This is a genomic window from Cognatishimia sp. F0-27, assembly GCF_020667845.1.
Lineage (GTDB): Bacteria > Pseudomonadota > Alphaproteobacteria > Rhodobacterales > Rhodobacteraceae > JAFMPQ01.
In genome coordinates this window covers 57,322-114,636 of the sequence record NZ_JAFMPQ010000006.1, presented here as the reverse complement: position 1 = coordinate 114,636, position 57,315 = coordinate 57,322, and the positions used below count along the sequence as shown (strand labels likewise).

At 62.7% G+C, this 57,315-nt stretch carries 52 protein-coding genes; 27 read left to right on the top strand and 25 right to left on the bottom strand.

Going from position 1 to position 57,315, the window contains the following annotated elements; genetic code table 11:
• Positions 1-89: 89 nt before the first annotated feature.
• From J1C49_RS05275 to J1C49_RS05245, 7 genes are all read right to left on the bottom strand, one after another.
• Entirely contained in the window at positions 90-1,208 is a 1,119-nt protein-coding gene (locus J1C49_RS05275; protein WP_227444759.1) for an SPFH domain-containing protein, read from the bottom strand.
• Positions 1,209-1,322: 114 nt separating this feature from the next.
• Positions 1,323-2,282, bottom strand: coding sequence for a DUF2927 domain-containing protein (locus J1C49_RS05270; protein ID WP_227444758.1), 960 nt, complete (start codon positions 2,280-2,282; stop codon positions 1,323-1,325).
• 26 nt (positions 2,283-2,308) lie between these two features.
• Positions 2,309-3,511, bottom strand: coding sequence for a toxic anion resistance protein (locus J1C49_RS05265; RefSeq protein ID WP_227444757.1), 1,203 nt, complete (start codon positions 3,509-3,511; stop codon positions 2,309-2,311).
• Between the two features lie 26 nt (positions 3,512-3,537).
• Positions 3,538-4,443: a 5-bromo-4-chloroindolyl phosphate hydrolysis family protein gene (locus J1C49_RS05260; RefSeq protein ID WP_227444756.1), complete on the bottom strand. Its 906-nt coding sequence runs from the start codon at positions 4,441-4,443 to the stop codon at positions 3,538-3,540.
• Between the two features lie 367 nt (positions 4,444-4,810).
• Positions 4,811-5,569 (bottom strand): hypothetical protein, encoded by a 759-nt coding sequence (locus tag J1C49_RS05255; protein ID WP_227444755.1) that lies wholly within the window; start codon positions 5,567-5,569, stop codon positions 4,811-4,813.
• Positions 5,570-5,693: 124 nt separating this feature from the next.
• Positions 5,694-5,891, bottom strand: coding sequence for a hypothetical protein (locus J1C49_RS05250; RefSeq protein WP_227444754.1), 198 nt, complete (start codon positions 5,889-5,891; stop codon positions 5,694-5,696).
• A 623-nt stretch (positions 5,892-6,514) separates the two neighbouring features.
• Positions 6,515-7,252 carry a hypothetical protein gene (locus tag J1C49_RS05245; RefSeq protein ID WP_227444753.1) on the bottom strand — a complete coding sequence of 246 codons (738 nt, stop codon included), beginning with the start codon at positions 7,250-7,252 and terminating at the stop codon, positions 6,515-6,517.
• Positions 7,253-7,357: 105 nt separating this feature from the next.
• Between J1C49_RS05245 and J1C49_RS05240 the strand changes: the two genes are divergently transcribed.
• The 3 genes from J1C49_RS05240 (at position 7,358) to dtd (ending at position 10,030) form a co-directional block, all read left to right on the top strand.
• Complete coding sequence (locus J1C49_RS05240; protein ID WP_227444752.1) at positions 7,358-8,464, top strand: TFIIB-type zinc finger domain-containing protein; 1,107 nt, start codon at positions 7,358-7,360, stop codon at positions 8,462-8,464.
• Positions 8,465-8,678: 214 nt separating this feature from the next.
• Positions 8,679-9,590, top strand: coding sequence for a carbohydrate kinase (locus J1C49_RS05235; RefSeq protein ID WP_227444751.1), 912 nt, complete (start codon positions 8,679-8,681; stop codon positions 9,588-9,590).
• Positions 9,587-10,030: a D-aminoacyl-tRNA deacylase gene (gene dtd / locus J1C49_RS05230; protein ID WP_227444750.1), complete on the top strand. Its 444-nt coding sequence runs from the start codon at positions 9,587-9,589 to the stop codon at positions 10,028-10,030. The genes J1C49_RS05235 and dtd overlap by 4 nt, the downstream gene beginning before the upstream one ends.
• Before the next feature lie 320 nt (positions 10,031-10,350).
• On the opposite strand, the gene J1C49_RS05225 is transcribed toward dtd, so the two are convergent.
• The 6 genes from J1C49_RS05225 to J1C49_RS05200 all read right to left on the bottom strand — a co-directional run bounded on the left by J1C49_RS05225 (position 10,351) and on the right by J1C49_RS05200 (position 21,847).
• On the bottom strand, positions 10,351-11,532 hold the full coding sequence (locus J1C49_RS05225) for an HlyD family efflux transporter periplasmic adaptor subunit (RefSeq protein WP_227444749.1): 1,182 nt from the start codon (positions 11,530-11,532) through the stop codon (positions 10,351-10,353).
• Positions 11,532-13,736 carry a type I secretion system permease/ATPase gene (locus tag J1C49_RS05220; protein ID WP_370639376.1) on the bottom strand — a complete coding sequence of 735 codons (2,205 nt, stop codon included), beginning with the start codon at positions 13,734-13,736 and terminating at the stop codon, positions 11,532-11,534. Before J1C49_RS05220 ends, J1C49_RS05225 begins: the two co-directional genes overlap by 1 nt.
• A gap of 68 nt (positions 13,737-13,804) precedes the next feature.
• Positions 13,805-15,178: a TolC family protein gene (locus J1C49_RS05215; protein WP_227444747.1), complete on the bottom strand. Its 1,374-nt coding sequence runs from the start codon at positions 15,176-15,178 to the stop codon at positions 13,805-13,807.
• Between the two features lie 114 nt (positions 15,179-15,292).
• On the bottom strand, positions 15,293-19,390 hold the full coding sequence (locus J1C49_RS05210; RefSeq protein WP_227444746.1) for an Ig-like domain-containing protein: 4,098 nt from the start codon (positions 19,388-19,390) through the stop codon (positions 15,293-15,295).
• Positions 19,391-19,880: 490 nt separating this feature from the next.
• Positions 19,881-21,020, bottom strand: coding sequence for a Gfo/Idh/MocA family protein (locus tag J1C49_RS05205; RefSeq protein WP_227444745.1), 1,140 nt, complete (start codon positions 21,018-21,020; stop codon positions 19,881-19,883).
• A 92-nt stretch (positions 21,021-21,112) separates the two neighbouring features.
• Positions 21,113-21,847, bottom strand: a complete 735-nt coding sequence (locus J1C49_RS05200) for a GntR family transcriptional regulator (protein ID WP_227444744.1) — start codon at positions 21,845-21,847, stop codon at positions 21,113-21,115.
• A 285-nt stretch (positions 21,848-22,132) separates the two neighbouring features.
• Here J1C49_RS05200 and J1C49_RS05195 point away from each other — a divergent pair, with 285 nt between their 5' ends.
• From J1C49_RS05195 to J1C49_RS05165, 7 genes are all read left to right on the top strand, one after another.
• On the top strand, positions 22,133-23,287 hold the full coding sequence (locus J1C49_RS05195) for an LLM class flavin-dependent oxidoreductase (protein ID WP_227444743.1): 1,155 nt from the start codon (positions 22,133-22,135) through the stop codon (positions 23,285-23,287).
• A gap of 84 nt (positions 23,288-23,371) precedes the next feature.
• Positions 23,372-24,259 carry an aldo/keto reductase family oxidoreductase gene (locus J1C49_RS05190; RefSeq protein ID WP_227444742.1) on the top strand — a complete coding sequence of 296 codons (888 nt, stop codon included), beginning with the start codon at positions 23,372-23,374 and terminating at the stop codon, positions 24,257-24,259.
• Between the two features lie 39 nt (positions 24,260-24,298).
• Positions 24,299-24,814 carry a flavin reductase family protein gene (locus tag J1C49_RS05185; RefSeq protein WP_227444782.1) on the top strand — a complete coding sequence of 172 codons (516 nt, stop codon included), beginning with the start codon at positions 24,299-24,301 and terminating at the stop codon, positions 24,812-24,814.
• A 58-nt stretch (positions 24,815-24,872) separates the two neighbouring features.
• On the top strand, positions 24,873-25,451 hold the full coding sequence (locus tag J1C49_RS05180; protein WP_227444741.1) for a TRAP transporter small permease subunit: 579 nt from the start codon (positions 24,873-24,875) through the stop codon (positions 25,449-25,451).
• A 6-nt stretch (positions 25,452-25,457) separates the two neighbouring features.
• Positions 25,458-26,747, top strand: coding sequence for a TRAP transporter large permease (locus J1C49_RS05175; protein WP_227444740.1), 1,290 nt, complete (start codon positions 25,458-25,460; stop codon positions 26,745-26,747).
• A 122-nt stretch (positions 26,748-26,869) separates the two neighbouring features.
• The gene (dctP, locus tag J1C49_RS05170) at positions 26,870-27,928 is read left to right on the top strand and encodes a TRAP transporter substrate-binding protein DctP (RefSeq protein ID WP_227444739.1); all 1,059 of its coding nucleotides are present in this window, start codon (positions 26,870-26,872) and stop codon (positions 27,926-27,928) included.
• Positions 27,929-28,236: 308 nt separating this feature from the next.
• A complete protein-coding gene (locus J1C49_RS05165) occupies positions 28,237-29,133 on the top strand; it encodes a hypothetical protein (RefSeq protein ID WP_227444738.1) in 897 nt (298 codons plus the stop codon).
• Positions 29,134-29,745: 612 nt separating this feature from the next.
• Here J1C49_RS05165 and J1C49_RS05160 read toward each other — a convergent pair.
• The gene (locus tag J1C49_RS05160) at positions 29,746-30,204 is read right to left on the bottom strand and encodes a tetratricopeptide repeat protein (RefSeq protein WP_227444781.1); all 459 of its coding nucleotides are present in this window, start codon (positions 30,202-30,204) and stop codon (positions 29,746-29,748) included.
• Positions 30,205-30,324: 120 nt separating this feature from the next.
• Between J1C49_RS05160 and J1C49_RS05155 the strand changes: the two genes are divergently transcribed.
• Positions 30,325-31,668 carry a cytochrome-c peroxidase gene (locus tag J1C49_RS05155; RefSeq protein WP_370639375.1) on the top strand — a complete coding sequence of 448 codons (1,344 nt, stop codon included), beginning with the start codon at positions 30,325-30,327 and terminating at the stop codon, positions 31,666-31,668.
• Between the two features lie 228 nt (positions 31,669-31,896).
• Here J1C49_RS05155 and J1C49_RS05150 read toward each other — a convergent pair whose 3' ends face one another.
• Positions 31,897-32,358 (bottom strand): NUDIX hydrolase, encoded by a 462-nt coding sequence (locus tag J1C49_RS05150; RefSeq protein ID WP_227444737.1) that lies wholly within the window; start codon positions 32,356-32,358, stop codon positions 31,897-31,899.
• Positions 32,359-32,469: 111 nt separating this feature from the next.
• Entirely contained in the window at positions 32,470-33,498 is a 1,029-nt protein-coding gene (locus tag J1C49_RS05145) for an AraC family transcriptional regulator (RefSeq protein ID WP_227444736.1), read from the bottom strand.
• 245 nt (positions 33,499-33,743) lie between these two features.
• Between J1C49_RS05145 and J1C49_RS05140 the strand changes: the two genes are divergently transcribed.
• From J1C49_RS05140 to ureG, 10 genes are all read left to right on the top strand, one after another.
• Positions 33,744-34,232, top strand: coding sequence for a twin-arginine translocation pathway signal (locus J1C49_RS05140; RefSeq protein ID WP_227444735.1), 489 nt, complete (start codon positions 33,744-33,746; stop codon positions 34,230-34,232).
• Between the two features lie 20 nt (positions 34,233-34,252).
• Complete coding sequence (locus J1C49_RS05135) at positions 34,253-34,879, top strand: ferric reductase-like transmembrane domain-containing protein (RefSeq protein ID WP_227444734.1); 627 nt, start codon at positions 34,253-34,255, stop codon at positions 34,877-34,879.
• 607 nt (positions 34,880-35,486) lie between these two features.
• A complete protein-coding gene (locus J1C49_RS05130; protein WP_227444733.1) occupies positions 35,487-36,311 on the top strand; it encodes an urease accessory protein UreD in 825 nt (274 codons plus the stop codon).
• Positions 36,312-36,315: 4 nt separating this feature from the next.
• Positions 36,316-36,618, top strand: a complete 303-nt coding sequence (locus J1C49_RS05125; protein WP_227444732.1) for an urease subunit gamma — start codon at positions 36,316-36,318, stop codon at positions 36,616-36,618.
• Between the two features lie 87 nt (positions 36,619-36,705).
• Complete coding sequence (locus J1C49_RS05120; RefSeq protein ID WP_227444731.1) at positions 36,706-37,014, top strand: urease subunit beta; 309 nt, start codon at positions 36,706-36,708, stop codon at positions 37,012-37,014.
• On the top strand, positions 37,011-37,325 hold the full coding sequence (locus J1C49_RS05115) for an antifreeze protein (RefSeq protein WP_227444730.1): 315 nt from the start codon (positions 37,011-37,013) through the stop codon (positions 37,323-37,325). Before J1C49_RS05120 ends, J1C49_RS05115 begins: the two co-directional genes overlap by 4 nt.
• A 3-nt stretch (positions 37,326-37,328) precedes the next feature.
• Positions 37,329-39,089, top strand: a complete 1,761-nt coding sequence (gene ureC, locus J1C49_RS05110) for an urease subunit alpha (protein WP_227444729.1) — start codon at positions 37,329-37,331, stop codon at positions 39,087-39,089.
• Between the two features lie 2 nt (positions 39,090-39,091).
• Positions 39,092-39,700 (top strand): urease accessory protein UreE, encoded by a 609-nt coding sequence (locus J1C49_RS05105; RefSeq protein ID WP_227444779.1) that lies wholly within the window; start codon positions 39,092-39,094, stop codon positions 39,698-39,700.
• Complete coding sequence (locus J1C49_RS05100) at positions 39,678-40,319, top strand: urease accessory protein UreF (protein ID WP_227444728.1); 642 nt, start codon at positions 39,678-39,680, stop codon at positions 40,317-40,319. Before J1C49_RS05105 ends, J1C49_RS05100 begins: the two co-directional genes overlap by 23 nt.
• Positions 40,316-40,927, top strand: a complete 612-nt coding sequence (gene ureG / locus J1C49_RS05095) for an urease accessory protein UreG (protein ID WP_227444727.1) — start codon at positions 40,316-40,318, stop codon at positions 40,925-40,927. The genes J1C49_RS05100 and ureG overlap by 4 nt, the downstream gene beginning before the upstream one ends.
• Before the next feature lie 129 nt (positions 40,928-41,056).
• Here ureG and J1C49_RS05090 read toward each other — a convergent pair whose 3' ends face one another.
• On the bottom strand, positions 41,057-43,444 hold the full coding sequence (locus J1C49_RS05090) for a YbcC family protein (protein ID WP_227444726.1): 2,388 nt from the start codon (positions 43,442-43,444) through the stop codon (positions 41,057-41,059).
• Between the two features lie 3 nt (positions 43,445-43,447).
• Positions 43,448-45,019 (bottom strand): proton-conducting transporter membrane subunit, encoded by a 1,572-nt coding sequence (locus tag J1C49_RS05085; RefSeq protein ID WP_227444725.1) that lies wholly within the window; start codon positions 45,017-45,019, stop codon positions 43,448-43,450.
• Positions 45,020-45,112: 93 nt separating this feature from the next.
• On the opposite strand from J1C49_RS05085, the gene J1C49_RS05080 reads away from it, so the two are divergent.
• Positions 45,113-45,979, top strand: coding sequence for a LysR family transcriptional regulator (locus J1C49_RS05080; protein ID WP_227444724.1), 867 nt, complete (start codon positions 45,113-45,115; stop codon positions 45,977-45,979).
• A gap of 477 nt (positions 45,980-46,456) precedes the next feature.
• Here the strand turns inward: J1C49_RS05080 and ppk2 are convergent, their stop codons facing one another.
• A complete protein-coding gene (ppk2, locus tag J1C49_RS05075; protein WP_227444723.1) occupies positions 46,457-47,395 on the bottom strand; it encodes a polyphosphate kinase 2 in 939 nt (312 codons plus the stop codon).
• 159 nt (positions 47,396-47,554) lie between these two features.
• Between ppk2 and trpA the strand changes: the two genes are divergently transcribed.
• Positions 47,555-48,346, top strand: a complete 792-nt coding sequence (gene trpA / locus J1C49_RS05070; protein ID WP_227444722.1) for a tryptophan synthase subunit alpha — start codon at positions 47,555-47,557, stop codon at positions 48,344-48,346.
• A 24-nt stretch (positions 48,347-48,370) separates the two neighbouring features.
• On the opposite strand, the gene J1C49_RS05065 is transcribed toward trpA, so the two are convergent.
• Positions 48,371-48,802 (bottom strand): cytochrome c, encoded by a 432-nt coding sequence (locus tag J1C49_RS05065; protein ID WP_227444721.1) that lies wholly within the window; start codon positions 48,800-48,802, stop codon positions 48,371-48,373.
• A gap of 324 nt (positions 48,803-49,126) precedes the next feature.
• Here J1C49_RS05065 and J1C49_RS05060 point away from each other — a divergent pair, with 324 nt between their 5' ends.
• Complete coding sequence (locus J1C49_RS05060) at positions 49,127-50,290, top strand: alpha-hydroxy acid oxidase (RefSeq protein ID WP_227444720.1); 1,164 nt, start codon at positions 49,127-49,129, stop codon at positions 50,288-50,290.
• A gap of 74 nt (positions 50,291-50,364) precedes the next feature.
• Here J1C49_RS05060 and J1C49_RS05055 read toward each other — a convergent pair whose 3' ends face one another.
• The 5 genes from J1C49_RS05055 to J1C49_RS05035 form a co-directional block, all read right to left on the bottom strand.
• Entirely contained in the window at positions 50,365-50,565 is a 201-nt protein-coding gene (locus J1C49_RS05055; protein WP_227444719.1) for a hypothetical protein, read from the bottom strand.
• Positions 50,566-50,643: 78 nt separating this feature from the next.
• Complete coding sequence (locus J1C49_RS05050; RefSeq protein WP_227444718.1) at positions 50,644-51,246, bottom strand: pyridoxamine 5'-phosphate oxidase family protein; 603 nt, start codon at positions 51,244-51,246, stop codon at positions 50,644-50,646.
• Positions 51,246-51,989 (bottom strand): 1-acyl-sn-glycerol-3-phosphate acyltransferase, encoded by a 744-nt coding sequence (locus J1C49_RS05045; RefSeq protein WP_227444717.1) that lies wholly within the window; start codon positions 51,987-51,989, stop codon positions 51,246-51,248. The genes J1C49_RS05050 and J1C49_RS05045 overlap by 1 nt, the downstream gene beginning before the upstream one ends.
• A gap of 40 nt (positions 51,990-52,029) precedes the next feature.
• Positions 52,030-52,941, bottom strand: coding sequence for an ABC transporter permease (locus J1C49_RS05040; RefSeq protein WP_255670598.1), 912 nt, complete (start codon positions 52,939-52,941; stop codon positions 52,030-52,032).
• The gene (locus J1C49_RS05035) at positions 52,938-53,615 is read right to left on the bottom strand and encodes an ATP-binding cassette domain-containing protein (protein WP_227444716.1); all 678 of its coding nucleotides are present in this window, start codon (positions 53,613-53,615) and stop codon (positions 52,938-52,940) included. Before J1C49_RS05035 ends, J1C49_RS05040 begins: the two co-directional genes overlap by 4 nt.
• A 166-nt stretch (positions 53,616-53,781) precedes the next feature.
• On the opposite strand from J1C49_RS05035, the gene J1C49_RS05030 reads away from it, so the two are divergent.
• From J1C49_RS05030 to J1C49_RS05020, 3 genes are all read left to right on the top strand, one after another.
• A complete protein-coding gene (locus J1C49_RS05030) occupies positions 53,782-54,717 on the top strand; it encodes a zinc-ribbon domain-containing protein (protein WP_227444777.1) in 936 nt (311 codons plus the stop codon).
• A 366-nt stretch (positions 54,718-55,083) separates the two neighbouring features.
• Entirely contained in the window at positions 55,084-56,472 is a 1,389-nt protein-coding gene (locus J1C49_RS05025) for an aspartate aminotransferase family protein (protein ID WP_227444715.1), read from the top strand.
• On the top strand, positions 56,472-57,137 hold the full coding sequence (locus J1C49_RS05020) for a GNAT family N-acetyltransferase (RefSeq protein ID WP_227444714.1): 666 nt from the start codon (positions 56,472-56,474) through the stop codon (positions 57,135-57,137). The genes J1C49_RS05025 and J1C49_RS05020 overlap by 1 nt, the downstream gene beginning before the upstream one ends.
• Positions 57,138-57,315 lie beyond the last annotated feature (178 nt).

Here is a 57,315-nt window from a genome sequence, read left to right as displayed (position 1 = left end):
AGGGGCCGCGCGAAACGTCGGCCCCTTTGGTCGTGAATTGGGAGTGGCTAGGCGTCCCGCCTGACTTCAGACCGGGCGCTCCACGCCGATCACATCGGCGGTGGTGGTGGCGGCATCACAGTGAAGAGCTGCGCCAGTTCCTGCACCTGGCCCGCCCGCATCCAGCCATCCTGACCAGCGGTCCAGACATGGGTTTCGCGGGTGAGTTCGCCCGAACTCGCCATGCGCCCAAGATCCGCTTTTGAGAACGGTCCTTTGGTCTGTCCGTTTTCCGCGATGTGCCAGACATGCTCTACCGGCGGCGGCGGCGGCGCCACAGCGGCCTGCGCAGGAGACGCGCCCCAAGGGCCTGCCTGGGGCTGCATAGCCTGCCCCATGGCATGGCCCATCTGCATACCGAACCCGGCCCCCATGCCCATACCCATGGAATCGTCGAGCGCGCCGCCCTTCCCCATGGCTTCGGCGGCCTTGTATTTCAGATGCTCGTCAAGATTGCCGGTGATGCCGCGGGACGTGCGTTCATCAAGTGCCTTTTCAACGGCGGGCGGCAGCGAGATGTTTTCGATATAGAGCTCGGGCAAGGACAAGCCGTATTGCGCAATCGTCGGATTGATTGCATCCGCGATCAGCTTGCCCACGTCGCCCGTATTCGCAGCCATGTCGAGCACCGGGATCCCCGACGATGCAATCGCCCGGCTGAATTCCTGTACGATGATGTTGCGGATCTGATAGGTGATTTCGTCCTTGGTGAACTCGCCATCCGTGCCCACGATCTCGGTGAGGAACTTCGCCGGGTCGACAACCTTTGTGGCATACGTCCCGAACGCCCGGATGCGGGTCGGGCCGAATTCCGGATCGCGCAGCATGATCGGATTCTTGGTGCCCCATTTCAGATCCGTGAAGCGATTGGTGTTCACAAAGTAGATCTCGGACTTGAACGGCGACTGAAACGCATGATCCCAGTGCTGAAGGCTCGTCATGATGGGCATGTTGTTCGTTTCGAGCATGTAAAGCCCGGGTGTAAACACATCGGCCAACTGTCCTTCGTGCACAAAGACGGCGGCCTGTCCTTCGCGCACGGTCAATTTGGCCCCGTATTTGATCTCATGGCCTTCGCGCTCGAAACGCCAGACCATGGTATCGCGGCTGTCGTCGGTCCAGTGAATGACATCAATGAACTGTCCGGACAGGAAATCGAAAATACCCATATCAAATCTCTCCTTGTTCGAAGCGGGCTCTTTTTCGGAGCCGCATGGGGTCGTAGCCGGGCCGGGCGCATGACGGGCCCGATCGCGCCTTGGCGCGGAGCGCGCGGCAGATTCTCATCCCGGCAAATCCGTCCCGAGAAGCGCAGCAGCCTTGCGGCGCACGATCGACCGCGCCTCGTCGGCCGTCATCCCCGGACGCAGCGCGTCATCATAGAGGATCTTCAACAAAAGCTCGTCATGTCGCGTCAGTAGCGCAAATTCATCATCGTCATTGAAGATCGACGGGCGCGCGCGTGGATTGTCATTGCTGAGACCGAAACCCTGCGCGATTTCCTCGTGGATGCAGGCCCGCCGCATCAGGTCCGGGTGCTCGGAGCGCACCACCGCAACCGCGCGACCGTAATCATATCCCGTGCGCGAGGTGGCAAAGGCCAACACGAAGCAATGCACGGTGCGCGGCAGATCCCGCAGCACGCTCAACGCCGCCAGATCGGCCTCGGGGACGAATTGCTTGATGCGCTCGGGTATGGTCGCGGTGTCATCGGTGGCCACAAACAACACAAGGAAATTTGCATCCGTATTGGCCATCGAAACAGGGTGGCCCGTGACGCGGCCGAGCTTCGCCGCATAGGCATCGACCCAGCGCAGATCTTCGCCGCGCTGCTCCTCCGGCACGTTTTCCGAGAAATCCACGGTGATGCGGACGGGCGTGATCCATTTGCGGATATTCTCCGCAACGCTCGACCGGGCATCAAATCCGCTCGCAAGGTCATGTTCGGTAGAGAGCGCAATATTCTCGAAGTTGCGCGCAAGCATGGTGTCGGTGAACACCGTGTCCGGCCCGCCGCCATCCGTGCGCAGCAACCCGCGCACAAGAAGGTCATTCTGCAAGCGCTGGTAATAGGCCGCGAGCTCCCGGCTTGCGCGTGAGGGTCGGCGGACCACCGGTTCAACGGGGGCTGCGGCCACAGGGCGGAGCCCATCGGGACGCGCCTCCGGTGACACGGTTGTCTGTCGCGGCGCCAAACTCGAGGTCTCGCAGGCCGCAAGGCCCACGAGTCCAAGAAGGCCCATCAGGGCCGCTATCCGCGCGGGTGTGGTCACGACCCGGCAGGAACCGCCGTGCCGGACGTGTCTCCCACACCGTCGCGGCGCGCCTTGGCGGAGGCCAGCGTATCGCGCAGCTCGGTCTCCATCTTGCGCAGCTCTTCTTCGGCCTCGGCGCGGCGACGCTTGCCTTCATCCGCGATTTCGAGGCTCTCCTGAATCGTGCCAATCAGATCCGCGTTCGCCTGCTTGACGGCCTCGATGTCGAACACGCCACGCTCCATTTCAGTGCGGATCATCCGGTTGCTGTCGCGCAGGTTCTTTGCATTCGCCGTCAGGAGTTCATTGGTCAAATCGTTGGCGTCCCGTACAGCCGCGGCGGCTTCGGCCGACCGCTGCATCGTCACCGCCTGGGCGAGCTGGGTCTCCCAGAGCGGGACGGTGTTGACCAATGTCGAGTTGATCTTGGTCACGAGGCTCTTGTCATTCTCTTGCACGAGACGGATCGACGGCAGGCTTTGCATGGTGACCTGGCGGGTAAGCTTGAGGTCGTGCACGCGGCGCTCAAGATCATCGCGGGCGGCGCGCAGGTCACGCAGTTCCTGCGCCTTCATCACGCCCTCTTCTTCCGGTGCGGCCTGCACCTCGGCCTCCTTGGCGGGAATGACGGTGCCGTCCAGCTCTTCGAGCTTGGCCTGACCCGCCGCAATGTAAAGCGCCAGTTCGTCGTAAAACTGCAATGTCTTGTCATAGAGCAGGTCAAGCGATTTGATATCCTTGAGCAGCTTGTGTTCGTGCTCCAGCAGGTTATCGGTCACCCGGTCTATCTGATCCTGCACCTCTTCAAAGCGCGCGGTGAACTGCGCGAAAGGGGCCGCCCGGCCAAGCAGCTTTTCCCACCAGGACCGTTCGCGCCGCACATCCAGTTCCGAGACCGAAAACCCGCGGATCGTGGTCACGATATCACGCAGGGAATCGCCCGCAGGACCGACATCCTTGTTGCGCACGTCTGTCAGCATGGCCTGGCTGATTTCCTGCAATTCCGATTGAGCCGCGGAACCAAAGGACACGATCGAATTGGTGTTCGCCATGTCGATCTCGTCCATCCGCGCGCGGATTTCCGCACCCGTATCCGCCGGCGCCTCGTTCAGCGGGACGATGGCATGCGCCGGGGCAACCTCTGGCAGCACCACGGCATTCAGTTCCTCGACCAAGGCAACGGTCTGTTCGGCTTCCTTGCGTGTTTTTTCCGACATAAAATGGGTCCCTGTTTGAAAACTACCTAGCGATCCAACCGGACACCTTCGCGCTGCAGCCGTTCGCGCAGCACGTCGATTTCGATGGTCAGATCCGCATTGTTGTCGAGCATGAGCTTGCGGGTCTTGGCGTCAAAGCTCTCTTCAAGATCGGTGAGCAGCATCATGAAATCGGATCGCGCGCTGCGATCCTGCGTGCGGCTGTAGATATCGGCGTATTTGATCGCCGCGTCGCGCGCGCCCATCAGATACACCCCAAGATAGCGGCGTGCGGCGGAGAGGTCGCGCGGGTCTTCTTCGACGGTGCGGATCATCTCGCGCACCTTGACCTGAAAACGCTCGACGCGGGCTTCCACCTGCCGGTCGCCGGCACGCTTGACGGCGTCCTCCATCGCATCGAGATGCTTTTCGGCCTCGTCCACCACGCGCGCCACACGATCCTGCTGATGCGTGTCGATGCCTTCCATACCCTTGTCCTTGAGCGGGTCGAGCCCGAAGGCGCCCAGATGCAGCGCGCCCGCCACACCGCCAAAGATCAACGCCGGGGCCAGGTCCGGCTCCGCCGTGAACGCGGCGATAACCGTGCCCACGCCACATGCGGCGGCTGCAAAGATCTTGCGCGGGATCGCCGGGCGGCGCGCGACACGGCGCTCTTCATAGGCGGCCTCGGCCCGCAAGCCGTCCCGCAGAAGCCAAGCGCCCAGCGCCAGCGACCCCGCCCCGGCCAGTGCAAGGCCAAGGGTGGCGGCTCCCGCGCCCAGCGAGGTGAAGGCCAGAACGATTGGCGGAAGAAACATGAGGTTCGAGCGCGCGCCGACGGGATCCACCTTGGCGCCGGTGTAGGCACCCGGCGTTGCCCGCGGGATGTCGCGCGTCTCGTCGTCACGCACATCAGAATCCGGGCTGTATTTCCCACCAAAACGCTGCGCCATGCCTCAAAGCCCCCCGATCCAGCCGGTGGTCACTCCAAACAGCAGGATGATGAGCAGGACATAAGTCACCTTTTGCAAGGCGGTTGTGGACATGGTGCACTCCCGGCGTGGTCCGTTCATGCGGTTAACTTATGCAGAACAACCGGAGCTTGCTAGGGGGAACAGGGACGCGCATGGCTCATTCCGGTATGTTTCTGTCCGGCTTCGGACCGCAAGGGCACAAGCCAACCGGAGTTAAGGTCTGATTTGGGGATGGCGGGCCGTCCGCATTCGGTCGTGCCGAGCGTCCTGGAGGTCGGGAGGGGGTTGCCATGGGCCCGGAGGGCTTTTCGGCAACCGTAGCGGCGCGGACCGGCGCCGGACCGGCTCAGGCCGCCCGTTGATGCGGCATCCGGTCTATCAGAAGATCCGCCTCGAGGTCGAACGCATCGCGCCCCTGCCCGACCGCGACCCCGCGCACCCGGCTCTCGAAGCTTTCGCTCAGCACCCGCAACTTGGCGAGGTAGCGACGGCGTGCAAAGCGCCAGTGCTCGTCATCGTCAGCGGCGACAAGCCTGTCGGCTTCACGCACCACGATATTGGTGAATGACCGCAACGGACCCGCAATCTCGTCGAGCCTTTCCGGAGCGTCGGCGCTGGCGCGCAAAAGGCTGAGCGCCGCGCTGGATACGCTGGCAGTGACCCGGTCGATCCGCTCGTCGCCAATAGCCGAGACGCGCGCGGCGGCCTCGTTCAGACGCGCCTCGGTTTCCGCCAGCATGACACGTGCCCGCGCGCGCGCCACAACGACGGGATGGTCCGTGCCCTTGTCCACATGCGGATCGGGGCCGAATGCCACAAGGCAGAGCGCAATCGCCGTCAGCGCAAGAAGGGTTGGAATGCCGACGCCGTCAAACTGATGCCCTGCAAGAAGGAACACAACGATGCCCAGCATCGCAGAGCCCAACGCTTTTCGCGGGAGTCTCGGGCGCTGCGCAATCGCTGACGCATCGAAGGCGCGATGCAACTGTTGCCCACGGCTGATGAGCTTGACCGCCAGTCCCATGAATACGAGCAGGACAGCGGCGGTGGCGGCGCGCGTGGCACTCCCGTCAAAGAACCACAAGACAAGCGGGGCCGAAGACATGAAGAGAAAGTCTGCGCCGGCGGGTGCACAGACCCTGCGCCGCTTGACGGGCCCGGGTCGCGCCGGGTTGCGCCGCCAAATCACGCGCCAGTCGAATCCCGCGTTCATGCCGATGTCTGCCATATCAGAAATACCCCAATACGAAGATCATGATCCACAACGTGACAAACGCCAGCCGAGCGGCAACCTCCCGCTCTTCCCACGCACGTTGCGCGGATTTCGACACCATGCGGTAACTGTCCAGAATCGCGAGGCGCAACCCGACCATCATGAGAAGGATGGAGGTCACAGCGATGGAAAGGGCGATCAACACATAAGCCATGCGAGTGAATGTGTCGTGCAAACGGGGCAGGAATCGGGCAAGCGTCGGGAATTGTTAAGAATGGTTAACCCGCGGTTAATCACGACAAGGCGCAAAAGTGCACTGCGGAGCCGCAGGGACCGATTGCGCACGAAATACAGCGAGATTTCCGCAGTTTTAAGGAAACTCGGGGGCATTGGATCGCGTCCGCAGGCGTCCACACCCGAAACACGGTGCCTGCATCAGAAACCTAAGCGCCCGCCGATACACGGGATTGCCCCACGGGGCGTTTGCCAGATCGTGGCGGGGATGTCGCTCCCCACCCTGTCGCGCGCTGTCCAGCCGAGGGGTCGATTCGGACTTGCGGAGCGAACCGGATTCAGGGTTTTTCGTAATCCGTGCTTTGGCAAGGGGCGCACATAATGACACGCAGTCTCAAGATGCTCATTCACTGGTCAGTTCCGCTGGTGGCGATCGGCACATTGGCGCGACCAGACCAGACGGTTTGGCCCATCCTTCTGGCCGCGACCCTCGTCGTCTGGATCGCGATCACGGGTCTGGCAGGTCTTAATCGCCCCGGACCGGCGCTCAAGGGATGGCTGAGGCCGCTCCATCGGTATTCCCATATGGGTCTGCTCGCGCTGTCAGCCGCCGCGACCGGAGTCATTCTCTTCGGGGATGCGCAATTCGGCCGCCGCGTGCTCCTGGCCGTGCTTGGCTTCGGGGCGTTGCACGGCATCTTCAACCTGTGGCGACACAGCGTTCTGGGCGATGGCGCGTTGCGCAACATGCTTCCCAAAGCGATCCTTGGAGAATGACCCCAAGGGATCACCGCTGAGCATGTCTGGCCCGAAACAGGCATCCGCCGGCATCGGCAGATCGTCGTTGCGCTCCACGCTTGCAAAGACCTGCGGTGGCGGCACCCGGCTTTCGGTGAGAATGCGGTTATCAACACAGAGATCCTGACCGAGATTGCCAAGGTTGAACCCGAAACCGCCCTGTCCGCAATTGTCCCCACGCCCGTTCATGTTCCACGCCTGCGGCATCCGAACCCCTTCACCCTCGACAAAAAACCGCTCGTCACCCGCATCGAAGAACAGTCGCCAGGTGGTTTCTTCGTTCAGGTCGGTGAGCGCCCATCGCCCGATTGCCTCACCGTCGCGAAACCCTTCAATGGCAAAACAACGGATGTCCGTTTCGCGAATGATGCGCCCCGGGACAAGCCCCGCATCAAACGCCATGACACCGGTCATCGTGTATCCGCCGGCCCCTTCCCAGCGAAACGCAAAACGCGCGTCCTGAGCCTTGGCAAGTGCCGGGGCACAGACTGCGACCGCGCAGACCGCGACCCGAACGACACGTGATAGCAAGATCTGGCGCATGCCAATCTCCCCGGATGATTTGCCCTGCCCGATAAAACCTAACCCGAGGGTGTTATCGCCGCAAACCGGCTTTGCCTTTGCGCGCGTGCTGGTTAGGGTCTGGGCATGACATCCGACCAGACCGCCCCTCTCGAAGAACATCGTTTCCCCTGTCCGCAATGCGGCTCGGATTACCGTTTTGAGCCGGAAGCCGGCCTGATGATCTGCGATTATTGCGGCAATTCCGAACAGATCGCCGAAGCCGGACCTTGGGACGGCGCGCTGCGCGAGCTCGATTTTCGCGCAGCCGTGGCCGACCTCCTGCCCTTGCAGGAGATGGAGGAAAAACGCGTTTCGCAATGCCCGAACTGTGGCGCACGCGTCGAGTTCGATGCCGCTGTTCATGCAAAGGAATGCCCGTTTTGTGCGACGCCGGTTGTTACCGATACCGGCACCGACCGGCACATCAAACCCAAGGGCGTCTTACCCTTCGCGCTGGACGAGCCGACCGCGCACAAGGCCATGAACGCCTGGCTGGGCAGCCTCTGGTTCGCGCCCAACGGCTTGCAGGAATACGCTCGAAACGGCCGCAAGATGACGGGCATCTACGTGCCGTATTGGACTTATGACGCCGATACACGCACCGCCTATGCCGGCGAACGCGGGACAGTCTACTACGAGACACGGCGCGTGATGCGCGATGGCAAGATGGTCACCCAACGGGTTCAGAAAGTCCGATGGCGGCCCGTTTCGGGCAAGGTCGCGCGGTTTTTCGATGATGTTCTGGTTCTGGCGTCCACGTCGCTTCCCAAACGCTATACCGATGCATTGGAGCCGTGGGATCTCTCTGCGCTGGAGCCCTATCGCCCGGAGTTCCTCGCCGGGTTTCGCGCCGAAGCCTACCGGGTCGACCTCGACGAGGGCTTTGTCGAAGCCCGCGCGGTGATGGACCGCCAGATCCACCGCGACGTGAAGTTCGACATCGGCGGAGACCGGCAGCGCGTGCATCGCATCGACACTGACGTCAAAGATGTGACCTTCAAACACGTCCTGCTGCCGGTCTGGCTTGCGGCCTACAAATATCGCGGCAAGAGCTATCGGTTTGTGGTCAACGGGCGGACCGGGCGGGTGCAGGGCGAACGGCCATGGTCCGTGTGGAAAATCACATTTGCGGTGATACTCGGGCTGATCGTTGCAGCGGGCGTCGGCTATGTCGTGGCGATGACGCAATGACCCGAATCGACCGCCCGCCTGCCCCGCTCTTTGCGCACCGCGTGAGGCGCGCGAGGCCGTTGGCGCAGCCTCGGCCACAGGCGGCGCGTCACGGGATCACCGCGAACCGGGCTGATGCACAACCGACCTTGCCGCCCCTCAAAAACGGCGGCAGGGGGTTGCCGCAAGAGGCTGTTTGCGCCATGAGAGCGCTAACATCGACAGGAGACCGACCATGACCGCACCACAAATCCTCTGCTGTGGCGAAGCGCTGATCGATATGTTGCCCCGCGAGACGGTGGCGGGTGAGCGCGCGTTTGCGCCCTTCGCCGGTGGCGCCGTGTTCAACACCGCCATCGCGCTTGGCCGGCTTGGCGCGGATGTGGGCTGGTTTGGCGGATTATCGGACGATCTGTTCGGCACCCAGCTGGCAGACGCGCTTTCGGCCAGTCGCGTGGATCACGCCCTTGCCGCGCGCTCGGGGCGGCCGACGACTTTGGCCTTCGTGACCCTGACCGACGGTCAGGCGCGCTACGCGTTCTACGATGAGAACACGGCGGGCCGCATGCTCTCCGAAGCAGACCTCCCTGCCCTGACAGACGCAACGGACGCGCTGTTTTTCGGTGGAATCAGCCTAGTGTCCGAACCGGCTGCCGACAGCTATGCCGCGCTTTGCGCACAATCCGGAGAGCGGCTGGTCATGATGGATCCCAATATTCGCCCCGGCTTCATCACCGATGAAACGCGCTACCGCGCCCGTCTCGCTGCAATGATGGCACGCGCCGATATCATCAAATTGTCAGACGAAGACATGGCCTGGCTGGGCACAGACGCCGCAACCCTGATCGCAGAAGGCGCGCATGTGGTTCTGGAAACCCGAGGCTCGGAAGGCGTTGCGCTGCACCTCGCATCTGGCGTGACGATGCGCCCGGCACGCAGGGTGACGGTGGTCGACACGGTGGGCGCGGGCGACACGTTCAACGCCGGGTTTCTTGCCGGTCTGTCGCGCCAATCGCTGCTGTCGCGCGCAGCGCTGCGCGGTGCCGATGCGGCGGCCCTGTCTGAGGCGGTCGATCTGGGGATTCAGGCCGCGGCGGTGACGGTCAGCCGCGCCGGCGCAAACCCACCATGGGATAGCGAACTTTGAGAGCACTGGTCCAGCGGGTTACACAGGCGCGTGTCGACATCGCGGGTGAGACGGTCGGCGCGATTGGGCCGGGGCTGCTTGTCCTCGTCTGTGCCATGGGTGGTGACAAGGACGACACCGTAGAGAGGCTGGCCTCAAAAATCGCCAAGCTGCGGATCTTCAAGGATGAGGATGGGCGGATGAACCGCTCGCTCGTCGACACGGGCGGCTCTGCGCTTGTGGTCAGCCAGTTCACGCTCGCCGCAGACACCCGGCGCGGCAATCGCCCGGGGTTCTCCGCTGCGGCACCGCCCGACGACGGCGAGCGTCTTTACCTTTCGTTCGCCGAGGCGCTGCAAACGCTTGGGATCCCTGTCGCCACGGGGCGGTTTGGCGCAGATATGCAAGTACACCTTGTCAACGATGGGCCGGTGACGATCTGGATCGATAGCGAAGGCTGAAGCCTCGGGCCGTGGCCTTCGCCCTGAATGGCGGCAAAAACCGGGCTGTTGGTTCTCTGCGCCCGGTTTCGCGAGGATATTGGATCGGGAAAGCCCAATGCCGTCGCAAAACCACTGCGGCCATGTGCCTTGCGCCATCATCTTTGAGAGCACGCTCAAAGGCGAAAGACACGCTGATCGGTTCCCGGTGTGAGGCCTGTGCCAAACCTGCCCGCGCTTGGCACAGCGAACGCAAGGGCGATGCCCGATCCGGCCGGCTCATGCAGCACTGCTCGATTACTTCACCGACCAGAACTCGGCGGCCAAAAGCGCGCCGTTGATCAGGGCTCGCGAAACGCCTCGCGCGATTTGTAGAGTGGTTTGAGGAGATATTGCAGAACCGTCTTGCGCCCGGTGTGCAGCTCTGTTTGCGCCATCATGCCGGGACGGATTTCGATGTTGCGCTGGCGCTCTTCAAGGTTGTCCATGTCCACGCGCACGGTGACCTTGTAATGTGGCGGCGCATCCGGGCGGCGTTCATCTTCGACCGTATCGGCGGAGATCACCGTCACGATGCCTTTGAGCGTGCCATAGATCGTGTAATCATAAGCCGACAGCTTGATCGTCGCCGTTTGTCCGGGACGGATGTTGGCGATGTTTTCGGGCGCGACACGGGCCTCGACATACAGGTCTTCGTCGATCGGGATGATCTGCATGATTTCCTGACCGGGCCGCACCACCCCTCCGATTGTGGTGACCGTCAGACCGTTGATGATCCCGTTCATGGGTGCAGTCAGAATGGTCCGGTCGAGCTGGTCCTGGCTGGCCTTGAGGTTCTGCCGCAGCGTCGCAAGCTCCTTGAGCGTATCGGAATACGCTTCTGCACGGTCAAGCTCGACACGGGTCACCACCTCTTCATAGGCCTTAAGAGCATCCGCATGAGCCTTGCGCGCCCGTGTCACCTCGATCAATGCGACAACCTTCTCGTCGAGCAGATCCTCCATCAGTGCCTTTTCCTGCGCCGCCTGGTTCAGAATACGCCGTGCGCCATCGCGCCGTGACAGGAAATCGAGCTGTCGCGCCGCGAGAAGGGCGCGCTCGGACGCCACGATTTCCGGGCTGCGCTGTGCCAGATCGGGAGGCGTCTCAAACGTGTCCTGACCCGCAAGCTCCGCCTCGAGCCGAAGACGCCTGATTTCAAGGGCTGCGATCTGATCTTCGAGATCGTCGACCGACGAGCGGAATTGCGTGCCGTGCAGCCGCGCCAGCACCTCGCCACGCATCACCTCGTCCCCTTCCTTCACGGCAAGTTCGGTCAGGATGCCGCCTTCGAGGTTCTGAATGATCTGGGGGCGCGACGAAGAAATGATCTCGCCCTCACCACGCACGATCTCGTCCACGAAGGCAAAGCTCGCCCAAAGCACGAAAATCCAGACCGCCGCAGCCACGAGCCAAATGATCTTTGACGGCCCGCGCAGATCGGCTTTGGCCTGTCCGGCCAGGGAGGTCGAGCTCACTGCCATTACCGTGTCCCTGTTCCCCGTCCGCGCAAATGGTCAAGGACCTGATCGCGCGGCCCGTCGACAGCCATACGGCCATTGGCAAGGATCATCGTCCGATCCGCCAATGCAAGGATCGGCACGCGGTGCGTTGCAATCACCGCAGTGCGCCCCTTCAGCCAATGCTCCAGGCGCGACATGAGTGTCTTTTCCAAGGTCTGGTCAAGCGCCGCGGTCGGCTCGTCGAGAAGACAGATATCGGGATCCTGCAGCCACAGGCGTGCCCATCCGATGGACTGCCTCTGTCCGACCGACAAACCCTCGCCGCCATCCGAGATTGGCAGGTCGAGCCCCTTGGGATGGCCCTTCACGAACTGGCCGAGACCGGCAAAATCGAGCGCCTCGAAGATCCGGTCGTCGTCACGCTCCAACAGGCTCAGGTTGAGGTTCTCGCGCAGGGTCCCATGGAACAGCCGGACGTCCTGCCCCAGATAGCCGATGGAACGGCGCAAATCCCGCGGTTCGATCTGGGCCATCTCCGCCCCGTCGAGAAGGATCTGCCCCGTGGACGGCGTGTAGAGCCCCGACAGCAGCTTGAGGAAGGTCGATTTGCCGGATCCGTTGGATCCAAGGACCGCAAGAACCTGTCCCGGCTTGATCGCAAGACCCGACAGGTCGAGCACGGCTGCGCCCTCAGGGTCGTATCGGAAGGTCACATCGCGCAGGGCGTAATGCCCTTCGAGCCGGTCACGCCGCAAATACGTGCGCGCGGCGGACCGATCCTGTTCGACCTGCGCAATCCCGTCCAGCGCATCAAGCGCGGATTTGACGTTGCCCCAGCGCGCCATGATGCCGGAAAGCTGTGTCAGCGGCGCCAGCGTGCGCGATGTCAGGATGCCCACCGCGATGATCGACCCGACGGTGAACTCCCCGGCAAAGACGAGATACGTCCCCATGATCACGGCGCCCACATAGGTCGCTTGCTGCACGCCCTGGCTCCAGAACATCAACGCGGCCGCGAGCTTGCGCTGCGACGAAGCCTTGACCGCCTGCACGGTTGTGAGCTCTTCCCAGAGCCGGGCGAAACGGTCCTCGGCGCGTTGCGTCTTGATCGTGTCCAACTCGGTCACGGTCTCCTGAAGAAGGCGCGATTGCCGGGTCGAGGCGCCCTGCATCTCCTGCGTGAGACGGATCATCTTCTTCTGCAACAGGAAGCCGGGGATCACCATCAGAACGGCCCCGGCCACCAGCACCCAGACAACCGAGCCCGCGATTGACCAGACCAACGCAAGAAACAGGAAGATGAACGGAATGTCCGCCAGCGCCCCCACCGTGGAGGCCGTGAAGAATTCGCGGACCGACCCGAATTCGCGCATCGCGGCAAAAAGCTGCGAGGGCGAGCGATCCTTGAGGTCGGACCGCATGCCAAGCAGTCTGTTCATCAAGGTCTGCTGCACGCCCAGCTCGATCTGACGGCCTGTCCCGTCAAGAAGCTGTGCGCGTGCAATCTTGAGAAACCCTTCGAGCATCAGCGCCAGAGCCGCGCCAATGGCCAGCACCCACAGCGTTGCCTCCGATTGATGCGGGATCACCCGGTCATAGACCTGCAGGGAAAACAGCGCGACCGAGACTGCAAGAAGGTTCGCAACAAAGGAACCAAGCGCCACCTCCGCGAAATGCCGACGGAATTTCGCAAAAGACCCCCAGAACCAATGCCCCTCTGCCTGCGCATCGGTGTGGCTGTCGGACAGCACCGCGATCGGTGCCTCGACACGCACAAGAGCGCCTGCAAAATAGGGGCCGAATTCCTTCATCGGCACATCGGTGCGCCGGTCTGGCGCTTCCGCATCATAGACGGTCACACCGTCGGTGTTCTGCGACAGCACGAGGACGGCCTGTCCACCGCGCATGAGGGCCAGCGCCGGCCAGTGGTCCGGACGCAGCAGGTCGGCGGATTCGATCTCGGCGTTGAGACCCGCGGCCTCACATGCGGCACGCAGCGCGTCGATGCCGATCCGCTCATCATGGTCCATATGCTTGAGAAGCGCCTCGGAAACATCCGCCTTGCGCGCGGTCACACCAAGGCGCCCGGCAAGCACCGAAATGGCATCGACCCGCCGCGCGATACGGCCCTGCAATTCGCTGGAGACACGACCGGGCTTGTTGGCCGGTGCCTGAGTTGGCGCGGGGACAGCGCGCAGGATGGCTCGGCCCTTCTGGCCGGCCACTGCCAGACCGCCACGCAGCTGCGCCTTTATGTTCTGCCCGAACAATCCGTTGATCCCACCCGCGTCGCTCAAATCCTTGCCCCCTCCGCGAGGCTGCCCTCGATCCGAGCGAGGCTCAGAGCAGCGCGGGCGGCCTTGTATTTCAATTCGATTTCGGTCTCCAACGCCGTGGCGTAGGTCTCATAGGTGCCAACCACATCCATCACCTGACGCTGCCCACCCTCGTATTGGCGGCGGAAGAGGTCGAGATTGGCCTTTGCCTGCTTGCGCAGCACGCTGGCCTCCTTGGCTTGCCGTTGGAAAGCGGTTTGCTGGCGCTCCGCAGAGGCCCGCTGCCGTGCGGCGCGCTCCGCAGCCTCACCGATCTTGCGTTCGGCGGCCTCTTTTCCCGCCTCCAGGGCCGACAGCGCCGCCCCGGTTCCGAAGCCGAACAGCTGGTCCGTGGTGACTTCAAGACCCGATGTGCCATCCGTCGAAGCCGTTGCGGTCAGACCGGGCAAATGGCTGGCGCGTGCGATCCGCGCCTCGGCCAGATGGATATCGCGCTCGACCTCTGCGCGCAGAACGCCGAGCGCGCGTGCGCCCGTCGGTCCGCTGAGCCCGCCAAGACCGCTGACATCGTTGAGCGACCACCCCGCCATGGCGTTCAATTCCGCCATCGCGGTCTGTGCCGCTTCCTGTGCCTCGGTCATGCGTGCGCGGATGGAGGCGGTTTTCTGACGCAGGATGTTGAGGTCAGACATGTCTGAAACGCCGCCCTCGACCCGTCGCCGCATCACATGTTCGAACTGCGCCATCTCTGCGCCCGCCCCGGAGAGATGACGGGCCAGCGCGGTTTGCTGTTGTGCTGTCAGGTAAAGATCGAGTGCCTCATAGACCCGCTTGTTTCCGTCTTCGACCAGCGCCACCGCTGCAAGCTCGACATTGGCCTTGGCCAGATCGCGTTCGGCCTTTTTGCGGCCATTGTCGAACAGCACCTGTTGAATGAACAGGTCAGTGACGAAATCCCCCAGCGAGTTGAGAGAGATCCGCGGCCCGATCCGCGGCAGCCAGTTTCGCTTTGCCGCCTCCGCCCGCAGCTGCGCAACACGCAATTCCGCCGCCGCGACACGCGTATCGGAGGCCATGACGGCATCGGCCACCTTGGCATAGGGCGTGCCCGGCGCAATGGCGCTGTCGCGGTGTTGCAGGGCGGCGATCACCGGCGAGACATCGCCCGCGTTGCGCAGGTTGTGGTCGTTTACCGGTGCACCGCCGGACGCGCGGGCCACGACCGGATCCACTGCGGTATCGGGGGAAGCTGTCTCTTGTGCGGCTGCATCCGCAGGGTTGCCGCCGTCAAGGAAGCGCGCGGCGGACTCAGTCAGTCCGCTGGTCTTCATGCAGCCGGGCAGCAGTGCCAGTATTGCCACCACGCCCCATGCAGTCCTGCCTGCCTTCATTACACCGCCCCGCTTCAGGGTCTTGTTTTCGTGTCTTTTCGGGCCGCTCTTGACCGGCGGCTCCGAGCCCGGCCCGACACGGAATTGCATCGGGCCGATCAGTCTTCTGTGCGGTTACACGACCGGGTTCACCTGCGTGATGTCGTCATCGATCAGAACCGTCGCATCCCCAAGCGAGAAGGCGTTGTAGCCCGCTCCGTTGGAGCCTTGTGGCGTCGCGCCCGTGATGGTCACGCTGTCATCCGATCCGCCTTCGACGATCAGGGTGTCGCTGTTCGACGACAGCGCCGCGATCTGCGCTTCGGTGATTGTCAGATGGCTGTCTTCCGCGAATTGCAGGTCGATGGTCTCGATCTGGAACAACGACAGGGCCGAGGCCAACTGGTCACTCATCTCGACTTCGGACCCCGCCGGATCGTCTGTCACGAGATAGGCACCCGAGGTATTGCCCGCCGCGTCGGTCGCGGTCAGGACAAGGTGCGAGCCGTCCGGCACATCCTCTGCAAAGGTGTGATACGTGGTATCGAGCGCGCCGATATCGACCGAGTTTTCCAACGCCACTTCCGTGATGGACGGCGCGGCGTCCGTGCCGACCACGTGGCCGATATAGACCGTATCGTCGGTGATCTCGGTGCGGATCTCGTCGACCCCTTCGGTATTCCGCCCGTAGCCGACCCAGGCCGGAGTGCCTGGCGCTTCGGTGTCGATGGCGATGGGTTGCACGATTTCACGCACGTTGCCTGCCGCGTCGGTGGCTTCGATGATCGCTTCCGGTGCGTGATCGCCAGCCGGGATCGCCTCCGGCGGGATATTGACGCTCCAGCTTCCATCTGCGGCAACACTCGCCACATGGGCCATGCCGCCGAAAGTGACCGAAACGGCAGAACCGACTTCCACATCTCCCGTCAGAACGAGACCGGCGGCGGCTTCTGCCGCGTTGATCACGCCGTCGTCGCCACCTGTCGGGTTGCCCGTGAGGATCTCGACTTCCGTATCGTAGGCCAGCACTGCCGTCGTTTCCGCAGGGTTGCCGGCCGGGTCGACTGTCTTGACCGCCACGGACACGTCACCGGTGCCCTCCGGGATCGCGGATGCCGGGATGACGGCGCTCCAGTCGCCATCGGCGTTGACTGTAGCGGTGATCACCTCGCTGCCGATGACAAGCTCGACCGTGCTGCCGCCGGCTTCGGTGGTGCCGGACAGCGTGACGCCGCCCATCCGTTCGACCGCGTTGACCACGTTGTCTGCCGTGACCGGATCGCCGGAGACCGCGAAATTCAGAACCTCGGTATCGACGGCGACACTGTCGGTGCGCAGAAGGGTGTTGCCCGCGCTGTCCGTGATCGTGGCCGAGATATCGGCCGTGTAGGTTCCGGGTGCGATTTCGGACGCCGCGAAAGGCGCCTCCCAGCGGCCCGCGCTGTTTGTCTGCACCGTATGCGTGACACCGTTCATGGTCACATCGACAAGCTGACCCGGGTTCGACGTGCCCGTCAGAACCACCCCGTCAGAGGCTTCGGCCGCATTGACCACGTCATCGGTTTCGACGGGCTCCGGGTCGATGGTCAGGATGCCGGCATCGGTATCGATCATCACCGACTGGGTCAGGCTGTCGGTGTTGCCCGCCGCATCGGTCGCATGAGCGGTGAGCGTCACGCTGCGTTCGCCGCTCGGCAGCTGATCCGCGCTGAATGTCGCGGTCCACGCGCCATCTGCGGCCACGTCGGCATCCACCGAGATGCCGTCAAGCTCAAGGCGCACGGAGCCACCCTGTTCGACCGTGCCGGTGAGCGTCAGGCCAGCGGCGGCCTCTTCTGCGTTGACCACGCCATCGGTGCCGCCCGGAGTGCTGGTTACGGCGAAGTTGCGCACGATCGTGTCGATGTCGAGCATCGCGGTTGCGGTCGCGCTGTTGCCTGCGGCATCGGTGGACACTGCAACCACCTCGGCCATCGCCTCGCCGTCCGGCAGGGCACCGGCCGCGAAAAACGCGGTCCATGTGCCCGTGGAGGTGACCGTTGCGGAGACCGTTGTATCGCCAAGCGTCACCTCGACGGTGGCGCCGGGTTCTGCCGTGCCGTCCAGCATCAGACCCCCGGCCCGCTCGGCGGCGTTGATGACGTTGTCGCCGCCGCCATCGCCGGCGTCTACTGTGACATCGGTGATTGTGTCGATCTGAACAACGTGGCTGGCCGTGGCCGTGTTGCCATACGCATCGGTGGAAACGGCTGTCATGGACTGGCTGGTTTCGCCATCCGGCAAAGCGCCCGCCGGGAGCATGACCGACCAAGTACCAGACGCGCTCACAGTGGCATCAAAGCTCTGATCGCCGACATTCAGTGTCACGGTGGCGCCCGCTTCGCCGGTCCCGGAGATCTCGACGCCCGCGTTGCGCATATCCGCATTGATCACGCCACCGTCATCGGTGATCGTCAGCGTTGTCTCGGTGTCGACGGAGAAGCTGTGCGTGATCGTGGTGCTGTTACCGACCGCATCGATCGCCGTGATCGCAGCGCTTGTCGCATAGGTGCCCTGGCTCAGCGCGGTCGCTTCGAAGGTCACGGTCCATGTGCCATCGGCGCTGACTGTCGCTTCGCGCGTGACACCCTCAATGGTCACGGTGACGGTGGATCCCATCTCCGTGGTGCCTTCCAGCACGAGACCGCCATCAAGCTCGGTGGCCGAGATCATGTCGTCTCCGGTCAACGGCGCGTTTGTCAACGAAACGGTGGCCTCGGTGTCCACGGCGAAGGTCGATGTTACCGAAGACGGGTTGCCCGCCATGTCAGTGGTCGACGCCGTGATGTCGAGGTTGTACTCGCCGGAGACCAGAAGGTTGGCGTCCACGGTGAGCGACCAGGTGCCGTCTGCGGCCACAAGCACGTCCTGTGTCAGCACGTCACCCAGTGTCACAACAATGATGGCGCCCGCGGTGGACGTGCCCGTGATCTCGAACCCGCTGTTGGATTCCACTGCGGCAACGATATTGTCCTCGGTCACCGCGTCGATGGTGATCGGATGCGGCACCGTGTCGATTTGCACCTGATCAGAGACGACCGTTGTGTTCCCGAAATCATCCGAGGCCGTGATCTGGATCTCGCTGGTATACTCGCCTTCGATCAGCACGTCCGAGCTGATGGTGAAGGACCATGTGCCATCATCGCCCACGACGACCGTATCGGTATAGGTGTCGATGACGATCGTCACGGTTGCGCCGATTTCAGACGTGCCGGACACCGTCACACCGCTCGTATAGCTCTCGGCGTTGAACAAATCTCCGACAGACACCGTGCCGCCATACACTTCGAGCACCGGGGGGATCGTATCGATTTCAACCGAAGGCCCCGTCAGATCCGTCACCGTGCCATCTGGATCGGTGACCGTGATGCCCACATCGTCATAATCGCCATCCGAGGGAAAATTATCGCCAATCAGCACGAATTCCCAGGTGTTATCCTCGCCAGCCGTGACCGTATGGGTTCTGCCGTCGATCTCCATCTCGACGACCGAGCCTTCATTCGCGGTGCCGGAAATCGTCCAGGAGGGGTCGTCACCCCCACCGATGCGGTCATCCGCGTCGGGGTTGTTCACTGTCGGCGCACGCCAGCCGAAGCCGCCGTTATTGCCGGCACCAGAGCCGTTTCCGCCGCCGCCGCCATCGCCGCCGCCGCTTCCGATGCCCGCGATGACCGCGCCGGTTGCGGCAAGCCCCGCCGCTCCGGCACCCAGACCGCCAAGCCCAAGAAGACCACCGCCGAACATCGACACATCGTCGACCGGCTCCCCCATGAGAACATGCGGATCGTCATTGAAGGTCAGAGGCCCGCCCGTGGTCGGCTTGCCAAAGGCGCCGAATTTTCCGCTGTCGCCGGTTCCATCCGCAAGCGAATACTGGGCAAAGATCGCGCCGCTGTCGACGCCGGTGAGATCCACTTCGAAAAGCAGGCCGTCGGAGCTGATATACAGGTCGTTGGCGACACCTTCCGGACCCATCGCGAAGTAGCCCTGCAGCACGATGACCCGGCCATCGGCCAGTGTGATCAGCAGATCTTCTCCCGCTCGATCATACCCGCGCAGGTTGACCTGCGCGATGTTGAGAGAAATGTCGTTACCGGTCCCGGCCGGAATTACAAAATTCTGATCCTCGCCACCAACGGACCCACTCTGAAGTGAACCCGCACTGGTACGGATCACGAAATCAATCGCGCTCATGATATAACACCGCTTTGCCTCTTGGGGGCCGCTTCAATGGCGAACACCCGCGTTTATTACCGCTGTGATTAGCGCAAAACCGCCTACGGCTCTAGATGTTTTTCATCAAGCGGGCGGGAGGAAGCGTATTTTATGCATGGTTTTCCGGATGAGCTGCGGAATTGCGGCCAGAATGTGACAATTGCGCCGCAGAGGGAAACCTCCGGAAGATTTCCATTGCATGACGGTCACATACGACTTTCTGCAACCATTGGCGGAGCGGACCACTCTGTCCGGACAACCCTCAATTACGTCTGCGATTGTGCAGCCGCAGCATATTGTGTGGCTGCCAAAGCTAGACCGAAATGTGCCAATGGTCCGAAAGCGCGCTTCTGAATGCGGACCATAAACTCGGAGGCCCGACTTTATCCGCCCGGCAGCTCCCCGTTACACGTCCTTCTCGCGACACTCCGCAGCGCAGCTCCGCGTGCGGGCGCCGCGCCGGCGCTTCTCAAAGCCGCACCGCTTCACCGGCGCGTGCGCTTTGCTGGGCTGCAAGGCCGATCCGGACAGCCCAGGCGCCATCCTCGAGCGTGACCTCCGGCGTGCCGCCGCTGCGCACGACCTCAAGGAAGCGTTGATGCTGGTAGAAGGTGGAGCCGTTATGGTCCCCCGCCTCCAGCAAAGTCGGATCGACGGGAATCTCGACCGTTTGCGGCCCCTTGGGCTGACGGGGCGACACAATCACCTGCGCGGTCGGCGGCAGCCCCAGATGCGTTGGCCAGAACCGACCGGGCCCCGGCACATAGGCCTCGATCTTGCCGCGCGGCCCGACGGCAGAGAGCTCCTCCTGATAGCGCGCCCCCTCGGCATACATGCAAAGCTCCAGCATCGCCCGTGCGCCAGAGGCGAAGTCCACCAGAACATAACCGGTGTCCCAGATATCAGGGCGCTCGCCGCCATATTCCTCGTCGAGATGGTTCACCTCCTGCCCGGCGCTCGCCATGACCCGAACCGGATCGGATTTGAGCACGAGCCGCATCAGGTCGAAAAAGTGACAGCATTTCTCAACCAGCGTGCCGCCCGTGTTGCGGTTGAAACGGTTCCAGTCGCCGACCTTGGGCAGGAAGGGAAAACGGTGCTCTCGGATGGTGAACATCGTCACCCGCTCGGTCGCGCGCTCCAGCTCTTCGAGGAACGTCGCAATGGGCGGCATGTAGCGATACTCCATGGCAACCCAGACCGGTGCCGGATAGCTTTCGCGCAGCGCCGCAAGCCGGGCTTCCTGTTCCGGCGCCGTGTACAACGGCTTTTCCATCAGCAGCGGCAAGGGACGCAGCCGGGCAATCTCCTCGAGCTGATCCACATGCAGGTGGTTCGGACTCACCACCAGAAGACAATCGAGGGTCTCGTCGCGCAGCAATTCGTCCAGTGACGGGCAAAGCCGCGCATTGGGCGCAATCGCCTTGGCTGCATTCGCCATGATCTCGTTCGGCTCATAGATTGCCGCCACCCGCGCGCCCGGCAAAAGGGCGATGTTGCGCAGATGCTCCTGGCCCATCATGCCGCAGCCGATCACGCCATACTGGATGATCTTCGTTCCTGCCTGCCCCGCGGCGCGGCCGCTCTTGTCCGTCTCGTGACCGTCCATTGGGTCCTGTCCTTTGCTTGGCTGCCCGGGCAATCCCCACTGTTCAGCCCGGGCCACATACCGGGCTGGCGGGTCTGCCCCCGCGCCCTCCTCTATCCGATCCGCGCCACATAGGTGGCCACGTCCGTATCAATCCAGTTGCGCGAAACCTCGGCGCGCGCACCGTCCTGCGCCCAGCCGATCCGCGTCGCCATCACACGCGCCTCTCCCGGGCGCGGGCCAAAAGTCTCCGGTGCCCAATCTGGCACAAAACCCATCCCCAACCGGTCCTCGGCCCGACTGATCCAAAGCCCCAGAGTTTCTCGGTAAAACAGGTACAGCGACTCCGATAGCGCCCCGTCATCGAGCCTGTCTGCGTAATCGCCGTCGAGCCAGATTTCCTCGAGAACCGCCGGGACGCCGCCAAGACGCCGCAAGCGCCGGATGCGATGCGCCTCCCCGGATGTGCCGAACTCCGGCAAGGCATCGGGTTTGGCGACGCGATCGACCGACAGAAGCTCCGCCTGCGGCAGGCCACCGCCCTCCAGCAACTCGACCCGGAAAAACGCGTAGACCGACTTCACGTCCTGCGTGGCGCGGATGTAATTGCCCGAGCCCTGGATGCGTTCGAGCATGCCCTTTTCGGCAAGGTCCGCCAAAGCGCGGCGCAATGTGCCCACCGAAATGCCAAGATTTCGCGCCATATTGCGCTCCGGCGGCAGACGCTCACCATCGCTCAGACGACCCGCATTGATGTCACGGATCAGCATTTCCGAGATCTGAACATGAAGCGGCAGCGCATAGGCATCGTGCCCCGCACGACCACCTCCCGCGCCGGGCTCAACCATGACTCGCGGTCCGGCCAGAGCACGCGGTCACCGGCGCGCAATCACGGACGACCAAAAAGACGCCGCCCCCGAAAAAAGGCCCCGCACCCAGAACACCGCCTTGCCGCGGGAGGAAACCCGCCCGGCATTGCAAAAACGGTCGGTCCGGAACATGGCCTTCAGACATCGCGCGCCCCAAATTGATACACTATTGATCTACATCAAATACGGTGCTACGCAATAAAAAATGTGCCCCATGCAGGCACCTTTTCCGCTTCTTGCGCATGCTCCACACAAAGGCCCGCCATGACCATCGTGCCCATAACATCCCCCGATCTCGACGCTGCAGAGGTGTCGTGGTTTGCCGCGCTGTGCTCGGATGACTACGAATATCTCGGCCATCCCGAAGGGCACCTGCGGTCTTCGTGGGAGCATTGCTCGGCAATTCTCAAGGAGGCGGAATCCCAAGGCTTCCGCAACATCCTGTGCCCGTCATCCTATCAGGTCGGGCAAGACACCCTGAGTTTCGTGGCCGGAGGCGCGGCGATCACCGAGCGCATCAACATGCTGGCCGCGGTCCGCTGCGGCGAGATGCAGCCGATCATGCTTGCACGGACCATTGCGACGCTCGATCACATGATGAAGGGGCGCCTGACCGTCAACATCATCTCTTCCGACTTCCCCGGCGAAAAGGCCGAAAGCGGCTACCGCTACCAGCGTTCGCGCGAGGTGGTGGAGATCCTGAAACAGGCATGGACGCGGGACGAGATCACCTACAAGGGCGAGGTCTACGATTTCGAGGGGCTGACGACCGATCCCGCGAAACCCTACCAAACGGGTGGACCGCTGCTCTATTTCGGTGGCTATTCGCCCGCCGCTCTCGAACTCTGCGGCCAACATTGCGACGTGTACCTGATGTGGCCGGAAACCCGCGATGTGCTGGCCGAGCGGATGAAAGCCGTGCATGCGGTGGCGGAAACCCATGACCGCACGCTCGATTACGGGCTGCGCGTCCATGTGATCGTGCGCGACACCGAGGCCGAAGCGCGCGAATGGGCCGAGCACATCACCTCCAAGCTCGACGATGCGCAAGGCACGGCGATCCGCGAACGCGCGCTCGATGCGGGGAGTCTTGGCGTTTCTCACCAGGCCGCGAACCGCGAGAAGGCCGACCTCGAAGGCTTCATCGAACCGCATCTCTGGACCGGGATCGGCCGGGCGCGTTCCGGCTGTGGCGCGGCGCTGGTCGGCTCAACCGACCAGGTGCTCTCCGAACTGGAGCAATACCAGAAGATGGGCATCCGGGCTTTCATCCTGTCGGGCTATCCGCATATCGACGAATGCCGGCACTTCGGCAGCCGGGTGCTGCCGCAGATGAAGACCTGCTCGCTGCCCGAAGCCTATGGCCGCGTGCCTTCATCACCCCCGCAAACACCGCTTGGCGCCGGCCCGCGCCGCTGAGCATTCCGCTCTTCGGCCCGGACGCCGGGCCGCCTCGCCACTTCAACAACACACGTTTCCCGACACTCCCAGAAAGACGCCCCGATGGACCGCATTCCCCTCAACGACGCCCTGACCATGAGCCGCCTTGTCTACGGGATGTGGCGCCTCTCCGACGACAAGGACACCTCGCCCGAGCATGTCCGCAACAAGATCGCCGCCTGTGTCGATCAGGGCATCACCACGATGGACCAGGCCGACATCTATGGCGGATACGAAGCCGAGGAGGTCATGGGCAACGCACTCACGCCTGACATCCGCGCCCAGATCGAGATCGTCACCAAATGCGATATCGTGGCACCCGCGGGGCGCTACAGCGACGCGCGCGTCAAGCATTACGATACGTCCCGCGCGCACATCCTTGCATCGGTGGACCACTCGCTTCGGCTGATGAAGATCGACCATATCGACCTTCTGTTGATTCACCGACCGGACCCGCTCATGGATCACCGCGAAACCGGCGCGGCGCTCGATGCGGTCGTTGCCTCGGGCAAGGTCCGCGCGGTGGGGGTCTCCAACTTCCGACCCCATGACTGGCGACTGCTGCAATCCGGGATGGATACACGGCTTGTCACCAACCAGATCGAACTGTCGCTGCTGCATAACGAACCGCTGGTGAATGGAGACGTGGCATTCCACCAGATGAAGGGAACCCCGATCATGGCGTGGTCCCCACTCGGAGGTGGTGCGCTTTTCGGCGACAGCAACACGGCTTTGCGCCAGCGCCTGAGTGCCATCGCCTCCGAGCAGGGAGTCGACGAGGCAGCGGTCGCGATTGCCTGGCTTCTGGCACATCCTGCGCGCATCCTGCCGGTGTTGGGCACAAACAATCTCGACCGCATCAAGAAGATCGGCGACGCGGCAAAGGTCTCTATGGATCGACAGACATGGTTCGAGCTCTACACTGACGCGCTCGGGCGGGAAGTCGCCTGACGCAAGAGCATTTCGCCCATGAAGGACACCATGACCACCATGTCGATTCCGACCCTTCCCAGCTTCGATCCGGCCCATGCCGACCATTCTCGCGCCTTCCGGGACGCTTTGGGACAGTTCGGCACCGGCGTCACGATCGTGACCTGCCAGACGCCGGACGGCCCGCTTGGCATGACCGCCAACAGCTTTGCCTCTGTATCACTGGACCCGCCACTGGTTCTGTGGTCCCCGGCAAAGGCTTCGCGGCGCTACGGACCCTTCATCGCGGCAAAACGGTTCGGCATTCACGTCATCGGCGCAGACCAATCAGAGCTTTGCGTGAATTTCGCCCGAGACGGGTCGGGCGCTTTTGCCAAATGCGACTGGGAGGCGAACACCGACGGAGTGCCGTTGCTGTCGGGATCTCTGGCGCGGTTCGAATGTGCACAAGAAGCGTTGCATGATGCAGGCGACCATACCATCATCGTGGCACGGGTGACGCGCGTGACCACGTCAGAAGGGGCGCCCCTTCTGTTTCATGCAGGCCGATACGGAGGGTTTGCCGACGCGTCATAAACCGCGCCCAAAAAGACAAGAAACGCGAAACGGGCGCGCGAAAGGGAGGGATCGGCCTATGGCCATTTTGCTGGCGCTTCTGCGCCCGTTGCAGTCTGTTCTCGACATTGTCCTGCGGGTCGGGCGCTGGATTGCAACTCTTGCGATTGCGATCATGGTCGTTGCGATCCTCTTGCAGGTGTTTTTCCGATATATCCTCGGCAACGCGCTGCCCTGGCCCGAAGAACTCGCCATTTTCCTCATGCTCTGGATGACCGGCCTCATTGCACCCACCGCTTATCGGCGAGGCGGTTTCGTTGCGCTGGAAATCGTGACCGCAGCGCTTGCACCCCGTGCCGCGGCGCTGCTCGCCCTGGTGCTTCTGATCCTGTCGGGGCTGGTGCTGATGATCGGGCTCGACATGGGCCTTGGTGAAATGACCAGCCTCGCCGGCAAGTTCAAATCGGCGTCGTTGAAATATCCCACTGCCGACGGATGGGAAAAAATGCCCAACAGCTGGCAGATCGCATCGCTTGTCACGGGGCTTGCCTTGCTGCTGGCGGTCAATATCGAGCTGATCCTTCGGGCTCTGGTGACACTTGCAGGCGGGGGCGAACGGTTGCGCCCACTGCTCCATGAAGAACTCACAGGGGAGTAAGGCGCGATGTTGGTTTGGTTCTTACCGCTGTTCCTGCTCTTCCTGATGATCGGCTTGCCAGTGTTTTTCGGCATGCTGGCCGCACCGGGCATCATGCTGTGGCTCAATGGTCAGGAGCGGGATCTGATCCTGCTCTACCGCAACGTCTATAACGGCATGGCAAGCTTCCCGCTCATGGCGATTCCGTTCTTCATGTTGGCGGGCGAGCTGATGAACCGTGGCGGCATCACCATGCGCCTCGTAGAGTTCTCGCAGGCGATGATGGGCCATTTTCGCGGCGGCCTGGCGCATGTGAACGTGCTCAGCTCGATGCTGTTCGCGGGGCTGTCGGGCTCTGCCGTGGCGGATACCTCCGCGCTTGGCTCGATGCTGATCCCCGCCATGGAGAAAGAGGGCTATTCGCGCAAATTCGCCGCCGCGATCACAGCGGCATCGTCCGTCATTGGCCCGATCATCCCGCCTTCGGGCATCATGATCATCTATGCCTATGTCATGGGTGAAAGCGTCGCCGCGCTGTTTCTTGCAGGCATCGTCCCCGGTATTCTGGTTGGGGTGGGTCTGATGGTCATGGTCAAGATCATGGCCGACCGCTACGACTTCCCGGCGTCACGCCAGAAGGCAAGCTGGGGCGAGCGCGGGCAGGCGTCGCTGAAGGCGTTCTTCCCGCTTCTGACCCCGGTCATCATCCTCGGCGGCATCCTTCTGGGGGTCTTTACCCCGACAGAGGCCGCCGCGGTCGCCGTGGCCTACGCCATCATCATTGGCCTTTTTGTTCTGCGCACGCTCAAGGTCTCCGATCTGCCCGATGTGCTGATGCGTGCGGCGCTGACCTCGGCCACGGTGCTCTTGCTCGTGGGCGCGGCAATGGCGTTCAAAACGGTGGTGTCGCTGTCTTATGCGCCTCAGATCCTTGCCGACTTCATCCTTGGGCTGAGCCAAAACCCGCTGGTCCTTCTGTTCCTGATCAACCTGCTGCTGTTTCTTGTTGGCATGTTCCTCGACGCGGGCCCGGCGATCATCATCCTCGGACCGATCCTCGGGCCGATCTTTGTGGATCTCGGTATCGACCCGATCCATTTCGCGATCATCATGTCGGTCAATCTCACCGTCGGGCTGGCGACCCCGCCAATGGGTCTCGTGCTGTTTGTGGCAAGCTCCGTGTCAGGCGAACGGGTCGAAACGATTTCACGGGCCATCCTGCCCTTTCTCGCGGTCGAGATTTTCGTGATCTTCCTGATCACCTTCGTTCCCGAGATTTCCATGACGATCCCGCGCCTGACGGGGTTCGCGGACTGACAGGACGCGGGGCGAACCCGCTCACCATTGCCGGGCCGCGACGGGCCATCCGCCGCGCTCCGATTTCACCGGGCCCTTCGGGGCCTCGACCCGGACCAAAGAAAGCAACAGGGAGAAAACTCATGCTCAAAGGTCTTACCAAGGTGGCGCTCACCGCCGCCCTCCTGGCAGGCAGCGCGCTGTCCGCCGCGGCACAGGACATCACGATCCGTGCCACAGCCAACTCCAACGAAAACGACGAGGACTATGACGGTCTCGTGGTGTTCAAGAACCATGTCGAGAATGCCTCGAACGGGCGCATCGCCGTCGAGCTCTTCATCGGCACGCAGCTCTGCTCGGGGGGGGCGGAGTGCCTCCAGGGTGTGGCTGACGGCTCGATCGACGTGTTTGTGACCACCTCGGGCGGTGCGGCGGGCATCTTCCCCTATGTGCAGGTGCTCGACCTGCCCTACCTGATGTCCGATGACCGGGTCGCGGAGCATGTGCTTTCGGGCGATTTCACCCGCAAGATGCGCGCGATGGCGCTTGAAGATTCCGGCGACACGATCCGCATCATGACCATCGGCAACACCGGCGGATGGCGCAACTTCGCCAACACGCAGCGCCGCGTGACGCAACCCTCCGACCTCGAAGGCCTCAAGATCCGCACCGTGGTCGCAGACCTGCCGCAGGAAGTCGTGAAGGCCATGGGCGCCGCCCCGACCCCGATCAGCTGGCCGGAGCTCTTCACCTCCTTCCAGACCGGCGTTGTCGACGGGTCCAAGAACGGCATCACCGACATCATGGGCATGAAGTTCCCCGATGCGGGCCTTCAATACGTGACGCTCGACGGGCACGCCTACATGGGCGCGATCTGGGTGATGAACAACGAAAAGTTCCTCGGCATGGATGAGGACATGCGCCGCGTGGTGGTCGATGGCTTCGCGGCGCTTCAGCAGGCGACATTTGCCTCGCCAAAGCGCAAGTCGATCCAGGCTTACCAAGACTTTGTCGCGGGCGGGGGTGATCTCTATGTGCCGACGCCGGATGAAAAGGCCGCGTTCCGGGATGCCGCACAGCCGGTGTTCCAGTGGTTCCAGGACAATGTCGATGGCGGCCCGGAAATCTTCGAAGCGCTGATGCAAGCCGTCGAGGAAGCGGAAGCCGACCTCGCCTCGGGCTATGAGGCTGACCTGAACTGATCTTCGCCGCGCGTGATGATCATGAAGCCGTCCGGGAAACCGGGCGGCTTTTCTGATGTATCTTGCAAAACCTATCGTACGATCGCGACCAGCCCCGTGCACCGAGCAACTTGTGCGCAAGTCCAAAAATGCAATCGCCGGTGAGACCTGGACCGAATTCCGCAACATCCGCAGCATTCGCTGGGCACGCCCCGCGCGCATGATGCTGAATTGGAAACGTATCGTTTATGAAAAATTGCTCTCAAACACATCACTGACAAGATATCTTCACATTGCTGCGCCCACGCGGAACAGGGAAAGGGTTTGTTGTGCCGGATTATTCGAAAGTGTTTTCGTATCAAACCGAAGGTTTGTCTTATACGGTCTCTCTCTACGAGATCGAGGGTCAGGTGCTTGCCGATATTCAGGTGACCGAAGGCAGCATGGACGTAAACGCCGTCTACTTCGGAGATGATGACTTTTCCGGATCGAGTGAATCCCTCGCCGGCCCGTTGAACATGAACGGTTCCAGGCTGGATGGTGACAGGGTCCAATGGGACGACGCCGAGGCGCTCAGCGATCCGGGACTCGGTCCTGACGGTACGGAGAAGGAAACCTTTGTTTCGGAAGGCGACACGCTGACGATCGCCCTCGACGATGTCTCAATCGACGACATCGATGTTTTCGGCATCCGCGCCACATCGACATCGAACGACGAAGGTTCGATCAAGGGTGTCTCCCACGACCCCGAAATTCCGGAAGAGCCAGAAGATCCTGAAGAACCACAAGAGCCGCTTTTCGAAAAGGTTTACTTCGGGACCCAAACCGGCGACCAGGTCGTCGGCGTCGCGATTGCAGCGGAACCCCGCGAAGGCGTTGTGGACGTGCTGGATGAAGGTGTTGAACCCACCTTTGAAAACTACCTCGCGTATTACGAGAATGAAACCGACTTGGGTGGTGTTCCGGCCCTCGAAGAGATCGTATTCTATGAATATTCCGACGCGGTAGACTACCCGGTCGAGATCTTCAGCATCGAGGCGCCAGACGGGGGTTTTGCGGATACCGAGGAGGTTCTTGCAGCCTATGATGCCGCGATTGAAGCGGGCGCGCTTGACGATTACGATGGTGAGGATCTGATTGCGGCGTTAAGCCTCCCAGACGATACCGAAGCCGAGTTTTCCGACGAAACAGGTGACGACATCGAAGATGATGTCGAATTCGCCTGATCTCTCCAGCTCATTGAAGCGCGCCCAATCCGCCTTGGGCGCGCTTCAATTTTCACACAACCAAATTTCGAGTCTACCAAGAACCGCAGGGTTTGGCACAGGCGAAGGCCGCGCAGGCCGTATCTGAGGCCGTCCAAAACCCACGGTGCGGAACGACCCCGGCCGGCCCGAGGGCTGGCACTGCGCTCTCAGACAGCCCGCTGCGTTACCGGTATGCGTTTGAGGCGCCCGCGGCGCAGATCCCGGCCCAGGCCTCGCTTCGGGTGAGACTCTGGGGTTGGAGCCTGAAAGCGCGGGTTTCATTTCCCGACAGCCAGGGATGTCACACACGGCCATCCCATGACGCACGAGGGCCTTGCGACGGCACCCTGATGCCGGTGGTCACCGGGCACTCGCGCGTGTTGGGTCGGATGGTCACGTCATGCGTCTGATCAACTGCGAATCACAACCGCGTGATCATGGTGCGCAACTCCAATGCTCAGACCACTATCGGAAATATCTTCCGGCAGCGGTCCAGGGCCCTCAACATATCGTCATTGAATCGAGAAAAATTCCTGTAAACCTGGTCTGACACTGAGAAAATTTGCCAAAACCGCTTCGACTGCGCCAAGATCAACGAAATGGATACATCCACACCCGATAGTCATTGACCAATTGATGCGCTTTCTCGATTTCGTCTTTTGTCATCTTCTTGATGACCTCCTCGACCGAAATGGCGGCGTCCGGATCGCCGCCAATGGTCGAGAGTTGATACCACAGAAATGCCCGAACGAGGTCCGGTGTCGGCAGGCCCAAGCCGGTCTCGTAGTACCACCCGACCCCGGATTGCGCGCCGGGATGCCCTTTCATCGCAGAGCGCAGATACCAGTCGAAGGCCCGGACATGATCCTGTTCGACACCAAGGCCAAGGGCATACATCACACCGATGAGTTCCTCGGCATCCGCATTTCCGGAGCGCGCCAGCGGCCACATCGCCGCATAGGCTTCTTCGAACCGATGCGCCTCCATAAGGTCACGCGCATGCTCCAGCGTCTGGGCCTGGCCAAGGCTTCCCCAAACCGCGATCACCATCGCTCCCACCGATCGGAAGATGACATGATGCACAGAATGCGACACCGCTCTCAAGACAACGCCCATCAGCTGCTCCGGAGCCTTGGACGACGCATTCGGCAGTTGGTCCCGAACGGTGTTTTGGTCGGGCGAGGACGCCCCACCCCACGCCGTGCCTTCACTTCTCTGGCGCACGCAGCTCTCCTCTCCCTCGGGCTCGCAACCTCCACGGCCGCGGAGGCCATCGATCCCGATGATTTCCTGCAGTTCGACCCGGCGCAAGCCCGACTTGGACAGATGCTGTTTTATGACAAGATCCTGTCGGGCAACCGCAACATCTCCTGTGGCACCTGCCATCACCACGAGCTTGGCAGCACGGATCGGCTCAGCCTTGGTATTGGCGAAGGCGGCATTGGGATCGGGCCAGAACGGGTTGCGATGGACGGCAAGCATCGTGTGCGCGCCCGCATTCCACGCAACGCACCGGCGCTGTGGAATCTCGCGCATCGCGATGTCGCGGTTCTGTTTCACGACGGACGACTCGAAGTCTCGGACCTTTACGGAAATGGCTTTGACAGCCCGGCGGAGGAATACCTCCCGACAGGACTCAATTCGATCATCGCTGCGCAAGCGCTGTTCCCGATGACATCGGACGCGGAAATGGCGGGCGAACCCGGTTCCAACGAAGTTGCCGGTGCCTTCAAGGACCGCATCGACAAGGGCTGGCCGCTGATTGCCAAGCGCGTGCGCACGATCCCGGCCTATGGCGAAATGTTCGTGGATTGCTTTGACCACATCGACAAACCGGAACAGGTGACAATCGTGGAAATCGCCAATGCGATCGCCGCCTTTATCGGGACGGAATTCCGGAGTTTCGACAGCCCGTATGACGCCTATATGACCCAGGGGATCCCGCTTCCCGGTCCGGCGGAGCGCGGGCGACAGCTCTTTTTCGGCAAGGCGCGATGCGCCACGTGCCACAACGGCCCCCTGTTTTCCGATCAGCAGTTCCACGCGGCGGGTATTCCGCAATTCGGCCCCGGCCGGACACGGCCCTTTGACCCGATCCCGCGGGACGTCGGGCGCATGGGCGCCACGGATCGCCTGACAGACGCGTATCGTTTCCGCACGCCGAGCTTGAGAAATGTCGCCTTGACCGCGCCCTACGGCCACAATGGCGCATATCCCGACCTGCGCTCCATGATCCGGCATATGGCCGACCCCAAAACGGCGCGCGCCGAGTGGAAGCGCGAAATGGCGCGCCTGCCGGATATCGCATGGGTGTCAGAAGTGGATTTTGCGATCCTCGAAGACCGGATCGAGCTTGCCCGGCAAGACCGGAATGTCGATATCACGCCGGTGTCGCTGAGTGAGGATGACATTGGCGATATCGAGGCGTTCTTGCTGTCATTGACCGGCGCAAGCGTTGACCGTCTGCCGCTTGGTCGCCCCGATGCGGTGCCCAGCGGGTTGCCGGTTGATTGATCGGAAACGCTCTATTTCAGAAAGGGGCGCACTAAAGGAAGCAGAGGCGTGCTTCACGGGTGCCCCTTTGGCGAAATGAAACCGGAAAAGCCTGTCACTTTGGACGATACACGCGCTGCGTGCGGCTGTGTCTTGGTGGCAATTACCAATTCCGCTCCAGAATGTCGGCGACACACAGGCTGATATCGCGACCAATCCTCATGAATGCGATCGGTCACCAACGCCGGGTTAGCTGGCTTCGGCCAGCAACTCGCGAATAACAGGGACCTTGTGCGGCTTTTTGTGCAGCATCATGAGCAATTGGGCCAATTCCTCTTCATCGACCCGTTTCGCCGCGGCTTTTGGTGAAAACCAGCGACGGGATCGCTCCTTGCGCTCTTTCCAATCGCGTTTGAGCTTTTCGACAAACATGGGATAAACACTGACAACGCAGGGAATTATCTGTCCGTCATCGAGGATCTTCGGATACCGATACGTCCCCAGCGGCACATGGCCGATAAAGCCCTTGGCCCCCGCCTCCTCGAGCGCCTCGATCTCTGCAGCAGCCCATGGTTTCTTGCCATTCATCTCCCAGCCTTTGGGCATGACCCAACGCCGCGATCCGCGGGAGGTGACCATCAACACGCTCACCCGGTCCTTTTCGTCCCATCGAATGGGAAGTGCTGCAATCTGCTCGCCTATCTTGGGCATCTTTGGCCTCCTGGTACCAAGTATATAGGCTTTCATCAACGTTTGGTAAACATCGACTTGGGACCGGTATTCCAGACCAAATAGACGTCGCCGCACCAATAGCCCGCGCATTCATGATGTTTTTTCTCGCCCCGACCGCCGCGACAGATGCGCCTTGCGATAGGCGGCCGGCGGGCATCCGGCCCAACGTTTGAAGGCACGGGAAAACGCGCTCTGGTCCGAAAACCCGGTCAGGAATGCGATTTCTGCCAGCGAATAGCATTGGTCCCCAAGCAAACCTTCCGCGAGTTCACGGCGTGTGGCCTCTCGCAAGGCGTCAAAGCGCACACCCTGATCGGCGAGGCGCCGGTGGAGCGACCGTGCGCTCAGCCCCATTCCCCGCGCCACGTCTTCCATTTTTGGCACGCCCTCACTGAGCGCGCGCGCAATGGCCTCTTTGGTTCGGGCCTCCAGCGTCAGCACGTCCGGGATCGCCCCCAGCGCTTCATCGAGGTGAGACAGAAGGAATTGCGTGATGCCTTGATCGCCAAGAATATTGGGGCGATCGAGCGCTTCATGCGACACGACCAATCCGTCAACTTCGGCCCCAAACCGGATCGGACACCCGAAATAGGCCTCATGAGCATCGATCCGCCGCGGAGCGTCGTGCTGCACCAACACCTCGACCGGCGAAAACGGCACGGGAGAGACCTGCCGGGCCAGCGACACGGCGCTGGCAAGGGTCGCCTCATTGGAAAGCCGCAATCCAAGCCGCCGCGCGCCGCTGCGGTGCAGCACAAACAACACCCCGCGCGGGTCGGCTTGCACCTTGTATGCCACCACGCTCGTCCAGAGCCGCGCATACCGCTCTACCCGAGACAGCGACCCGCGCAGGTTCGGCGCAGCTTTCCATGCCAAGCCAAGCGCGCCATACTCGTCACACCGCATCGAGGCGCCACAAACAAGGGGGAGCGCCGTGACATCTTTCCGCTCGGCGATGCTCTCGAGCATGGCATAATAGGCGTCAGCGGCAATCATGACCTTCGGATCCCAGGGCACGGCAGCATCAAGACCCACCCGGGCAAGCAACGCCACGGCATCGATGTCCGGGCCAGCGGCGGCTACCATCTTGCGGGCAAAGAGGGACGTCACATAGGGCATGGGCGCAGCTTAGACCGGGCGCGGACAACCGCAACATGAACGTCGAACATGGAGCGCGATCAGCCGTGCACCGACACGGGCGGTCCAGATGGGAACCAATGATGCTTCACAATCATGGCATCGCCGCATGACAGGCGGAAAACACGCTTAGAATTGTCGTTCCGGCGCATTAGGTTGGCATTAGCAAAGGGCGGTTCTTTAACCGGACGCCGGACGCATCATCGGCTTGAGACAGGAGATTCCACATGACCAAGGCTTTCCTCAATCGTCGCACCGTCCTCGTGACCGGAGGCGCTGCCCTGGCAACCGCGACCACCGGTTTTCTCACACCGGCCCGGGCTCAAGGCGTGGCGCCCACGCCATCGATGCGCGGGGGATCGAACAATTACCGCCCCGGCGCGCCGATCGTGGAGCGTATTGGCGGAGGCGGCTTCTGGATGACTGGAACGGTTCGGCGGGCCGGCGATGGCGCGCCCCTGCCCGGTCAACGCATCCAGATATGGGCCCATACGACCGAAGGGCATGAACGCGACCCGGAAAGCCATGGCGCAACCCTGACCGATGCCAACGGCGTTTTCCGGTTGGAGATGCCGCAGATCGTCCCGGCTTTTGGTCAACCGCATGGCCATCTCGCCTATGACAGCGGCACCTTCAAGACCGTGTTTCTGCGTCCGATCATGCCACGGGCCCAGGACACGACCCTTGAGGCCCATTTCGTGTTGGAACCGGCCTGAGCAAACCGCCGCGCCATACCATGTCCCGCACCCGCTCGGCGCTGATCTGGATTTGCCTGACGGCTGTGCTCCTCGTTCCGCTCTATGCGGCCGCGGCCAGCCCGCTGCTGGCGTGGCGGGATCCGGTCTATATCGTGGCCGGCTTTGCCGGCGTTGTTGCTTTGTCTTTGCTGGTTGTGCAGCCGCTGCTGATCCTGGGCGCCCTGCCCGGCATGCGGGGATCCCGCGCGCGGGGTGCGCATCGGTGGGTCGGCATTGGGTTGATGGTTGCGGTGGTGCTCCATCTGGTTGGCTTGTGGATCACAAGCCCGCCTGACGTTGTCGACGCCTTACTTTTCGTTTCGCCGACGCCGTTTTCCGCCTGGGGCGTGATCGGCATGTGGGCGGTCTTCGCTGGTGGTGCCCTCGCCCTGTTCCGCGGCCGCCTCAAGATACGATACCGAACATGGCGCCGCGCCCACCTGACACTGGCGGTGCTCGTGGTCCTCGGGTCTGTGATCCACGCGGTGCAGATCCAGGGAACGATGGAAACCGTGTCAAAGATCCTGCTTTGCGCAGCGGCGCTCTGTGCAACCGCGGTGCTCTTGTGGCGGGTGTTTCCGAAGGCAGCCCTCCGGCTTTCCCGCCCCAGAACACGCGGCCCATGAGACCTGTTCTTTCACGGCCCGTTGTGTCCGGACCCGCTCATGCCCGTCAGCCTGCATGCGCCCCCCAGAGAGAGGGCTGCTTTTTCGCGTTCACTTGCGGATCGCCCGCTGGCTGCGCCTCTGTCAGGGGGGCAAGGTCACCGCTCCTCGCGGCAACCGGTGTTGCGCAAACGCACCCCACCCCGCATCAAGGCAATGCCACGAAACCCGGCCTGGCTTATCGACGTCAAAGACCCGTCGCGCAATCGCCGGAAGCATCTGTCCCATGAAGCCGAGCCGCGCGAGATCTCCGGCGCGATCCGGGCGAGGTGACGCGTAGAGACGGGCGCGGATGGCCACAAGCGCAGCGATGCGAGCCCTGCCCGACGCGCATTCCGTCGAGCAGGTCCGGCGCTGTCCGGGTGAAAAACCGGGCCCATGTCGGGCACTCTGTCGCGCCCTCGATCGAGCCACGATCCTCGCGAGGTGTATATATTTTTTGCCCAGTTTCAGGGCAGAACTCACATTTTCGCCCACAAGATTGGCGAAAAGGCCCTTCATGAGTTTGTTTTGCTGGTGCTTCGGGCATTCGGTTGCCAAAAATTCAGAACACAATGAACAGTCGCCCATGACCAGCCATGCAGCCCTGACAGTCCGACCGCCGCGTGCGCACGGGCAGGTTGCGATTGCCGCGAAAAGTCTCGGTCCCGCGCGGTCGGGCTTGTCTCACCTGTATCAGAACGGCTGTGCCCGCGTGCTGACGACACCGGATGACAAGCGTATCGACGGCATTTTGATCAACACGGCCGGTGGGTTGACCGGAGGCGACAGCATCCGCATTCACGCCAAGGCCGAGGCAGGTGCCCATCTGCGACTGACGACACAGGCGGCGGAGCGAGCCTACCGCGCGACCGGTGCCACCGAAGCGACCGTATCCAACAGTCTGCGGCTTGACGCGGGGGCACGGCTCGACTGGCTCCCACAGGAAACCATTCTCTTCGACCATGCCGCGCTGCGCCGCACGTTGCGGGTCGACATGGCCGAGGACGCCACTGCGTTGATCGTGGAGCCGGTGCTGTTCGGCCGACTGGCCATGCGCGAACAGGTGCAGCAGGCCCGGTTCGCGGATCGTGTGTCCCTTACACGCGGTGGCACGCGGCTGTTTCACGATGCCACCACGCTCAGCGGTGCCATCGACACCCAGCTCGACAAACCGGCCATCGCCAACGGCGCGCGCGCGATGGCCTTGCTCGTTTATGCCGCTCCGGATGCCGCCAACCATGTCGACCGTCTGCGCTCGATGCTGCCGGAAACGGCCGGGGTGAGCCTTGCTGCAGACCGGCTCCTTGTCGGGCGGTTCCTTGCATCGGATGGATTCGACCTCAGACGCGCCCTGATCCCAGCGCTTGAACACCTTGCAGGTGGCGCCCTGCCACGATCCTGGAGACTGTAGACCCATGAACCTGACCCCACGCGAAAAGGACAAGCTGCTTGTCGCGATGGCCGCCGAGGTCGCGAGGCGTCGCCTTGCGCGCGGCGTGAAGCTGAATCACCCGGAGGCCATTGCCCTGATCACCGATGCGGTCGTGGAAGGGGCCCGCGACGGGCGTTCGGTCGCGGAAATGATGCAGGCAGGCGCCGAGGTCATCACGCGGGACCAGTGCATGGAGGGCATTCCCGAGATGATCCACGAGGTGCAGGTCGAAGCCACCTTTCCCGATGGCACCAAGCTTGTGACGGTGCACAATCCGATCCGTTGAAGATTGAGTATTTCTGGACAGAAGAAACCCGCATTGCGCATCACACCCAAGCGGCTGCGCGCGGATTGAACGAAGAAAGGATCGACCATGATCCCCGGAGAAATCTTTCCCGCAGAGGGTGACATCACGCTGAACGCGGACCGCGCCGCGATCACGGTGATGGTCGCCAATACCGGTGACCGGCCGGTGCAGGTTGGCAGCCATTACCATTTCGCGGAAACCAACCCCGCGCTTGAATTCGACCGCGCCGCGGCGCGGGGCATGCGGCTCGACATCACGTCCGGCACCGCTGTCCGCTTCGAACCCGGTCAACGCCGCGAGGTCGCCTTGATCCCCTATTCCGGCGCGCGCCGGGTGGTCGGCTTCAACCAGGCGGTGATGGGAGACCTCGGATGACGCGCTTTCTGACGGATCCGCAGGGGGTCTGGGGCAATGTCGTGTCGATGACCATGCTTGCCGCCGAAGCACAGGCCGTGATCGCGATGCGCGGCCTGGGCATGCTCGGCCTCTGGCCGGTTGCGCCGGGCGAACACAGCCTGATGGTGACCGAGAAGGTCGAGGCAATGACCCAAGGGGTCACCGATGCGCATGTGGCCTTCCTGCGCGGAGGCTCATCCGACGCTGTCGCGGCAGCGGCAATTGCCCCGGTGCGCGAGGCCACGAAGGCCAATGCGCATCGGTTGTCCAGTTTCAAACCGGGAGCCTGATCCATGGCAACACGTATCTCGAGATCCGACTACGCCGCCATGTTCGGACCCACCGTCGGAGACCGGGTTCGGCTGGCCGACACCGATCTGATCATCGAGGTCGAGCGTGATCTGACCGCCGAGCGGGCCGGAAGCGCCGGGACCGGCGGATCGGGGCAAAACGCGCTCCTTTACGGCGAGGAGGTCAAGTTCGGCGGCGGCAAGGTCATCCGCGACGGGATGGGGCAATCACAGGCGACGCGGGCGCAGGGCGCGGTCGACACTGTGATCACAAACGCGCTGATCGTTGATCATTCCGGCATCTACAAGGCCGATGTCGGCCTGCGAGACGGGCGCATCCACAAGATCGGCAAGGCGGGCAACCCCGACACCCAGCCCGGCGTGGATATCATCGTCGGCCCCGGAACCGAGGCCATCGCGGGCGAGGGGCGTATCCTGACCGCAGGCGGCTTCGACAGTCACATCCACTTCATCTGCCCGCAACAGATCGAGGACGCGTTGCATTCCGGGCTCACGACCATGCTGGGCGGCGGCACGGGCCCGGCGCATGGGACGCTGGCCACGACCTGCACGCCAGGGCCGTGGCATATCGGGCGGATGTTGCAGGCCGCGGATGCCTTTCCGATGAACCTCGCCTTTGCGGGCAAGGGCAACGCGTCGCTGCCCGCAGCGCTTGAGGAACAGGTCCGCGCCGGAGCCTGCGCGCTTAAGCTGCACGAAGATTGGGGCACGACACCGGCGGCCATCGATTGTTGTCTGGGCGTCGCGGACGCCATGGACGTGCAGGTGATGATCCACACCGACACGCTCAACGAGAGCGGCTTTGTCGAACACACGGTCAACGCCATGAAGGGCCGGACGATCCACGCCTTTCATACCGAGGGCGCGGGCGGCGGACACGCGCCGGATATCATCAAGATCTGTGGCGAGGAGCATGTGCTGCCCTCCTCGACCAACCCGACGCGGCCTTTCACCGTCAACACGCTCGAAGAGCATCTCGACATGCTGATGGTCTGTCACCACCTCGACAAGCGTGTGCCAGAGGACATTGCCTTTGCCGAGAGCCGGATCCGGCGCGAGACCATCGCCGCCGAAGACATTCTGCACGACATGGGCGCGTTCTCGATCATCGCGTCCGACAGCCAGGCCATGGGCCGCGTCGGCGAAGTGATCATCCGCACCTGGCAAACCGCCGACAAGATGAAGAAGCAGCGCGGGCGCTTATCCGACGAAACCGGCGAAAACGACAACCTGCGTGTGCGGCGCTACGTGGCAAAATACACCATCAACCCGGCCATCGCGCACGGGATAAGCCACGAGATAGGCTCCATCGAAGAGGGCAAGCGCGCGGATCTGGTGCTCTGGAACCCGGCATTCTTTGGCGTCAAGCCGGAGATGGTGCTGCTCGGTGGCACCATCGTCTGCGCGCAGATGGGTGACCCGAACGCCTCGATCCCGACACCACAGCCGGTCTATACCCGTCCGATGTTTGGGGCCTATGGCCGCTCGGTTGAGCATTCCGCCGTAACTTTTGTCTCGGAAGCGGCGCAGGCCGACGGCATTGGGAACCGGCTCGGGCTTGCCAAGCAGACGCTTGCGGTCAAAGGCACGCGCGGCATCGGAAAAAGCGACCTTGTGCTCAACACGGCCACACCAACCGTGGAAGTGCATCCCGAAACCTATGAAGTGCGCGCGGATGGCGAACTTCTGACCTGTGACCCTGCCGCGGAGCTTCCGATGGCGCAACGGTATTTCCTGTTTTGACCATGCTGACAGCCACCCGCTATCACCCCCATGCCCACGGAACGCCCTTCGCCACCCTCTCGCTCAGCTATGAGGCGCGGTTCCTGCGAAGACGTGTCCTGCAGACCGACGACGGCATGCCGTTCCTTCTGGACCTGCCCCAGACAACCTCGCTTGATCACGGCGGTGTGGTGATCTGCGAAGACCAGCGCGAGATTGAAATCCTCGCAGCCCCGGAAAAGCTGCTGGAAGTGCGCGCGATGAATGCGGAGACGGGCGCGTCCAAGGGCCCGGCGACGGGGTCGCTTGTGCGACTTGCCTGGCATATCGGGAACCGGCACACCCCCTGCCAGATCGAGGCAGATCGTTTGTTGATCCAACCGGATCATGTCATCGCGAAAATGCTACAGCAACTCGGCGCACTGGTCAGAGACGTGCATGAGCCCTTCACCCCGGAAGGTGGCGCATACGGGCATGGCCGCACTCATGGCCACAGTCACGGCGATGCGCATGGTCACAGTCACCCCCATGCGCAGGATCACGGTCATGGGCACAGTCACACCCACGGGCATCCTCACGACCCCACAAACGAGCATCAAGATCACAGCCATGGTCCCACACATGTGCCGTGACAGTGCAACGCTTACTCTCGCACAATGGCTGTCGCCTGCGTTTCCGGTCGGTGCCTTTGCCTATTCGACGGGTCTCGAACGCGCAGTTGCCGACGGGCTGGTGTCCCCGGAAACGCTGGAGGACTGGCTGCTCGACATGCTGGACCATGGCACCGGACGGAGCGAGGCGCTTCTGATCCGGGCCGCCGCGCAGGACGATCCGGCTGCAGTCGATGCGGAGGCCCGGGCCTTCTGTGCATCGCGTGAGCGGTTGGCAGAAACCAAGGCTCTCGGATCGGCATTCTGCGCCCAGCTGCGGACCTGGGGAATCGATGTGGCAGATCTCACCTACCCCGTGGCCTTTGGACACGCCGTGGGGGTGCAGGGCTATCCGATTGATCTTGCCATCGCGCTGTACCTCCAGGCTTGGGTTTCCAACGCCGTGGCCTGCGCTCAGCGCCTGATGCCCCTTGGTCAGACAGAGGGACAACGGATTGTCGCGGCCCTCACGCCCGTGGCACAGAGAATCGCGCAGGAGAGTGCGGGGACAACGCTCGACGATCTGACGAGCCAAACCATGGCAGCCGATATCGCAGCCATGCGTCACGAAACCCAAGAACCGAGGATTTTTCGCACATGACCTCCCCTCACGGCCCCTTGCGCGTCGGTATCGGCGGCCCGGTCGGCGCGGGCAAGACGTCGCTCACCGCAGCGCTTGCAAAACGCCTCAAGGACACCCATTCCATCGGCGTCATCACCAACGACATCTATACGCAGGAGGATGCCGAAGCGCTGATGCGCATGCAGATCCTGCCGGAAGACCGGGTTATCGGGGTGGAGACCGGCGGGTGCCCGCATACCGCGATCCGTGAAGACGCCTCGATCAACCTCGCGGCCGTCGCTGAAATGCGGGCGCGTCATCCCGATCTCGACGTGGTGCTGATTGAAAGCGGCGGAGACAACCTGTCGGCCACCTTCTCGCCGGAGCTTGCCGATGTGACCCTTTACGTGATCGACGTGGCAGCCGGGGAAGAGATTCCCCGCAAGGGTGGCCCGGCAATCACCCGCTCGGATATTCTCGTGATCAACAAGACCGACCTGGCGCCCCATGTCGGCGCCTCATTGGACGTGATGTCCCGCGATGCGGGCCGGATGAGGGGCGAACGCCCTTTCGTCTTTGCGTCAGTCCGCAACGACCAGGGCGTCGATGCCGTGCTGGACCATCTCAAGGGAATTTCCGGGCTCTGATCGCGTTTGTGCCCGACCCCTTCTGTAAGCTCACCGCATCCTGCCGGCGCGTGACCTTCATGTGATTGAAGACAACAAGGGCCGCTCCCTCGAGAGCGGCCCTTGGCGTTCAGGGGAGGGGCGCAGGGATCAAGCCGCGCGGACCTGCTCTTCGGCCCGGCCCCGGGCCGCCTCGCCGGCAACGACCCAACCGCCACCGTCATAGCGATGCGCCACGCGCCCTTCGTCATCCATCGCTGAGAGGGCAAGCCACCCGTTGTCAAAGAGGGCGCGGACCTGCGGATGCTTGTCGAGAATACCCTGGATCGCCTCGGTCGGGGCGGCCACAATCACCGATAGCCGTACCGGCTCATGGCGCAGCGTGTCGCCATCATGCACCGACTGCCGCGGCAGGCCAGCCCGCAGCAGCCCGCCATTGCCCTCAACCACGCCGATCCCCGCAGTCACGTTGTGCAGCAGCTTGTTGCCCCCACCAAATGCCTCAGGCGCCAGCGCGGAGCCATGATATTGCAGCGAAATCCAGCTCGCAACGACCACAGGCGCGGTCAGGATCAACTCGAGCACGCCGTAGCCGTCATCTTTCGCGTGATCGTAATCGTGCAAGAACACCCGACCGCCCAGATCGCGACCCACGCTGCGCATGCGCGGTGCCGCGAGGAACGCCTGACAGCCCGCCAGACCCCATTCGGGGCGAAGCTCGGACCAGTCTCCGCCCCGCACGGAGACATCGGCTTCGCCGCTTGCGCGCGGCAGGAGCAGAGCCCGCGCTGTCCGCGCCGACCGTGCCGCGGTCTTAAGCGCGGCCTTGAGCCGTTTCATGGAACCGGCAGACGCAGCCGGGATCGGCGCATCCTCGTAGAGCGTGACTTCATCGGTGACCGTGTCATGCAGCCCTGCCACGAAAACCGTTTCGGCGGGAACCGCAATCCCTTCCAACGCCAGACCGCCACGAACCTCCGCATCATTGAGCAGCCCGGCCAGAAGCCGCGCGTTGACGTCGCCGGCATGGCCACCACAAGCACCACATTGTAGCGCACTGGCATGCGGTGCATTGGTCACTGTTGCGCCATGGCCGGCGATCAGGACAACCTTGCCGAACCCTTCTGTCAGCGACATTGCCCCCAGAACGGTCTTGGCCGCAGCGATCCGATCTGCAAGCGTCAGGGTCAGGCGCGGGGCCGGCTCCAACCGGGTCTTGGGTTGCGCCGGCAAGCTGTCCCGCAGCAATTTGCCAAGATAAAGCGGCCCCGCCGCCTCGACAAAGGCGAAGGCAGAAACAGCGGCCATCTTGAACCGCCCCCATGCCCGCGTCGCGCGCCGGGTGATCCGCAGATCACCTTCCTGAAGCGTGTCGGCTGCGACGGTCGTTTCAAGACCGGGGTTGAGCAGCACAGGCGCCCGTGCCTCGGCGATGTCGGAGCCTTCGGCATGGTGCGTCACGGCCAGACCGAAAAAGCCGGCAAACCCCTTGGTGGCGATCCCCGCATCTGCCGCTTCCAGTGCCCGCCGGAACGGTTCGGAGCGGACGTCGATACAGAACGCGGCCTGGATGTCCGGGGTTTGTGTCCGCGGTTCCGCGTCGGCTTCAAGGGTCTCCTTCAACCGCCGCTCGGCCGAACGATCCGCGGCTTCCTGCAAGGCGGCATCGATCCGGTTGTCCAAGGACGGTTCAAGCGGCGTGGCATAGTCCTCACGCGCTGCGGCCCAAGCCGTCAAGGTCTCGGCTTGCGCCTTTTCCAGAAGCGCCGCCTCGAACACAAGGCGGATGGTCAGCAACTCCTGCGTTGTCGAATCCTGTTGCCCGTCGCGCTCCGCTGTCCAGCCGATATGCCGCGCATATTGCGCCCACCCACCAAGGCTCATCAGCAGCCGGTGGAAGTAGAGCGGCGCATTCTGATCATCGAGGCCAAGCGATTGCGACGCGGCTTCGAACCCGGCTTTGGCGCTGTCGGGCAGGTCCGCCACATGCTGCGCAAAGCCGGACAGCCCGGCGATCCCCGGTGTCAGATCGCGGCTCGCAAAGGCACGCCACGCCTCGTAGAGACCGCCCTGGGGCGCCGGCCAGAAGGCCTGTCCTTCATCGAAATAGGCCGCGCAGAACGCGCCTATCCGGTCTTCGACAAACTCGTTCCAGCCAATGCCGGTCATGTCTTCGGCAAGGTCGGTGACAGTGGGCAAAGGCTTGGGCGCCGGAGCGGTTTTGTCGAGCGCTGCAAGCAAGTCCTCCACGCTCAATCCCGGATCCGTCGCGATCGCAAGTGCAAGATCGTCCCGCGTGAGCGTGCCGTTTTCGAAAAGGGCCTTGAGTTCCGCACGGGGGCGCAGGATCCGCAAGCCTGCGACCTTTTCCATCCGTGCCGCCGTCAAGGCCCGTGGCTCTCCCGCCTGACCGAGAAAGGGGTTTACGGCCACGGTTGCCGCGAGTGGAAAGGCCGGCGGGATCTGTGCGATCGCGTTTTCCGCCGCGGCGAACAGCTGCAGGGTGGCACCCTGAAAATGAAGCGTCGAGAGGCTCATGGGTTATCCTTTCCGCGCGGATGGAGTGGCGTTTTTCGGCTGCCAGTGACCGGTCATCCGGTCGGTCAGCGCATTGAGATAGAGACCGTTCATAAGGTGCACGCGCAAGCCGGCAGCCGCAGGATGCGTGGCCCAGAGCGGGAAGGTTGCCTGTGCAAAGGCCGCGAGACCGAAGCTGCTGACGGCGAGCACGATCACCGCCCAGATCAACCCGTCCGGGGCCGGCGGCGTCGGGATCATCCCGGCCGACGCGGCCGTGATCGCCCATTGCAGCGCGAAATAGGCCAGCGTTGCCGCGAGCGACATGGCCACCGTGCGCCGGGTCAGCTGCGCCGGGGCGAGGTCCGCCAGCCCCTGCGCGATAAGGTAGGCCACACCGAAGATCAGGATGGCGCCAAGCGCAATGGTCTGAGGAGCCTTGCCGGTGATGCCGAAAAGCAGGCCCACACCGATATAGATGGCGAGCGACAGACCAAACGCCTTGGCGACCGCCGGCAATCCGGGAACGGCCACCGGGCCCGGCCTGCGGATGGACGCCACCTGTTCCACAGCCCCGCCTGACGCGAGAAAGGCATGCGCCTTGTAAAGCGAGTGCGCAACGATGTGCAAAAGCGCCAGCGGGAACAGCGCGAGGCCGCATTGCAGAACCATGAAGCCCATCTGCGCCGAGGTGGACCACGCAAGCGAGGTCTTGACCGCAGGCTGGGTCAGCGCAACGGCAGCCCCGATCAGCGCCGAAAACCCGCCAATCAGCGCCAGAAGCGCAAGCACACCAGGCGCCGCAAGGAGCACATCGGCAAACCGGATCAAAAGGAAGCCACCGGCATTCACCACCCCGGCATGCAACAGGGCGGACACCGGTGTCGGCGCTTCCATCACCTCGGTCAGCCAGCCATGCGTCGGCACCAGGGCCGATTTGAACACCGCTGCAATCGCGATGAGGACCGCCGCGAGCCACAGGGACCCCGGCACCGTGCCGCCGGACACGGTCGCGGAAATCGTCCCGATATCGCCGGTGCCGAATGCCGTCACGAGGATCATGGCCGCGCCAAGCAAGGCACCGCTGCCAATCAGGCCAGACACGGATTTCTTGCGGGCGGCCCGCTGGGCGCGAGGCCGCTCCGGATAAAAGAGGATCAACCGTTGCAGGAAGACGCCAATCGCGATCCACGCGACCACCAGTTGCAACAGGTTGGCCGAGGACACAAGCAACAGGACCGTCGCGAGCGTTGCGGACATATTGGCCATGAAGGCGGGCTGGTTCGCCTCGCCGTCAAGCGCCGTGCGCGAAAAGCGCAGCACGATCCAGCCAACGAAGGCCACGGTCAGCATCATTGCCACCGACAAAAGATCCACCCGAACGGCAAACCCCATGCCGCTTATCCCGATCAGCGCGCCGGTGGCCGGGCCCGACACAGCCAAGACACCCGCCGCCGCGAGACCCGCAGCGGTCGCGGCGAGGGCCCCCCATTCCGGCAAACGCAGAAGCGCGCTGCCGCGGGCGACCGGGCGGGTCCAGAGAACGCCGGCAATCGCCATCAAAAGGAGCGGGGCCAGCAACAGTAAATTCGACATGACAGATCTCCTGAAGCGTTTCCGCTGAATTAGAGCAGGCGAAACTTGAAGAAAAATATATAATATCGCAGATATCGTTCTATAAATAAGAACATGGAGACGTTGAACTATCATCACCTGCGCTATTTTCGCGAGGTTGCGCATGAAGGGAACCTGACCCGGGCCGCCGACCGGCTCAATCTGTCCCAATCCGCGCTGTCCTCGCAGATCCGAACGCTCGAAGACCGCTTGGGTCACGCGCTTTTTGACCGGACCGGGCGTCGCTTGGTGCTTACGGAGGCCGGGCGCATCGCGCTGAACCACGCAGACAGGATCTTCGGCACTGGCAAGGAGTTAATCGATACGCTGGAACGCACAGGCACGGCGCGCGCGCCGCTGCGCGTGGGTGCGTTGTCGACGCTGTCGCGAAATTTCCAGATGCGGTTTCTCGAACCGCTGCTGCATTCGGACGATGCCGATGTCATTCTGAAATCAGGCAGCGAAGCTGTGCTGTTGCGGGCGCTGACCGATCTGCGGCTGGACGTGGTGCTGTCGACCGCGCCGCCCAAGGAGACCGACGAAGCGGCCTTCATCGCATGGAAAATCGACGAGCAACCGGTCGGACTGTTTGGCCGCAAAGACCGCCTGAAAGGCGAGTCCCTCGCAGCGCTGCTGCAAACACAACCTTTGATCCTGCCCACGGAAAGCGCGTTGCGCACCGGTTTCGAGGCGCTTGTGGCCCGGATGGCCCTGACGCCCCGGATTGCCTTCGATGTGGATGACATGGCGATGGCCCGCGTTCTGGCACGCGCCGGCGCCGGTTTGGCCATCGTGCCGTCGGTTGTGGTGCAGGACGAGTTGCGGTCCGGCCTGTTGCAACGCGCGCCCTACTCGCTGGATATCATGGAGAGCTTTTATGCCGTCACCATTCGGCGCAGTTTTCCACATCCGTTGCTGAGCCAGTTGCTCACGCCATCCTGACGCATGACGGTTCCAAAAACCGCCGTCCCGGGAGGACCCGCACGGACGGCAACCACGATGCCAACCGCGCGCAATCCACCGTGTGGCTGGTCTCGTATCGTCCGTGTCGGCATCCGGGTGCACTTCAAGGGCTTGCGCCCGCTCGACTGCGCTGGCGCCCTTGGGACAGCGTGTCATTCGGCACCAAGCGGCCCCCGTCCGCAACCTTCACAACCCGCCAAGGATCCGTGCAGCAATCCGAGCGGAGCGTTGTCGTCCTGCACCCGGACGGACGCCGGTCTGGGGCGGCCTCGGCCGCGTGCTGCGGCCCACGGGAGTGTCATCCAACTGCTGCACGACTTGAGGGGGATCACCCGAGGGCCAGCAACAAATGGACAAAACCGTCACGAGCCAATCAGTCCGAGAACATCTCCGCAATCAACCGCGCGACGGCTTGTCCGCGGCGGCGCAAAGTGGCCGCCGCGTCTTGAGGCGGCTTCAGCTCTTGCGGGTATCCGGGTGCAGGGCCGTGCCCAGAATATGATCCGACTTGTGGATCACGTGACCCGCGCCACCAACAATCAGCGGATCCGGCAAGGTTGCGATTTTCGGGTCTTTGCCGGGATAGTCGATCGAGGCGAGGAAATGGCGCATACATCCGAGGCGCGCACGCTTCTTGTCATTCGATTTGATGACCGTCCAAGGGGCATCGGCCGTATCGGTGTAGAAGAACATGGCCTCCTTGGCCTCTGTGTAATCGTCCCACTTGTTCAGCGAAGCCTTGTCAATCGGGCTGAGCTTCCACTGCTTGAGCGGATCGGTCTCGCGGCTTTCAAAGCGGCGCCTCTGTTCATCCTGTGTCACCGAGAACCAGTATTTGAAGAGCTTGATACCCGATTGCACAAGCATCCTCTCAAAGGCCGGGGTCTGGCGCATGAACTCGAGATATTCGTTTGGCGAGCAGAACCCCATGACCCGCTCGACACCCGCGCGGTTATACCAGGACCGATCATAGAGCACGATTTCACCGTCGGTCGGCAGATGCCGAATGTAGCGCTGGTAATACCATTGCCCGCGCTCCTCTTCGGAAGGCTTGTTGAGCGCGACAACCCGCGCGCTGCGTGGATTCAGGTGCTCGGTAAATCGTTTGATCGTTCCGCCCTTGCCCGCCGCGTCGCGCCCTTCAAACAGCAGCACGAATTTCTGACCGGTTTCCTGCGCCCAAAGCTGCACCTTGAGAAGCTCGGCCTGAAGCTGCGCTTTCTGACGCTCGTAAGAACGCCGCGAAAGCCTGTCACCATATGGATACACGCCGGTTTCAAAGGCGCGGCGGATCTCGTCAGGACTTGGCGCTTGCGCACGGGTCGCGCGCGACGTCTTGGCAGCGCCAGCGGCGCCATTGGCGGCAGGTTCCACAGCAGCAGGAGTATTTGTCATGTGAGGCCTTTCTCTCGAGGTCTTGTGGCTGGAGTCGTCCCGATATTAAACGTTCCGAACCCAACCCACCTTGATAAGGGTCAAAAGCGCAGCCCTGCGCATTGCTTTTCCTCGCATGATCCGGCAGGAGGCAGGGAAGAGTGCCCTCGGAGACCTGACATGACCCGTATCGACGCCAAATTCGCTGAACTCCGCAAGAAAGGCCGCAAGGCTTTTGTCTCGTACATCATGGCCGGCGATCCGGATACGGAGCGCTCCACAGCCGTGCTCAAGGGGCTACCGGCCGCGGGCGTGGACATTATCGAACTGGGCCTGCCGTTCACCGATCCGATGGCCGATGGCGAGACAATCCAACTGGCGGGACAGCGCGCGCTCGAAGGTGGCATGACGCTCAAGAAAACCTTGGCGATGGTGCGCGACTTCCGCGAAGGCGACAACACGACCCCGATCGTGCTGATGGGCTACTACAATCCGATTTACAGTCATGGCGTCGACCAATTCCTGACGGATGCGCGCGAAGCCGGTATCGACGGTCTGATCGTCGTTGACCTGCCACCAGAAGAGGATGAAGAACTCTGCATCCCCGCGCAGGCCGCCGGGCTGAACTTCATCCGTCTCGCAACACCCACGACAGACGACGCACGCCTGCCGAAAGTTCTGCAAAACACCTCTGGATTTGTCTATTACGTGTCCATCACCGGGATCACCGGTGCCGCGGCCGCGCAGGCGGGCGATGTCGGCCCGGAGGTTGCCCGGATCAAGGCGGCAACCGATCTTCCGGTCATCGTCGGCTTCGGCATCCGGACACCGGACACCGCCCAAGCCATCGCGTCCACCGCAGATGGCTGCGTGGTCGGCTCCGCAATCGTGGCGGAGATGGCCTCAGGCAAACCGGTCGAAGAGGTGCTGGCCTTCGTGAAATCCCTTGCGGACGGCGCGCACCGGGCTTGAGTCAATCGGCCTTTCTGAACGGGCTTAACGCTCCTGGATCGATTGCAGATAGTATACCAGGGCCAGAATACGTCCTTGCACGAGGTCCTCGGCACTCACGCCGGGGTGAATCGTGGCGGGATAGGCCTCTTCGAGAAGCAGGTTGCCCCAGATCGGCATCTGGGTCGATCCATGCGCAGTGATGTCACGGCGGCCGTCTATTGACTGATAGATTTCGCTGAAGGGAAAGACATTGTTGTTTTCCTTGGCGATCAACTTGAGATTGCTAGGCCTTTGCGCGAACAACTCTGCCACAGGTCCGTCTCCAGCCCCTTCAACACCGTGGCAAACCGCGCAGTTCTCGGCGAACATGGACGCCCCGTAAGAAAAGTCCTGCGCCATGGCTGTCCCGGTCGCCGTTGTGAAAAATGCCGCGCACATGGAAGCTTGCGCGAGTCTCCTTGTCCATTGGGTCATGGTTTGCTCCCCTAAAGTTGCAGTTACCCGAGCGGTTTGGAAACACTAGCACATACATATTCATTATCGAATATGTATGTGCTGTGTAGCTTTTCTCCTGCCCTGTTGGCTGCTCCTTGATGCGGTGCTGACTGTCTGTCCGCTTGTCCGGTTTCATGCTTTCCTGACACCCTCTGGCACCACGCCCCTTCGGTGTTCTAGGGTTTGTCCATAGATGTGTTTGGATCACCCAAGCGCGGCAAAATGGCTTCGACAGAATCAAACAATTGCCGCAAGACCAAAAATTGGTTAAGTGACCTTACCAATATTGAGAAAGGCCTCTTCATGCCCGTCATCACCGAAATCGCGGATCTGAAGCGTATCTACAAACGGCGCGTGCCGAAGATGTTTTACGACTACTGCGAATCCGGCAGTTGGACGGAACAGACCTTTCGCGAGAACACCTCGGATTTCGACAAGATCTACCTGCGTCAGCGGGTGGCGCTCGATATGGCCAATCGGAATACCGCCACGAAGATGATCGGGCAGGATGTGTCCATGCCCGTTGCGCTGGCGCCTGTGGGACTGACCGGCATGCAACACTATGACGGGGAGATCATGGCGGCCCGGGCGGCCGAAAAGTTCGGGGTGCCCTTCTGCCTGTCGACCATGTCGATCTGTTCGATCGAGGACGTAGCCTCCCATACGTCCAAGCCGTTCTGGATGCAGGTCTACACGCTGAAGGACGACGATTTCATGCAGCGGCTGTTTGATCGGGCGAAAGAGGCCAAATGCTCCGCCGCCGTGATCACGGTCGACCTGCAACTGATGGGCCAGCGCCACAAGGACATCAAGAACGGCCTGTCTGCCCCGCCCAAACTCACCCCTGCCTCCGTCGCAAACATGATGACCAAGGTGCAGTGGGGCCTTGGGATGCTGAGCACCAAACGCCGGTTCTTTGGCAATATCGTCGGCCATGCCAAGGGAGTGACGGACCCGTCTTCGCTCAGCACGTGGACCGCCGAGGCCTTTGACCAATCGCTCGACTGGGACCGCATCCGGGAGTTCCGCAAGATGTGGGACGGCCCGCTGATCATCAAGGGCATCATGGATGTCCGCGACGCGCGCGAAGCGCTCAATGTCGGGGCGGATGCGATTGTCGTGTCGAACCACGGCGGACGGCAGCTTGATGGCGCGCTGAGCTCGATCCGGGCGCTGGAGCCGATCGTCGACGCCGTTGGTGACAAGATCGAAGTGCATATCGACAGCGGGATCCGGTCGGGTCAGGACGTGCTGAAGGCAACGGCTTTGGGCGCAAAGGGATGTTGGATCGGTCGGGCCTATGTCTACGGGTTGGGCGCGATGGGACAAAAAGGTGTGACGCAAGCGCTGGAGGTGATCCACAAGGAGCTCAGCGCGTCGATGGGTCTTTGCGGCCATCGCGACATCACCAAGCTGGATCGCGATATCCTCATGGTGCCGAAAGGGTTCTCTGGCGACTGGGCCTAGGCCGACAGCAAGGCCACGCGCTTTCATGGAAGACCGCAAGACGGCGCGCGCACCGGTTGCGCGCCGTCTTGTGTTTATGCATCCGGCTGTTTCGGCCTGTGGCAGTGTTTCGGCGCGATACCGCGCGGGCCGTGCAATTCCACACCACAGTGGATGCAAACCCAACGGCTTTCCGTCTCTTCGCGGTATTCGCGCCAGCGGCAGGAGCGGGTGGCACGGTTGGAAAACACAGCAACCAGCACGAAGGCAATGATCAGGCCGACAACTACCAACATCCGCTCAACGCCCCTGCCCCGGCACCCCGCATGGGCGGATACGGCAAGACGCCTGCGAGAGTTGATGACCGTCGGTGTTCACCACAGCTTCGGTTTCGACCGCTCGACATAGGTCCGGTCATACTCCGCGCCGCCTTCTTCACCGTCAGTCATATCGGCGAGGATCTGGCCCACGGTGGGCACCGTGTCCCGGTCATCGCGCGACCACAAGCCAGAGCGGATCACCGCCTTGGCACATTGGGTATAGACCTCGTCGATATGGATCACGACGACCGTGGCAGGCATCCGCGCGCCCTTGGCAAAGCGCGACCGCGCGGCCTCGTCATCTGTCAGAAAGGCGGTGCCGTTGACACGCACCGTGGTGCCGGATCCCGGCACGAGAAACAGCAGCGCCACGCGCCCGTCTTCGACAATATCGCGCAGCGCTTCGATGCGATTGTTGCCGCGCCAATCGGGCAACCAGAGCGTTTCGGCATCGGCCACGTGCACGACAGCGCCATCATCGCCGCGTGGCGACCCGTGCACACCGCCATGGCCCACCGTCGAAAGGATACAGAACCGGGCATTGGCGACCCACGCCCGATAAAGCGGGGTCAGGTGCCGCGCCACCTTCGAGACCGCGGCCGGAACCCGCGGGCCATAGAGCGCCTCGAGATCCCCGACCGTCTCGATCCTGCGCATCACGACCCGACCTTGATTTCCGGTACCGCACCCTGAAACCCGGCTTCAGCCATCAGGCGGTCAGACGCGGTTTCGACCTCGTCTTCAAGCCGGGCCAGCATCTCGTTCTTGGACAGCCCCGGTTCGATCGTCGGAAGGAACTCGACCACGGCCAGCCCCTTTTCCCGGCGCACGCCGCGCTTGGGCCAGAACACGCCCACATTCGTCGCCGCTGGCACACAAGGCTGGCCAAGCTGCTCATACAACACCGCAGTGCCCACCTTGTACGGGGCCTTTACACCGGGCGCGACGCGCGTGCCCTGCGCGTAAATGATCAACTGACCCGGCATCGCGAGACCTTTTTTCACATCTGCGAGCATCTTGGTGATGGCCGCGCCGCGTTTGCCCCGGTCCACCGGAACGCAGCCGATCCGCAAGCCGTATTGGCCAATGATCGGCGCATACATCAGCTCGCGCTTCATGATGAACTTCCCGGCCGGGATCGCACCAAAAATCAGGATGATATCAAGAAAGGACTGATGCTTGGCGGCGATCATCACTTCGCCTTCCGGGATCGGACCACGCACTTCGGTGTGCAATCCGACCATCCAGCGCAATGTGAACCGGATCCAGCGACAATACGCCTTGCACCCCGCCCGCGCTCCTCTTGGAGAGACCAGCGCCCACGGCAGGTAAACCAAGCCGATGACCAGCATCATCACATACATCTGAATGTTGAACAGCAGCGAAATCAGCCAGCGCATGTTGGTCGCCTTCCCTTATCAGGGGCTTTCGCCCACGCCATCACGACTGCGCCTCAAGCACGCGCGTCGCGGCAAAACTTGTGGCGAGGAACGCCACGACAGACGCCAAAGGCGGCACGAGCAGCGGGGCCAGCCAGTGCCACCCTTCAAAGCGCAGCCCCGTGAGCAACCCGCCCGCCTCACCGCCGCCCGGCATCAGGGCGATGGCGACCATACCCAGAACGGTGCCCAGCGCTGCGCCGACGAGGGTGCGCGTTGTATACCGCCTCACGAAGGCCGACGCGACATAGCCATCGGTCGCCCCCACCAGACGCAGTGTTGCAATGATCGGCGCATTGGCTGCGAGCGCTGCACTGGCGGCCAGCGTGACCATGGCACCGGTGGCCGCGGCAATCAGCCCGATGGCAAGCCAGCCCAACAAACGCAACCGATCCGCCGCGGCCACAAGCGGTTGGCGCCAGCGCGCGTGATCGTCCAGCACCGCACCCGGCACTTCGGCCTGCAGCCGCAGGCGCAGCCCGTCGGAATCGTAGTCCGGCCCGGTCTCGGAAATCTCGATCAACCGCGGCACGGGGAGCCGGTCCACCGGCAGATCCGGCCCGAACCACGGCTCCAGAAGCGCGCCTTGTTCCTCATCACTCAGCGCGCGCGCGGCACCGATCCCCGGCGTCTGGCGCAGGATCTCGAGGGTGGCTTCGGTCTGCGCTGCGCGTTGATCCGCCGGAGACGAGATCCGGATCGTCGCCGATCGCGCCAGTCCGTCACCCCAATCGACTGCCAGACGCGCTGCCGCAAGGGAGAGCGCCAGCGCAAACACCGTCAGGAATGCCATTGCGGCCGAGGTGAAGACGGTCAACCGGGCGGTGAAACCCTGCGGCGGCACAACCCGATCCGCGCCGACCTCGCGCGAAACCACCGCGCGCAGGATGGTCCTGTTGAATGCACGTATCAAAGATCTGCCCCCGCCGCTTGCACCGTTCGGTTGGAAATCCGAAGCACCCGCGCCTGGACCTGGGCCTTTGCCGCGCGGATCAGCATCAGGTCATGTGTGGCAATCAGCACGGTCTTGCCCATCCGGTTCAACTCGATCAGCAGACGCAGCAAGCGTTGCGACATGTCCCAATCCACATTGCCCGTGGGTTCGTCGGCAAGGATGACATCCGGAGACAGGATCAGCGCACGCGCAAGCGCCGCCCTTTGCCGCTCACCGCCGGAAAGCTCCGGGGGTCGGGCGTCCGCCCGCCCTGTCAGGCCGACCCAGCTCATCAGTTCGAGCAGGTTTTCCTCTTCCTCAGGCGATGCCTGACCGGAGACCGCAAGCGGAAGGGCGACATTTTCCGATACGGGCAAGTGGTCGAGAAACTGGCAGTCCTGATGCACGACACCGATCCTGCGCCGCGCCATGGCAACGGCATCGCGGTCCATGTCGGCAATCTCGGTGCCGAAAACCGTCAGGCTTCCCGAACTGGGAAGCAAGGCTCCGTAGCACAGCTTCATCAACGTGGTTTTGCCCGCGCCGGACGGACCGGTCAGAAAATGGAACGACCCCGGCGCGAGATCGAGCGTGACGCCTTCGAGCAGCGCCTGACCGCCGTAGCTGTAGGCGACATCTGTCAGATTGATCACGCGCGTATCCTTGGAAACTCCGTCGCGTCCGTTTTGCAGCACCCGGACCGGGGATTCAATGTCATGCCCGCAGTTGCGGTGGACTTTTGCCGCTTGTCCCGGCAAGTTTACCAAAACAGTAGAGCAACCGGCCTGTCGCCGGGGAGCAGGGAACACCTTGAGCAGAATGCGATTGACCTGCCCCGAATGCGGGGCGCAATACGAAGTGCCAAAGGACGTGATCCCCGAAGGGGGTCGCGATGTGCAGTGTTCGAACTGCGCGCATACCTGGTTTCAGAGCCATCCGGACGATCCCGCCCCCGATGCGGAGGCGCTCGCAACGCCACCTTCCGACAGCCAGCCCGACACGGGTGACGACCTGCCGCCGCCGCCGCGCGCCGCGGCCGAACCGCCGGAACAGCGGCGCGCCCGGCGGATTGATCCGCAGGTCGAAGAAGTTCTGCGCCAGGAGCGTGAATTCGAAAACCGCCGCCGCGCAGCAGAAGCGGGTATCGTGGAAAGCCAGCCCGACCTCGGGCTGCACACACCCGACAACGCCGTAAGGGCGCGTCAGGCCCGTGCCGATCTTGCAGCGCGCGAATCCGCCGCAACGCCCCAACCGCGCCCGGAAGACATTGCCCCCGAAGTGCCAAGGGACGCCGCCCCCCCGATCCAACCGCCAGAGCCGTCCCCGCGCCGCGCAGAACCGGAAGACCGCGCGGGGGAGACGGAGGACTGGTCCGTGCCCGTCCCGCCGCCAGCGCCCGCGCCCTCGCGCCGGGAATTGCTGCCCGATGTCGAGGAAATCTCGCAATCCCTCACCGATAGCCACAAACCGCGCGCTGTCGACGAGGCCGAACGCCACGAGGTTGGCGACACCGAGACCAAAGAGAAATCCGGCTTCGGCAAGGGGTTCTTTCTTGTCTTGGTGATCGCCGGGTTGTTGACGGCGGTATACGCCTCCGCACCGCAAATCGCCGAGTCGGTCCCTGCGCTTGCACCGGTTCTGAGTGCGTTTGTCGAGACGGTCGATGCCGCCCGCGCCTGGCTTGATGCGCAGGTCGCGGTGCTGCTTTCGACCCTCGATGGCATGAGTTCGGAAGCGACAGAGGCCGGATCCTGAACCGGGTGGGTGCCCGAACCAAGGGCCCCCGCCTCCCCCCAATCGATACAAACCTTGCCTGCAATCGCGCGCGGCGACACAGCAGACCGGAAAACCGGCACTGGTCGTCGGTCATGCCCTTTTTATGGCACGGAGGGGCCCATGTCCGGCATGCCCTTCGGCCCGCATCGGACATCAGTTCCCTTGGAAGTAAACAGCTTTTTGTGCGCGCCGCCCCGGCTTTGCCGAAAGCGGGAAATCTGGTCATACTTTGTCTGCCAATCTGGCCCTATCGGTTGCCTTCAATCCGGGAGCATGTGCTAATCTGGAGACCTGGCGCCCGTAGCAGAGGCTGGGCCACAACATGCGCACTCAAGGAGGCGGACCATGGACGGAAATTTGACGCAGAACGACCTGAGCCACGTCGTCGAGGCCGACAAGGCCCATGTCTGGCACCATCTCGTGCAGCACAAGGCATTTGAGACCAAGGACCCCAACATCATCGTTGAAGGCCGCGGCATGAAGGTCTGGAATCAGGCCGGCAAGGAGCATCTCGACGGGGTGTCCGGCGGGGTCTGGACCGTCAATGTCGGCTATGGCCGTGAAAGCATCGCCAATGCCGTGCGCGACCAACTGATGAAGCTGAATTACTTCGCAGGCGCTGCGGGTTCTGTGCCCGGTGCGCTCTTTGCCGAGAAGCTCATCGAAAAGATGCCCGGACAGTCGCGTGTCTATTACTGCAACTCCGGTTCCGAGGCGAATGAGAAAGCCTTCAAGATGGTGCGCCAGATCGCGCACAAGCGCTATGGCGGCAAGAAGCACAAGATCCTTTATCGTGACCGCGATTATCACGGCACGACGATCTCCTGCCTGTCTGCGGGCGGTCAGGATGAACGCGGCGCGCAATACGGGCCCTACACGCCGGGCTTCGTGCGCGTGCCGCATTGCCTCGAATACCGCGCCGCAGACCAGGGCGCGCCGCGGGAGAATTACGGCGAATGGGCCGCGAACCAGATCGAGGAGGTCATCCTGCGCGAGGGGCCGGATACGGTCGGGGCGCTCTGCCTTGAACCGGTTACGGCGGGCGGTGGCGTGATCACCCCACCCGAGGGCTACTGGCCGCGCGTCCAGGAGATCTGCCGCAAATATGACATTCTGCTGCATATCGACGAAGTGGTGTGCGGTGTTGGCCGGACCGGCACATGGTTCGGCTATCAGCAATACGGCGTGCAGCCCGATATGGTGACCATGGCTAAGGGCGTGGCCTCCGGCTATGCGGCGATTGCCTGTCTGACCACGACGGAGGCCGTATTCGACATGTTCAAGGACGATGCCTCGGACCCGATGAACTATTTCCGCGATATCTCGACCTTTGGCGGCTGCACCGCCGGACCCGCGGCCGCGATGGAAAACATGCGCATCATCGAGGACGAAAACCTGCTCGAAAACTGCCAGGTCATGGGCGACTACATGCTCGACCAGCTTCACGCGCTTGGGGACCGCCATCCCGTGATCGGCAATGTGCGGGGCAAGGGCTTGTTCCTTGGCGCCGAACTGGTCGAAGACCGCGACTCGCGTCGCCCCGCCCCCGAGGCGCAGGTTCAGGCCGTCGTGGCGGATTGCATGGCGCAGGGCGTGATCATCGGGGCCACGAACCGCTCTATCCCCGGTCACAACAACACGCTGTGCTACTCGCCCGCGTTGATCGCCACCAAGGATGACATCGACCACCTGATCGCCGCGACCGACGGTGCTCTGAGCCGTGTTTTCGGCTGATGACCGGAGCGCCGGTAACAGGGGCGTTTCCACGCCCCTACCCGCCGCATGTGCCCTTGTCAGGCCGGTCTGTCCGGCTTGACCCGCTGCGCCTTGACGACGCAGACGCCCTTTTCGAGGCCTTTGCCGAAGACCCTTCCGGCTCCGGATGGACCTATATGCCGCTGGAGCCTTGGGACACCCCAGAGGTCGCCCGCCGCTTCTGCGCAACGCAGCAGGCAAGCGCGGACCCTCAGTTTTACTGTATCCGCGATCGGGACGACCGCGCTTCGGGCTTCTGTTCCTACCTCAGGATCAATCCCGCTGTCGGCACGATCGAGGTCGGCTGGATTCATTTCGCACCGCGCATGCGGCGCAGCGTGGCGGCAACGGAAGCGATCTACCTGCTGATGCGCAACGCCTTCGAGACACTTGGCTATCGGCGTTTCGAATGGAAATGCGATGCGCTGAATGCCGCGTCGCGGGCAGCAGCGGAGCGGTTTGGCTTCACCTATGAGGGAACGCATCGACAGGCGTCCATCACCAAGGGCCGCAATCGGGATACGGCGTGGTTCTCGATCCTCGATCACGAATGGCCCGCTCAGAAATCGCGGTTCGAACGCTGGCTGTCACCGGGAAATTTCGACAGCGCCGGACGGCAAAGAACACGCCTGAGCGCATGTTGACGACGCCGCGCCCTTGAACGAGCGCCAATTGTTAGACCTGGCGCCAAGACATCGCGCTCTTCGGCCGGTCTCGACATTCCGCGTGCCAAGTCGCTGCTCCGTTCTGCGCCCGATCCAGTCCGAGCGCCTCGTGGGGCAAGCGCCGCAGATCCGGGTCACCCTGATACCGAGAGAGGGC

Coding starts and splice junctions, on each gene's coding strand:
- J1C49_RS05100 (WP_227444728.1), top strand. CDS start 39,678: ATGGTCCCACACATGTGCCGTGACAGTGCAACGCTTACTCTCGCACAA.
- J1C49_RS05210 (WP_227444746.1), bottom strand. CDS start 19,390: ATGAGCGCGATTGATTTCGTGATCCGTACCAGTGCGGGTTCACTTCAG.
- J1C49_RS05145 (WP_227444736.1), bottom strand. CDS start 33,498: ATGCCCTATGTGACGTCCCTCTTTGCCCGCAAGATGGTAGCCGCCGCT.
- J1C49_RS05245 (WP_227444753.1), bottom strand. CDS start 7,252: ATGCGCCAGATCTTGCTATCACGTGTCGTTCGGGTCGCGGTCTGCGCG.
- J1C49_RS05135 (WP_227444734.1), top strand. CDS start 34,253: ATGTCCCGCACCCGCTCGGCGCTGATCTGGATTTGCCTGACGGCTGTG.
- J1C49_RS05115 (WP_227444730.1), top strand. CDS start 37,011: ATGACGCGCTTTCTGACGGATCCGCAGGGGGTCTGGGGCAATGTCGTG.
- J1C49_RS05020 (WP_227444714.1), top strand. CDS start 56,472: ATGACCGGAGCGCCGGTAACAGGGGCGTTTCCACGCCCCTACCCGCCG.
- J1C49_RS05240 (WP_227444752.1), top strand. CDS start 7,358: ATGACATCCGACCAGACCGCCCCTCTCGAAGAACATCGTTTCCCCTGT.
- J1C49_RS05235 (WP_227444751.1), top strand. CDS start 8,679: ATGACCGCACCACAAATCCTCTGCTGTGGCGAAGCGCTGATCGATATG.
- J1C49_RS05250 (WP_227444754.1), bottom strand. CDS start 5,891: ATGGCTTATGTGTTGATCGCCCTTTCCATCGCTGTGACCTCCATCCTT.
- J1C49_RS05140 (WP_227444735.1), top strand. CDS start 33,744: ATGACCAAGGCTTTCCTCAATCGTCGCACCGTCCTCGTGACCGGAGGC.
- J1C49_RS05080 (WP_227444724.1), top strand. CDS start 45,113: ATGGAGACGTTGAACTATCATCACCTGCGCTATTTTCGCGAGGTTGCG.
- J1C49_RS05125 (WP_227444732.1), top strand. CDS start 36,316: ATGAACCTGACCCCACGCGAAAAGGACAAGCTGCTTGTCGCGATGGCC.
- J1C49_RS05275 (WP_227444759.1), bottom strand. CDS start 1,208: ATGGGTATTTTCGATTTCCTGTCCGGACAGTTCATTGATGTCATTCAC.
- ppk2 (WP_227444723.1), bottom strand. CDS start 47,395: ATGACAAATACTCCTGCTGCTGTGGAACCTGCCGCCAATGGCGCCGCT.
- J1C49_RS05105 (WP_227444779.1), top strand. CDS start 39,092: ATGCTGACAGCCACCCGCTATCACCCCCATGCCCACGGAACGCCCTTC.
- ureC (WP_227444729.1), top strand. CDS start 37,329: ATGGCAACACGTATCTCGAGATCCGACTACGCCGCCATGTTCGGACCC.
- J1C49_RS05085 (WP_227444725.1), bottom strand. CDS start 45,019: ATGTCGAATTTACTGTTGCTGGCCCCGCTCCTTTTGATGGCGATTGCC.
- J1C49_RS05265 (WP_227444757.1), bottom strand. CDS start 3,511: ATGTCGGAAAAAACACGCAAGGAAGCCGAACAGACCGTTGCCTTGGTC.
- ureG (WP_227444727.1), top strand. CDS start 40,316: ATGACCTCCCCTCACGGCCCCTTGCGCGTCGGTATCGGCGGCCCGGTC.
- J1C49_RS05090 (WP_227444726.1), bottom strand. CDS start 43,444: ATGAGCCTCTCGACGCTTCATTTTCAGGGTGCCACCCTGCAGCTGTTC.
- J1C49_RS05120 (WP_227444731.1), top strand. CDS start 36,706: ATGATCCCCGGAGAAATCTTTCCCGCAGAGGGTGACATCACGCTGAAC.
- J1C49_RS05190 (WP_227444742.1), top strand. CDS start 23,372: ATGGACCGCATTCCCCTCAACGACGCCCTGACCATGAGCCGCCTTGTC.
- J1C49_RS05225 (WP_227444749.1), bottom strand. CDS start 11,532: ATGGCAGTGAGCTCGACCTCCCTGGCCGGACAGGCCAAAGCCGATCTG.
- J1C49_RS05255 (WP_227444755.1), bottom strand. CDS start 5,569: ATGTCTTCGGCCCCGCTTGTCTTGTGGTTCTTTGACGGGAGTGCCACG.
- trpA (WP_227444722.1), top strand. CDS start 47,555: ATGACCCGTATCGACGCCAAATTCGCTGAACTCCGCAAGAAAGGCCGC.
- J1C49_RS05195 (WP_227444743.1), top strand. CDS start 22,133: ATGACCATCGTGCCCATAACATCCCCCGATCTCGACGCTGCAGAGGTG.
- J1C49_RS05130 (WP_227444733.1), top strand. CDS start 35,487: ATGACCAGCCATGCAGCCCTGACAGTCCGACCGCCGCGTGCGCACGGG.
- J1C49_RS05060 (WP_227444720.1), top strand. CDS start 49,127: ATGCCCGTCATCACCGAAATCGCGGATCTGAAGCGTATCTACAAACGG.
- J1C49_RS05185 (WP_227444782.1), top strand. CDS start 24,299: ATGTCGATTCCGACCCTTCCCAGCTTCGATCCGGCCCATGCCGACCAT.
- J1C49_RS05200 (WP_227444744.1), bottom strand. CDS start 21,847: ATGGTTGAGCCCGGCGCGGGAGGTGGTCGTGCGGGGCACGATGCCTAT.
- J1C49_RS05205 (WP_227444745.1), bottom strand. CDS start 21,020: ATGGACGGTCACGAGACGGACAAGAGCGGCCGCGCCGCGGGGCAGGCA.
- J1C49_RS05160 (WP_227444781.1), bottom strand. CDS start 30,204: ATGGTGATCGCGGTTTGGGGAAGCCTTGGCCAGGCCCAGACGCTGGAG.
- J1C49_RS05215 (WP_227444747.1), bottom strand. CDS start 15,178: ATGAAGGCAGGCAGGACTGCATGGGGCGTGGTGGCAATACTGGCACTG.
- J1C49_RS05150 (WP_227444737.1), bottom strand. CDS start 32,358: ATGCCCAAGATAGGCGAGCAGATTGCAGCACTTCCCATTCGATGGGAC.
- J1C49_RS05260 (WP_227444756.1), bottom strand. CDS start 4,443: ATGGCGCAGCGTTTTGGTGGGAAATACAGCCCGGATTCTGATGTGCGT.
- J1C49_RS05055 (WP_227444719.1), bottom strand. CDS start 50,565: ATGTTGGTAGTTGTCGGCCTGATCATTGCCTTCGTGCTGGTTGCTGTG.
- J1C49_RS05030 (WP_227444777.1), top strand. CDS start 53,782: ATGCGATTGACCTGCCCCGAATGCGGGGCGCAATACGAAGTGCCAAAG.
- J1C49_RS05175 (WP_227444740.1), top strand. CDS start 25,458: ATGTTGGTTTGGTTCTTACCGCTGTTCCTGCTCTTCCTGATGATCGGC.
- J1C49_RS05045 (WP_227444717.1), bottom strand. CDS start 51,989: ATGCGCTGGCTGATTTCGCTGCTGTTCAACATTCAGATGTATGTGATG.
- J1C49_RS05065 (WP_227444721.1), bottom strand. CDS start 48,802: ATGACCCAATGGACAAGGAGACTCGCGCAAGCTTCCATGTGCGCGGCA.
- J1C49_RS05180 (WP_227444741.1), top strand. CDS start 24,873: ATGGCCATTTTGCTGGCGCTTCTGCGCCCGTTGCAGTCTGTTCTCGAC.
- J1C49_RS05025 (WP_227444715.1), top strand. CDS start 55,084: ATGGACGGAAATTTGACGCAGAACGACCTGAGCCACGTCGTCGAGGCC.
- J1C49_RS05270 (WP_227444758.1), bottom strand. CDS start 2,282: ATGGGCCTTCTTGGACTCGTGGGCCTTGCGGCCTGCGAGACCTCGAGT.
- J1C49_RS05050 (WP_227444718.1), bottom strand. CDS start 51,246: ATGCGCAGGATCGAGACGGTCGGGGATCTCGAGGCGCTCTATGGCCCG.
- dctP (WP_227444739.1), top strand. CDS start 26,870: ATGCTCAAAGGTCTTACCAAGGTGGCGCTCACCGCCGCCCTCCTGGCA.